This is a genomic window from Streptomyces sp. NPDC001709 (assembly GCF_053596375.1).
Map to the genome: position 1 here is coordinate 459,070 of NZ_JBSFGB010000002.1, position 56,879 is coordinate 515,948.

Here is a 56,879-nt window from a genome sequence, read left to right on the forward strand (position 1 = left end):
GACGGGTGCTGCCCGCAACCAGAAGTTCATCCACTCCACCTCCGTGGCCTCCGGCTGATCTTTCCTGTCTTCTTCGCGCCTGTGAGTGCGCGCGGCCGGGGCTGCCCCTTTGAAGGGTTCCCCTTGAATCTCTCTTCTCCTTCGGCTTCTTCCGCTTCGTCGCACCCTCTGGCCCCGTACGGCTGGGACGAGGGATGGGAAGCGGAGTTCGCCGCGTACGCCGGGCAAGGTCTGTTGCCCGGTCGTGTCGTGCGTGTCGACCGCGGTCAGTGCGACGTCGTCACCCCCGTCGGCGCTGTCCGTGCCGACACCGAGTTCGTCGTTCCCCGGGACCCGATGAAGGTCGTGTGCACGGGGGACTGGGTCGCTGTCGACCCCGACGGTGATCCGCGTTATGTCCGCGCGTATCTGCCGCGCCGTACCGCCTTCGTGCGCTCCACCTCCTCCAAGCGGTCCGACGGGCAGATCCTCGCCGCCAACGTCGACCACGCCGTCGTCGCCGTGTCGCTCGCCGTCGACCTCGACCTCGGTCGCGTGGAACGCTTCCTCGCCCTGGCCTGGGAGTCCGGCGCCCAGCCCGTCGTCGTCCTCACCAAGGCCGACCTGGTGCCGGACCCCGTCACCCTGGGCCACCTGGTGCAGGACGTGGAGACGAGCGCGCCCGGCGTGCCCGTGCTCACCGTCAGCGCCCTGCACGGCGCCGGGCTCGACGTCCTCGTCGCGCTCGTCGGCTCCGGTACGTCCGTACTGCTCGGCCAGTCCGGCGCGGGCAAGTCCACGCTGGCCAACGCCCTCGTCGGCGCGGACGTCATGGACGTACAGGCCGCGCGGGACGTGGACGGCAAGGGGCGGCACACCACGACCACGCGCAATCTGCTCGCCCTCCCGTCGGGTGGGGTGCTCATCGACACACCCGGGCTGCGGGGTGTCGGCCTGTTCGACGCCGAGAGCGGGGTCGGCCGGGTGTTCTCCGAGATCGAGGAACTGGCCGAGCGGTGCCGGTTCCACGACTGCGCCCACGAGAGCGAGCCGGACTGTGCGGTGCGCTCCGCTGTGGAGGGCGGGGAGCTTCCTCAGCGCCGGCTGGAGAGCTACCGGAAGCTGGTGCGGGAGAACCAGTGGATCGTGGCCAAGACCGATGCGAGGGTCCGTGCGGAGCTCCGGCGGGACTGGAAGCGGAAGGGGGCTGAGGGGAAGGCGGCGATGGAGGCCAAGCGGGGGCGTTTGCGGTAGTGGCCGGTGCCGGTGCCGGTGCTGGTGCCGGTGCTGGTGCGGGGGGCCGGGGGCTGCCGCCCCGGGCCCCCCGCTTCGGCCCGCACGGCCTCGTCCTCAAACGCCGGACGGGCTGTTTTCCCAGCCTGCATGGGAAAGCGCAGCTCAGCTGTGCGTCCGATTTCCGCTAGCCCCACCCCTGATCCCGGCTCACACTGGAACATGTGATGGATGAAGACGCCAGGTACGAGGCGGTGCGCAGCAGGGACGGGCGGTTCGACGGGGTCTTCTTCTTTGCCGTCGAGACCACCGGGATCTACTGCCGGCCCAGCTGTCCGGCGGTGACGCCGAAGCGGCACAACGTGCGGTTCTTCCCGACAGCCGCTGCCGCGCACGGCGCCGGGTTCCGGGCCTGCCGGCGGTGCCGGCCGGATGCCGTGCCGGGGTCGGCGGAGTGGAATGTGCGGGCGGACGTCGTCGGGCGGGCCATGCGGCTGATCGCCGACGGCGTCGTGGACCGCGAGGGCGTCGCCGGGCTCGCCGCGCGGCTCGGCTACAGCGCCCGGCAGGTCCAGCGGCAGCTCACCGCGGAGCTCGGCGCCGGGCCCGTGGCGCTGGCCCGGGCCCAGCGGGCGCACACCGCGCGGGTGCTGCTGCAGACCACCGACCTGCCGGTCACGGGGATCGCGTTCGCGTCGGGGTTCGCCAGCGTGCGGCAGTTCAACGACACCGTCCGGGAGGTGTACGACTCGACGCCCACCGAGCTGCGGGCCGCCCCACGGGGCCGGAGCGCCTCCCGGGGCCGGGGCGCCTCCCGGGGCCGGGGCGCCCGCCGGGCCGCTGCGGGCGCCGGGATCCCGCTGCGGCTCGCCTACCGCGGCCCGTACCAGGCCGCCGCCGTCTTCGACCAGCTCGCCGAGGAGGCGGTCGCCGGTGTCGAGGAGGTGTCCGGCGCGCCCGGCGGCCGAATCTACCGGCGCACGCTGCGGCTGCCGTACGGCACGGGAATCGCCGCCGTCGAGGAGCGCATCCGGGCGCCGAGGGCCGGGGGCGGAACCCGTCCGGGCGGCTGGCTCGATGCGCGGCTGCACCTCAGCGACCCCCGGGACCTCACCACCGCGGTGCAGCGGCTGCGGCGCCTGTTCGACCTCGACGCCGACCCCTACGCCGTCGACGAGCGGCTCGGCGCCGATGCGCGGCTCGGCCCGCTGGTCGCCGCCCGGCCCGGACTGCGCTCGCCCGGCGCCGTGGACCCGCTGGAGCCCGCCGTCCGCGCCCTGGCCGGCCCGGACGGCGCGGCCGAGCTGGTGCGGCGGTGCGGCAAGGTGCTCGACGCGCCCTGCGGCAGCCTCACCCATCTCTTCCCCGAGCCCGCCGCTCTCGCCGAGGCCGAGCCGGACGGCCCGCTGGGCGCGCTCGCCGCCGCCCTCGCCGACGGCACCGTACGGCTGGACCCGGGCGCCGACCGCGACGACGCGCAGCAGTCGCTGCTCGCCCTGCCCGGTATGGACCCGGCCACCGTCGCAGTGCTGCGCGTGCGCGCCCTCGGTGACCCGGACGTCGCCCCGCCCGGCGCTGAGGTGCCCGACGACTGGCGGCCCTGGCGCTCGTACGCCGTCCGGCATCTGTGCGTGGCGGGGGAGTGGAACCGGTGGAACCGATGACGACCGTGTGCTGGATCCAACCGGCCCAGCCTATTGGGTAGTTGTTGCCCACGCCGTTCCGTGCCGCCGCGGACGGCTCGCCGCCTGTCAGGGCCGGAAGATCCGGTCCAGGTGGTAGCGGAGGACGGTCGTGGCGGACTCGGCGTCGCGCTGGCCCACCAGGACGCTGGTGCCGAGTCCCGCGGACATGGCCAGCAGGCCGACCGCCTCCGTGTGGGCGTCCACGCCGGTGCGGAGCAGCCCGGCGTCCGCCGCCTGCCGCAGCAGCCCGGTGAGGGTGGTCTCGGCCGCGTCGGGATCCTTGATGAAGGGCTGGGCGGCGAGGGCCGCGTCGGTCACCGACAGCACGGCGTACGAGGTGTAGAGGTGATGGAAGAGGCGGCTCTCCTCGTCGACCGGCAGGGCCGCCGTCAGCAGCGCCTCGATCACCGCCCGCGGGCCGGGGTCGGCACCGGCGGCGCCGACCCGGGCGGTCACCCGTTCCCCGAACCTCCCGGCCAGATGGCGCAGTCCGAAGAGGAGCAGCTTCTCCTTGGACTCGAAGTAGTACTGCACCAGCCGCAGTGAGACGCCCGCCTCGGCCGCCACGTCGCGCATCCCCACCGCGTGCAGCCCGAGCCGCCCGGCGGCCCGGACGAGCGCCTCGGCGATCTCCGTGCGCCGCTCTGCGTGATCCACGCGCTTGGGCATCGTCCGGCTCTCCGCTCTTCTCGTGGTGCCCCCGGTTTGGTGCCCCGGTTTTTGATGATACAGCCGTACCACGTTTGTGGTACGTTCGTATCACAAAGACCGACTGCCCCCGGAGGTGGCCGTGCCCGAGTCCACAGCAGCCCGTTCCCAGTCCGATGTCGGCCGCTTCGTCAGCGACGCCTGGCGCGAGCGCTACTTCGCGGCCTGCGACGCGGTCTACGCGCTGGGCGCGCCCGCGTCCTGGGAGGAGGACGTGGAGACCTCCTTCGGAACCACCCACGTCTACCGCTACGACCCCGAGGACCCCGCCGCCCGCGACCGCACCCCCGTGGTCCTCGTCCACGGAGCCGGTTCCTGCTCCGCCATGTGGTACCCGAACACCCCAGCCCTCAGCGCCGAACGGCCCGTCTATGCCATCGACACCCCGGGCGACCCGGGCCGCACCGTGCAGCGCGCACCGATCCACGAGCCCGAGCGCGCCGCACAGTGGCTGGACGAGACGCTCGCCGGCCTCGGACTCGACCAGGTGCACCTCGTCGGCTCGTCGTACGGCGGCTGGCTCGCCCTGAACCAGGCGCACCGCGCACCGGAACGCCTCGCCTCGGTCACGCTGCTCGACCCCGGTGGCCTGGAGAAGGTGGGGCTGCGTTTCTTCGTGTGGATCTTCGTCAGTCTGTTCGCCACCTTCGCCCCCAAGGCGCTGCGGCCCCGCCTCGCGTCCTGGCTGGAGCAGCCCGTCCTCATCGTGCCGGAACTGCGCACCATGATCCGGACCGGGGTCCGCGCCTACCGCATCCGCCGGCCGGTGCCGCAGCCTCTGACCGAGGCCGAACTGGCCGCCATCCGCACGCCGTTGTACCTGGTGCTCGGCAGGCGCAGCCTCCTGGTGCACCCCGACCGGCAGGTCGAACGCGTGCCCCGGCTGGTCCCCGGTGCCAGGGCCGAGATCATCTCCCGGACCGGCCATGGCCCGCAGATCGACCACGCGGAACTGGCCAACGATCGGATGCTGGACTTCATGGACTCCGCCGACCTCGGCCTGCCGACCCCGCGCTAGTGCGCCGGTGCGCTGCTCCTCCTGCTGAGGTGCGGGCCCAAATCGCGTGAATCTACGAGGAGTTCGGCCTCGCCGTGGATACCGACCCCGCGCACCCGCCGATCAGGGTCGTGCCGTCGTCCTGGACGAAGGAGCCCGCCGGGTTCGCCTGCGGCCGGCCGCGCGGGTCGATCGTGGCCATGCGGCCCAGCCGCGGCGATGCCAGGACCAGCCGCTGCGATGCCGGATGGGCGCCCTGCCAGACCCCGCGTCTGCGACGGGATCCGGACAGGCCCCAGGGCGGCCGCCCCACGCCCGGTTGCGCCGAGCGGGTGGACCGCCGTAGAAGGTGCGGTGCCGCGGCCCGGCGGTGTGGCACGGTCTGCTCCGACGGGCAACGGGGAAGGGTGGGTGCGGAGATGGCCGGGGTCAGACGGGTCCTCGCGGTGCTGGTGCTGGCGATGCTGCCGGGGACGGCGGCGCCGGCCGTCGCGGAGCCGGCGGCGCCGCCCTGGACCGGCAGCTGGGAGACCGCGCCGTCGGGAACGACCACCGCACTGCCCGGCGCCGCCATCCGCAACGTCGTCCACCTCAGCGTCGGCGGCACGGCCGTGCGCATCCGGCTCAGCAACCGCTTCGGCACCGCACCCCTGCGCCTGGGCGCGGTCACCGTCGCGCTGCGCAGGGCGCCCGGCGCCGACGCCGTGCCCGGCACCCTGCGCACCGCCACCTTCCACGGCGCCCGGGACGTCACCGTCCCGCCCGGCCAGGACACGGTCACCGACCCGGTGCCGCTGCCCGTCCCGGCCGCCGCCGACCTCCTCGTCACCGTCTACACCCCCGGCGACAGCGGCCCGGCGACCTTCCACCAGACCGCCCTGCAGACCAGCTACGTCGCCCCGGCCGGCGCGGGTCGCGCCGCCGACGAGGACGGCGCCGCCTACACCACCCTCATCAGCCGCTGGTACTACGTCACCGGCGTCGACGTCCTCGGCACCACCACCGGCAGCATCGTCGCGTTCGGCGACTCCCTGACCGACGGGAACGGTTCCACGCCCGACACCAACCACCGCTGGCCCGACCGGCTCGCCGAAGGGATGCGCGCGCAGCGGGTCGGCGTCCTCAACGCCGGCATCTCCGGAAACCGTCTGCTGCACGACGGCGCCGGACCGAACGCCCTCGCCCGGCTGGACGCCGACGCGCTGGACCGGGCCGGGGTACGGGTCCTGGTCGTCCTGGAGGGCATCAACGACATCAAGGGCACACCGACGGCCGCCGACGTCACGGCGTACGCCGACGCCTACCGCACGCTCGTCGCCCGCGCCCACGCCCGGGGCGTCCGGGTCATCGGGGTCACCCTCACCCCGTACCGCGGCTTCCCCGCCTACACGGAAGCCCGCGAGGCGGTACGGCAGCGGGTGAACGCCTTCATCCGCACCGGCGGAACCTTCGACGCGGTCGCCGACGCCGACGCCGCCCTGCGCGACCCGGCCGACCCGACCCGCCTCCAGCCCGGCTACGACCCCGGCGACCACCTGCACTTCAACGACGCGGGCATGGCAGCGGTCGCCTCCACGGTCCGCCTGGCCCTGGGGGTGATGCGGTGACCGCTCAGCCCCCCAGCACCGCCCCCAGCCACGCCCCCGCGATCAGCAGGCAGGCGAACAGCTCCGTCAGCACGCTGGAGCCGCCGGAGCGCATCGTCGTGCGCAGGGCGGCCATCGCCTCGCCGTGCCGGCCCAGCCGCATCCGCTCGTGCAGATAGATGCCGGCCATGAAACCCGGGACGGCGCCCAGCACCGGCAGCAGGACGAAACCGAGGAACGCCCCGGCGCCCGCGTACACCCCCGTCATCGGCGTCGCACCGCTCTGGCGGAGCCGGCGCGGCGGCAGGGCGGCGCGGACCGCCAGCGACAGCAGCAGTACCGCGCCGGCGCCCACCAGGACGGCCCAGGCCAGCGGCTGCGGATCGGTCAGCGCCCACCACAGCACCGCGGCCCACACCAGCCACGACCCCGGCACCCCGGGCACCAGCACTCCGCACAGGCCGAGCACGATGACCACGCCGACCAGCAGGAGCTCCCACACTCCCATCTGCCCAGAGTGCCGGAGAAGCCGGGGAACGGCAGGAGAGTGCCGGGGCAGCGCGATCCTGTGGGCCGAGAGGCCGCGAAACCGCAGGTGAGGGGGCGGCCGCGGCCTATGAGCGGGTGACCCAGCCCCGCTCGTACGCGTGCCAGCCCAGCTGCAGCCGGGTCGTCACCCCGGCCAGCTCCATCAGCCGCCGTACCCGGCGCTGCACGGTACGAAGGCCCAGGTCGAGCTGCTTGGCCACGCTGGCGTCGGTCAGTCCGGCCAGCAGCAGCGACAGCACCTCCAGATCGGTGGCGTCCGGGCCGTCCGGCTGTTCCTCGGCCACCCCCGCCGGGCCCAGCCGCAGCGGCAGCGCCTCCCGCCACACCGACTCGAACAGCCCGGCCAGCAGCTCCAGCAGCCCACTGGCGTGCACCACCAGCGCGGCCGGCTCCGCCGTGCGCGAGGTCAGCGGCACCATCGCGAGCGAACGGTCGGCGATCACCAGTTTCGTCGGCACCCGGTTCACCGCCCGCACCTGCTCGTCCCGGCCGAGCGCCGCCGTCAGCTCGGTCAGCCCGTGCGGCAGGTCCAGCACCGCGCGCTCCACCACCACCCGGTAGCGCACCCCGCGCCCGGCCGCCTGCTCCTCCGCCGCGTTGTCCACGCCGGACACGACCACCGGATTGCCGGTCACCAGCGCGCACACCTCCTCGGCCGCCCCCAGCTGCAGCTGCAGAAAGCGCTGGGCGACCGCCGAGGCGCCGGTGACCACCTCCACCAGGTCGTGCACCGCCGGCTCGACCGCCGCCGCCCGGTACTCCTGCGCGAGCAGCGCCGCCGCCAGCTCCGCCTGCTCCAGCTCGTGCCGCTGCTGGGTGAGCAGCGCGCCCAGCGCGACCCCGGGCGGGGCCGCCACCCAGCGGCCCGGCCGGGCCGGGGACTGGGCGGCGAGCCCCTGGCGCTCGAGCCGGCGCAGCGCGCGCTCGGCGTCCGGCTCGGACAGCGTCAGGCGCCGCGCCAGATCGGGCACGTCGGCCGCGCCCACGGACACCAGTGCCCGGTACGCCGCCTCGTGTGTCTCGTCCAGTCCTATCGCTGCCAGCATCCGTCCACGTCCCTCCCCCGGAACAGGCCTGGGGCCAGGCCCGGAACACGCCACGACGGGCGCGGCCTGGCGGAAACCGGCCACGGCGCAAACCCGCCGCCAGACATCATCGCCGTAGCGGAGGTGAGTCTGCCAAGGTGGCAGCACCGCGGGACGCCACCGAGGCCCGGATTCACAGCTGCGTCCCAGGAAACCAAGCCACAATCCGGCCAACCGGCGAGTGCCCCCAGCGGGCCGGTCGTCAGGAGCGTGGCCCGGGCCCGGGGCGTGCGCGTCACGCGAAGGGGATCCGGGGCCGGGTCACTTCGGACGTCGCCGGGCGGTCCTCCCGTGGGGGGTGGGGCCGCCCGGCGGCCATCTGCCGTTCCTCGTACGGCTGTTCAGTCCCTCACACGACACGGCGCTCGACGTGGCCGGGTGCGCCGGATTTTCCTGATGCCCCGTTTTCATACGGCCCGCGCGGTGGACAATTACGGGCATGAGCCAGCAGGGGGGAACACCCGCCCGTTCCGAGGACGACTGGTGGGGACAGCTGTACGACGACTCCACCGAGGACACGGGACCCACCGCCGCGCCCGATTCCCTGGACGACCGCTTCGCCTCCGCGAAGCACACGGTGACGGGCCGGCCGACGGCGCCGCACGATCCGGCGCCGGGCAGGCGGAGCGCCGACGGCAGGGCACGGAGCGACGACGACGGCGGCGCGGCGCGAGGTGCCCCGGGCGCGGGCGGAACCGGTCCCCGGGAGGCCGCGGTACCCACGCAACGGGCGCCCGAGAACCCAGCCGCCCCGCCCCCCGTCCCCCCGCCCGCGCCCGCCCCCGGAGCGGCGACCGGCGCGCCGCCCCGCCGGCGATCGCCCTGGGACCCTCCGTCGGCCGCACCCCCGACCCCGTCGACATTCCCAGCGGAACCCGCCTCACCACCAGCCCCCCTCCCCTCCCAGCCGACGGCGCCCGACCTGCCGGGCCCCGCGTCACTCCCTGAGTCGCAGGCCCCGTGGCCACCGATCGGCCCTCCCCGGCCGCCGAACCCGTCGCCCATCGCCCCACCCTCCGCGCTGCCCGTTGATCGCTTGGCGCAGGACCCGTGGCAGCCTCTCGCGCCTCCCGAGTCGCAGGCATTGCCGACATCCGCATCGCCCGCTGCGCCGTCCGCCCCTCGCTCCGCGCAGGACCCGTCGGCACCCGTCGCGCCTGCCGAGCCGCAGGACCTGCCGACGCTCGCCTCGTCCTCCGCGCCGACCGCCGACCGCCCGGCGCGGGACCCCCGCTCACCGGCCACACCAGCAGAGCCACCGCACCCCCCTGCGTCCGCTGCGCCCTCCGCGCCGCCCACGGATCGCTCGGCGCAGGACCCCCGTTCACCCGGCGCGCCCACCGCGGCCGGCGAACCCCAGGACCCCTCGGCGCCCGTGCCGTCGGCGCCCGTGGCCGGTGACGAGTCGCGCTCGCTCGAGCCCGCCGCGGCCACGGTCTTCACCGCGCCCCCGCCCCCCTCCGCCGTCGACTACGTCGGCTCCGGGCCGCCCACCTACGACCCCGAGCCCACCGCGCTGCCCGCCGTCGCCCCGGACGGGATGGGGGAGTTGGTGGCGGACACCGTGCTGGACGGGGCGCGGTACGGCGCGTGCACGTTGCGGGCCGTGTCGTTGCGGGGGGACTCGGCGCGCTACCGGGGGGAGCCGCGGCGGGACTCGTTGCTGACCGCGCGGTTCGGGACGGGGGAGCAGGCGCTGGTGCTCGTCGCGATGGCGACCGGGGTGCGGGGCACGCCGGGCGCGCATCTGGCTGCGGCCGAGGCGTGCCGGTGGATCGGGCAGGCCGTGGGCCGCAGCCACCAGGGGCTCGTGGCGGACATCCGGGCGGCCCGGCGTAGCGATCTGAAGGCGGGCCTGCAGCGGCTGACCGACCGCAGCCTCGGCAGGCTCCGCGCGAGCGCCGCCGACCTGGGCGTGGACCCGGAGGCGTACACGGCGAGCCTGCGCTGTCTGCTGCTGCCGGCCGACCCGGACTGCCGTACCCGCGTGTTCTTCGGCGTCGGCGACGGCGGCCTGTTCCGGCTGCGGGACGGCGCCTGGCAGGACATCGAGCCGCAGGTCACGTCCGACGGCGGCACCGGCGCACCCGCGGAGACCCCGGACGGCGACCGGCTCACCATGGACTTCGGCATCCCGATCCCGCCGAGCCCCTTCGAGCCGGCGCCCGAGCCGCCCCGCGAGCCCTTCAGGTTCCGTGCCTCGCCGGCCCGCCCGGGTGACGCGCTGGTGATGTGCACGGCCGGTCTGGCCGATCCGCTGCGCGGCGAGGCCGCCCTCTGCGCCTACCTGGCCCGTCGCTGGTCCGGCCGTACCCCGCCCGGGCTCGCCGCGTTCCTCGCCGACGCCCAGGTGCGGGTGAAGGGTTACGCCGACGACCGTACGGCGGCGGCCGTGTGGGAGGCGTGAGAGCGATCGCTGTGACTGTATGGATGCATGGCCAAACAGAACGTAGCCGAGCAGTTCGTCGACATCCTCGTGCGCGCCGGGGTGCGCCGCCTCTACGGCGTCGTCGGCGACAGCCTCAACCCGATCGTGGACGCCGTCCGCCGCAACGCCGCCATCGACTGGATCCACGTCCGCCACGAGGAGACCGCCGCCTTCGCGGCCGGTGCCGAGGCGCAGATCACCGGGCAGCTGGCCGCCTGCGCCGGCTCCTGCGGCCCGGGCAACCTGCACCTGATCAACGGCCTGTACGACGCGCACCGCTCCATGGCCCCGGTGCTCGCCCTCGCCTCGCACATCCCGTCGAGCGAGATCGGCCTCGGCTACTTCCAGGAGACCCATCCCGACCGCCTCTTCCAGGAGTGCAGCCACTACAGCGAGCTGATCTCCAGCCCGAAGCAGATGCCCCGGCTGCTGCAGACCGCCATCCAGCACGCGGTCGGGCAGAGCGGGGTCAGCGTCGTCGCGCTGCCCGGTGACATCGCCGCCGAACCGGCCCCGGAGAAGGCCGCGCAGAGCGCCCTCGTCACCTCCCGGCCCACGGTCCGGCCTGGCGACGCCGAGATCGACGAACTCGTGGAGATGATCGACGAGGCCGGCAAGGTCACCCTGTTCTGCGGCAGCGGCACGGCCGGTGCGCACGCCGAGGTCATGGCGTTCGCGGAGAGGATCAAGTCGCCCGTGGGGCACGCGCTGCGCGGCAAGGAGTTCATCCAGTACGACAACAAGTTCGACGTCGGGATGAGCGGACTGCTCGGCTATGGCGCCGCCTACGAGGCCACCCACGAGTGCGACCTGCTGCTCCTGCTCGGCACCGACTTCCCGTACAACGCCTTCCTGCCCGACGACGTGCGGATCGCCCAGGTCGACGTGCGGCCCGAGGTGCTCGGCCGCCGCTCGCGGCTCGACCTCGCCGTGTGGGGCGACGTACGCGAGACGCTGCGCTGTCTCATCCCGCGCGTGCAGGAGAAGACGAACCGGCGCTTCCTCGACCGGATGCTGAGGAAACACGCCGACGCGCTGGAAGGTGTGGTCAAGGCCTACACCCGCAAGGTCGACAAGCACATCCCGATCCACCCCGAGTACGTGGCCGCCGTCCTCGACGAAGTCGCCGACGACGACGCGGTGTTCACGGTCGACACGGGCATGTGCAATGTGTGGGCCGCGCGGTACATCTCGCCCAACGGCCGCCGCAGGATCATCGGTTCGTTCTCGCACGGCTCGATGGCCAACGCGCTGCCCATGGCGATCGGCGCCCAGTTCACCGACCGGCGCCGGCAGGTGGTCTCCATGTCCGGAGACGGCGGATTCTCCATGCTGATGGGTGACTTCCTGACACTCGTGCAGCACGACCTCCCGGTCAAGGTCGTGCTGTTCAACAACTCCTCGCTCGGCATGGTCGAGCTGGAGATGATGGTCTCCGGCCTGCCCTCCTACGGCACCGCCAACACCAACCCGGACTTCGCGGCCGTGGCGCGGGCGTGCGGTGCCCACGGAGTGCGGGTGGAGAAGCCCAAGCAGCTGGCCGGTGCGCTCAAGGACGCCTTCAAGCACAAGGGACCGGCCCTGGTGGACATCGTCACCGATCCCAACGCCCTGTCCATCCCGCCGAAGATCAGCGCCGAGATGGTCACCGGATTCGCCCTGTCCGCCTCCAAGATCGTGCTGGACGGCGGCGTCGGCCGGATGCTCCAGATGGCCCGCTCCAATCTGCGCAATGTGCCGCGCCCCTGAACCCGGGGGCGAAGGGGCGGATTTCGGCCACTTTCACGGCGTGTGACGGGGTGCCGTCGGCCGGTGCCGGGCGCATCTTCCTTGCCGTCCCGGGGCGTCCGTGGCGCCCAGCGCCCTGCGGGGACCCGGCGGCCCGGGTGCGCAGTGGTCCGCCGGCCGGCCCGGGCGCCGTACGGCCGTGGCCGAACCGCCGGTCATCGGGCATGCGTCATGACTGCCTGTGTGCGTGCTGGGCAAGCATCCTCCGTGAACGTGTTCGACCAGGAGGGGCAGGGTCCAGCGGCGTGCGGGCGGGGGTCATGAAGAGTCAGGCACGAGGGGGCGGTCCCGCGGTCGTCGGGGGCTCCTCGGCGACGACGGGGGAAGAGGCCGGCACCATCACGGAACACGCGCACCGGCTCCGGCGCAGGCTGGGGCGGGCGGATCTCAGGGCGGTGCCCGAGGCCCGCCGGGAGTTGCGCGAACTGCTGCGGGACTGGGGCAAACCCGGCCGCTCGGAGATCGCCGAACTGCTCACCAGCGAACTGGTCACCAACGCGCTCGTCCACACCGACGACGACGCGGTCCTCACGGCGGTGGTGGAGCCGGGCGGACTGCGCGTGGAGGTACGGGACTTCGTGGCCCGCAGACCGGAGCTGAGAGGCCCGGGCTCGGACGACGACACCCACGGCCGGGGCATGGTGCTGGTGCAGTCCCTCGCGGACGCGTGGGGCGTACGGCCGCACGGGGTGGGCAAGTCGGTGTGGTTCGAACTGGGCGCCGAGGCGGCGTAAGGCTCCGCGGGGGCACGGGCTCGCATGGTGCGGGGCCGAGGTCGCCGGGCCGTGCGGCCATATCGGGGGGCGTGAATCCGTATCCGGGGCATGAAGCGGGCCGGGGACGTGACCCGTGCGGTCACGCCCCGGCGGCCCGTGATGAGCCGCGATCCTAGGGCCTGTCCGGCGGATCCTGTCGCAGACGCGGGGTCACCTGCGCTGATGAGGCGCCGTCACTTTCCTGCGACCTGATCCGCCGGACAGGCCCTAGCCGAACTGCTGCTCCAGGTCCTTCAGTTTGCGCTCCAGGGAGTCCAGCCGCGGCAGGGCCATGGTGTCGTCCTCGGCCGTGAGGTCGACGGTCACCGGCTCAGCGGACCCCCTGCGGACCGGCTGCAGGGAGGGACGGGCGCGCACGGGCAGTTGCTCCGCGGTGGATATGGCAGGCTCCGCGGTCATCTCGGCGGGGCCACGCTCCACTGCCTGTACCTCGACCTGCCGGCCGGCGCGGCCCACGAAGCCGCGGTGGCCCCGGCTGATGGCCTTCAGCTGGGCGCGCTCGATGCGCTGCTGGTCGCGCCGGCGCTGCCGCGCCTCCTCCTTCTGCCGCTTGTCGTCGCGGACCTCCTCGACCGCCTCGTCCAGGCTGCGCACGCCCTCCAGGAGCATCAGCGACCACGCCCTGTAGGTCTCACGAGGGGCGCGCAGCCAGCGCACGATACGGATCTGCGGCAGCGGGCGCGGCACCAGGCCCTGCTCGCGCAGCGCGGCCCGGCGGGTCTGCTTCAGCGCGCGGTCGAACAGGACGGCGGCCGACAGCGACATGCCGGAGAAGAACTGGGGGGCGCCCGCGTGGCCGGCTCCCCGGGGCGCGTGCACCCAGTTGAACCAGGCCGCGGCCGCGGCGAACAGCCACACGAGGATGCGGGAGCCGAGGGCGGCGTCGCCGTGGCTGGCCTCGCGCACCGCGAGGACGGAGCAGAACATCGCCGCGCCGTCCAGTCCGAACGGCACCAGGTACTGCCAGCCGTCGGTCAGCCCCAGGTTCTGTTCGCCGAAGCCCACCAGGCCGTGGAAGGACAGGGCGGCCGCGACCGCCGCACAGCAGAACAGGAGCACGTAGGAGGCGGTGCCGTAGATGGCCTCCTTGCGTCTGCGGCGCTCCTCGCTGCGCTCCCACGAGTCGTCGGCGCTCGCGTTCTCCCCGGAGGAGCGCTTGCCGCGCGCGAGCACCGCAACCGCCGCCAGCATGCCCAGGAGCAGTACGGCGCCCGGAAGCAACCAGTTCAGCGATATGTCGGTCAGTCTCATCAGGGGTCCCTTGCATTGGGATAGGGCGTAACGCCCGCCATAGTGGCCCACTCCCGATGGCCCTCAGGGGGTTTCGGGGCAAGAGGCCGCCAAGGAAGTGCAAGGGGATGCCCAGGGCGGCGTTCTGCTCGAACTGCCGCTTGAGGGGCGGGAGTTGAGTTCGAATAAGACTACCCGCACGGGCGGTTCCCCGGAAAGTTCCCGAGACGGGTGGGGAAGTTGTGAACGGTGATCCTAGTGGACCTTGGGCCGTGCTCCGGCCCGGGGATTCTTGATCGCGCACAGCGGGGGAAGGTAAGGCTATCCTTATCTCCCCCTCTGGTGAATTTGAACTGGCGCGTCGGGCGCCTAAGGTGCTTGACGGACAAGTGACAACCCGCCGTCGATGACCCAAGTGCCGACAAGCCGCCAGGAGGGACCCGTGAAGCAGCGCGCGCAGGGCTCCGCCGGAGCGGAGACCCCGGAGCGCCGGACGCCCGGCGGCGACCGGGTGCCCGCGCAGGCGCGCCCGGCGGACGCCCTCGACGGCCAGCGTGAGCGGGATGCCGCCGTGCCCGGCGTGCGCGGTGAGCACACGCACAGTGAGCGGCCGATTCCCGGGCCGCGGGCGGCGGTGCAGCGGTCCTCGGTGCGCGGGCAGATCCTCGACGCCCTGCGTACGGCCCTGGTGACCGGGGAGCTGAAGCCGGGCGAGGTCTACTCGGCGCCGGTGCTTGGTGAACGGTTCGGGGTCTCGGCCACGCCCGTGCGGGAGGCGATGCAGCAGCTCGCCCTGGAGGGTGCGGTCGAGGTCGTGCCCAATCGCGGTTTCCGGGTCGTGCAGCGGGGGGCGCGGGAGCTGGGCGAGCTGGCGGAGGTGCGTGCGCTCATCGAGGTGCCGGTGATGCTGAGCCTCGCCCGGACCGTGCCGGGTGAGCGGTGGGCGGAGCTGCGTCCGCTGGCGCAGGAGACGGTCCGCGCGGCCGCCTCCGGCTGTCCGGCGACGTACGCGGAGTCCGACCGGACCTTTCACCGGGCGGTGCTCGGCCTGTCGGGCAACGAGCAGCTGGTCCGGATCGCGTCGGATCTGCACCGGCGGTCGCAGTGGCCACCGGTACGGCAGGGCCGGGCCCGCCTGGTCGCGGACGCGGCGGAGCACATGGCCCTCCTGGACGCGTTGATCGCCGGGGACATGGATGTGGTGCGGGCATTGGTGTCCGAGCACTTCGCGTCCGCGGGCTGAACAGCCGGGTCAGCGCCGTAGGGGTGCGGGCCGTCTCCCGGGTGCGGGTACGTCGTGGTCGCTCGCGCCCACGCGGCGGAGCCGCATGTCGACACGGCCCCGCGCCCCTGGCACCCGCACCCGGGAACGCAACCGTACCCACTCTCCCCTACGCCGTGGCCACCCCCGGCGCCGGTGGGGTCAACTGCCGTGCCAGCCACGTCGGTACACCCCCGAGCAGCCGGAACAACCGCCGGGCCTCCTCCCGCAGGCGGGACGCCTCCGGCTCGGACTCCGCGTCGGCCAGTGAGGCCAGCGCGGGCGCCGTACCCACCAGGTAGCCCAACTCCTCGCGGATCCGCAGGGATTCGGCGAAGCCGTGCCGGGCCTCCGTCAACTCCCCGTCGCGCAGGGCGAGTCCGGAAAGATGGCGCCAGGTGAAGGACAGCAGAAGCGGGTCCGCGTGCGCGGCGGCACCCGCGTGGGCCCGGCGGTACGCCGCCCGTGCCGCCTGCGGGGAGTGGGTCAGGTTCTCGGCGATCAGGCCCCGGCGGAAGTCCAGCAGCGCCCGGTCCGGCACCCCTGGGGGGATCAGCGCCGCCGCCCGCCCCAGCGCGGCCCGCGCCTCGTCGGCCCGGTCCCGCACCCCGTGCAGCGTTGCGGTGTAGGCGAGTTGGCCGCGTTCGCAGGCGGCGGCCCCCCGCTCCTCGTCGCTGTGCGCGAGCGCCTCCGCCGTCCGCAGGGCGTCCTCCGCGTCCTCCCAGCCCCGCTCGGTGTACAGACACCGCTCGACCAGCAGCGCGGCCCGCTGCAGGGCCGCCTGGGGGGTGTCGGGCGGCAGCAGAGCCGCCGCGTCGGCCCAGCAGGCCCGCGAGCGCAACCGCCATACCGCGGTCTGGAGTGGATCGTCACCGGCGTTCGTTCCGTTACCAGACATGGCGGTATGCGCCACGTTGCCCTCCCCGAGCACGCCATCGAGCTGTTGAGTGGTGGCGGCATTCCAGCACCGATCGCCCGGCCGGGCCAAGGGGGTGGGTGAAAGATTTCACAAAGTAGTGGGGCGGGGGCGTGGCCGGGTTCGACCGTCGCGCTGCCGTGCGCCCCCGCTGACCTCAGCTCATGCGCAGGGCCAGGAAGAAGTCCAGCTTGTCCTCCAGGCGCGAGAGGTCGCGTCCCGTCAACTGCTCGATCCGGCCCACCCGGTAGCGCAGCGTGTTGACGTGCAGGTGGAGCCGGGTGGCGCAGCGGGTCCAGGAGCCGTCGCAGTCCAGGAACGCCTCCAGGGTCGGGATCAGCTCGGCCCGGTGGCGGCGGTCGTAGTCCGTCAGGGGGTCCAGCAGGCGGGCCGTGAAGGCGCGGCGGACGTCGTCGGGCACGAAGGGGAGCAGCAGGACGTGCGAGGCCAGTTCCTGGTGCCCCGCCGCGCAGACCCGGCCCGGGCGGGCGGCCGCCACCCGGCGGGCGTGCCGCGCCTCCTCCAGCGCGCCGCGCAGGCCCTCCGCCGAGTGCACGGCCGCGCTGACGCCGAGGGTGAGCCGCCCGTCGTCGTTCAGGCCCGCCGACAGCGTCTCCCGCACCGACTGCAGCAGGGAGTCGGCCAGCAGGCCGGTCTCCGAGCCGTCGTGCTCGGCGGAGACCGCGGGCAGCGGCACCAGGGCGATCGCCTCGTCGCCGGTGTGCGCGACGGCGATCCGGTCGGACGGCTCCGGGCCGGCCGCCAGCGGATCGACCAGCACTTCCTCCAGCAGCGACTGGGCGACCGGGCCGCCCTCGACCTCGCCGCCCTCCCAGTCCACGCGGGCCACCACGACCTGCCAGTGCGGGGCCGCGCCGAGCCCGGGCAGCAGCACCGGGGCGGCCACGCGCAGGCGGGCGGCGATCTCGGCGGGCGCGGCACCCGTCTGGACCAGCTCCAGCACCTCCTGGGCGAGCCGGCGCCGCACCGTGCGCGCCGCGTCCCGGCGGTCCCGCTCGACGGCGATCAGCTGGGTGACGCCCTGCAGCAGGTCCAGGCGCTCCTCGGGCCAGTCCCCGGCGTCCGCCTCGACGGCCAGCAGCCAGTCCGACAGCACCGACTCGCGCACATCGCGGGCGGCCTGCGGGGAGCGGCCGGAGGAGCGGATCGGGAAGAGGGAGTAGGTGGTGCCGCCGAGCAGGACGCGGTGCGGGCCGCGGCGGCCGGTGCGGGTGGCCGCCAGGTGCTCGGCGGCGAGCTTCGCGCAGGTCTCCGCGGGCAGCGCCGGGCCCGCGACCTTGGAGCCGGCGATCAGTCGGCCGGTGGGGGCCAGTACCCAGGCGCGCAGGTCCAGGTCGGTGCCGAGCAGGTCCAGGACCACGTCCGGGCCGCCGCCCGCCGGGCCCGAGGTCATCATCCGCCGGTGCCGGTCCACCACGGCCGCCAGGTCCCCGGCGCGCTCGCCGGAGACCTGGCGGACGACGTATTCGGTGATCGTGGCGAAGGCCACCGACTCGTGCACCGCGAACAGCGGCAGCCGGTGCTTGGCGCAGGCGAGGGCCAGGTCGTCCGGCACATCGCCCAGCTCCGCCTCACCGGCCGCGAGCGCCGCCACCCCGGCCTGCACCAGGATCCGTACGAACGGCTCGGAGTCGGCGGCGTCCCGGCGCCAGGCCAGCCCCGTCAGCACCAGCTCACCCCCGGAGAGGTAGCGGCTCGGGTCGCGCAGGTCGGTGGTCATGACCCCACGCACCGAACGGTCCAGCTCGTCCTCGCCGCCGAGCAGCCGCAGGCCCAGCGCATCGGTGTCCAGAAGTGCGCGCAGCCGCATTTCGTCGCCGCCGTTCTTTGTCTCGAAACCTACGATGGATCTTGGCGGGTGACGAGCGAGTCACCCGGAATCGGACGTACTGGGGCGCTCTCCAGCGTCTCCGCGCTGTTTCCTGGGTTTCTCCAGGAAAACGGAGAGGTTACCGATGACCTCCGTTCATACGAATCTACAAGATGCCCGCCATGGCCAGCCAACTCCTTCATGGTTTCGGTGACTGACCACGCCGGACTCGGGGCGGTGTACTGAGTCCACCCCGCGTTAACAGGACATGAACGAGCCGCGCCCGCCGCAGTACGGATTGGCTCAATCTGAACGATCAAGACGAACGAAGAGAGCCGGTCATGGACTTCCTTCGCCCCGCCCGCTGGGAGGAGGCGCTCGCCGCGAAGGCCGAGCACCCCACCGCTGTGCCGATCGCGGGTGGCACCGATGTGATGGTCGAGATCAACTTCGATCACCGCCGGCCCGAGTACCTGCTGGACCTCAACCGCGTCGCCGACCTCTACGAGTGGGAGGTGGGCGAGGAGAGCGTACGGCTGGGCGCTTCCGTCCCGTACACGCAGATCATGCAGAACCTCCGTGCCGAGCTGCCGGGCCTCGCGCTCGCCTCGCACACCGTCGCCTCCCCGCAGATCCGCAACCGCGGCGGTGTCGGCGGCAACCTCGGCACCGCCTCGCCCGCCGGTGACGCCCACCCCGCCCTCCTCGCGGCCGGTGCCGAGGTCGAGGTGGAGTCCGCGGCCCGCGGCACCCGGCTGATCCCTATCGACGACTTCTACACCGGCGTCAAGCGCAACGCGCTCCAGCCCGACGAGCTGATCCGCGCGGTTCATGTGAAGAAGGCCGACGGCCCGCAGCAGTACTCGAAGGTCGGCACCCGCAACGCCATGGTCATCGCCGTGTGCGCCTTCGGTCTCGCGCTGCACCCCGAGAACCGGACCGTGCGTACCGGCATCGGCTCGGCCGCCCCGACCCCGGTCCGGGCCAAGGCCGCCGAGGAGTTCCTGAACGCGGCGCTCGAAGAGGGCGGCTTCTGGGACAACGGAAAGATCATCACCCCGTCGGTCGCCAAGCAGTTCGCCGACCTGTGCGCGGCCGCCTGCAACCCGATCGACGACGTCCGGGGCACCGCGAGCTACCGCCGCCACGCGGTCGGCGTGATGGCCCGCCGGACGCTCACCTGGACCTGGGAGTCGTACCGCGGCGCCCGCCGCACATCCGAGGGAGCTGCGTGATGCGCGTCAACTTCACCGTCAACGGACGTCCGCAGGAGGCCGACGACGTCTGGGAGGGCGAGTCCCTGCTGTACGTCCTGCGCGAGCGCCTCGGCCTGCCCGGCTCCAAGAACGCCTGCGAGCAGGGCGAGTGCGGCTCCTGCACCGTGCGCCTGGACGGCGTCCCGGTCTGTTCCTGCCTGGTCGCGGCCGGCCAGGTCGAGGGCCGCGAGGTCGTGACCGTCGAGGGCCTGGCGGACTACGCCAAGCAGCGCGCGGAGCACGGCGGCTGCGCCACCGGCGCCTGCGGTACGACGCAGCAGGACGCCCAGCCGGCCTCCGACTCCCGGACCGGCGAGGGCGGCGAACTCTCCCCGATCCAGCAGGCGTTCATCGACGCCGGCGCCGTCCAGTGCGGCTTCTGCACCCCGGGTCTGCTGGTCGCCGCCGACGAGATGCTGGAGAGCAACCCCAACCCGACCGACGCGGACATCCGCGAGGCGCTGTCGGGCAACCTGTGCCGCTGCACGGGCTACGAGAAGATCATGGACGCGGTGCGCCTCGCCGCGGCCCGCCAGTCCGAGGGGGTCTGACCATGCCCGCCAACGGCGCTCCCACGAAGATCACGCAGGGCTCCCGGACCAAGGGCGGCATCGGCGAGTCCACGCTGCGCCCCGACGGCACCCTCAAGGTCACCGGCGAGTTCGCGTACTCGTCCGACATGTGGCACGAGGACATGCTGTGGGGCCAGATCCTGCGCTCCACCGTCGCGCACGCCGAGATCGTCTCGATCGACACGAGCGAGGCCCTGAAGACGCCGGGCGTGTACGCCGTCCTGACGTACGACGACCTGCCCACCGAGGTGAAGAACTACGGCCTGGAGATCCAGGACACCCCGGTCCTCGCGCACGGCAAGGTACGCCACCACGGTGAGCCGGTCGCGCTCGTCGCCGCCGACCACCCGGAGACGGCCCGCCGCGCCGCCGCCAAGATCAAGGTGGACTACAGGGAACTGCCCGTCATCACCGACGAGGCCTCCGCGACCGCGCCGGACGCGATCCTCGTCCACGAGGGCCGCGACGACCACCACGCCGGACACGTCCCGCACCCGAACATCGTCCACCGCCAGCCGATCATCCGCGGCAACGTGGCGGAGGCCCGCAAGCGGGCCGACGTGATCGTCGAGGGCGAGTACACCTTCGGCATGCAGGACCAGGCCTTCCTCGGCCCCGAGTCCGGCCTCGCCGTGCCCGAGGAGGACGGCGGCGTCCACCTCTACATCGCCACCCAGTGGCTCCACTCCGACCTGCGCCAGATCGCGCCCGTCCTCGGCCTGCCCGAGGAGAAGGTGCGCATGACGCTCTCCGGCGTCGGCGGCGCGTTCGGCGGCCGCGAGGACCTGTCGATGCAGATCCACGCCTGCCTGCTGGCGCTGCGCACCGGCAAGCCGGTGAAGATCGTCTACAACCGGTTCGAGTCCTTCTTCGGGCACGTCCACCGGCACCCGGCCAAGCTCTACTACGAGCACGGGGCCACCAAGGACGGCAAGCTCACGCACATGAAGTGCAAGATCGTCCTGGACGGCGGCGCCTACGCCTCCGCCTCCCCGGCGGTCGTCGGCAACGCCTCGTCCCTGTCGGTCGGCCCGTACGTGATCGACGACGTCGACATCGAGGCCATCGCCCTCTACACCAACAACCCGCCCTGTGGCGCCATGCGCGGCTTCGGCGCGGTCCAGGCGTGCTTCGCCTACGAGGCGCAGATGGACAAGCTGGCCAAGAAGCTGGGCATGGACCCGGTGGAGTTCCGGCAGCTGAACGCGATGGAGCAGGGGACCATCATGCCGACCGGGCAGCCGGTCGACTCCCCGGCCCCGGTCGCCGAACTGCTGCGCCGCGTCAAGGCGATGCCGCTGCCGCCGGAGCGCCAGTGGGAGTCCAGCGAGGGCGCCGACGTACGGCAGCTGCCCGGCGGTCTGTCCAACACCACGCACGGCGAAGGCGTCGTACGCGGTGTGGGCTACGCGGTCGGCATCAAGAACGTCGGCTTCTCCGAGGGCTTCGACGACTACTCCACCGCCAAGGTGCGCATGGAGGTCATCGGCGGCGAGCCGGTCGCGACCGTGCACACCGCGATGGCGGAGGTCGGCCAGGGCGGTGTCACCGTCCACGCGCAGATCGCCCGCACCGAACTCGGCGTCACCCAGGTGGCCATCCACCCGGCCGACACCCAGGTGGGCTCGGCGGGTTCGACCTCGGCCTCCCGGCAGACGTACGTCACCGGCGGCGCCGTGAAGAACGCCTGCGAGCTGGTGCGCGAGCGGGTGCTGGAGATCGGCCGGCGCAAGTTCGGCTCCTACCACCCCGCCTGGGCGACCGCCGAGCTGCTCCTGGAGGGCGGCAAGGTCGTCACCGACGGCGGCGAGGTGCTCGCCGACCTGGTGGACGTCCTGGAAGACGAGGTGGTCGAGCTGGAGGAGGAGTGGCGGCACCGGCCGACCGAGGCCTTCGACCTGGTCACCGGCCAGGGCAACGGCCACGTCCAGTACTCCTTCGCCGCGCACCGCGCGGTCGTCGAGGTCGACACCGAGCTCGGCCTGGTCAAGGTCATCGAACTGGCCTGCGCCCAGGACGTCGGCAAGGCGCTCAACCCGCTCTCCGTCATCGGCCAGATCCAGGGTGGCACCATCCAGGGCCTGGGCGTGGCGGTGATGGAGGAGATCATCGTCGACCCCAAGACCGCCAAGGTCAGGAACCCCTCCTTCACGGACTACCTGATCCCCACGATTCTCGACACGCCGACCATCCCGGTCGACGTGCTCGAACTCGCCGACGACCACGCCCCGTACGGGCTGCGCGGTATCGGCGAGGCCCCGACCCTGTCGTCCACGCCGGCCGTCCTCGCGGCGATCCGGAACGCGACAGGGCTGGAGCTGAACCGGACGCCGGTGCGGCCGGAACACCTCACGGGCACTGCGTAACACACAACCCCACAGCTCTCCGGGCGGCGCAGGGAACGTCACACACTCCGCCGCGCCGCCCGGAGGAACCCCCTTTGAGTGCCGCACCGCTCGCGGTCCTTGAAGTACCAGGAAATTCGTTCGTCTCGGGCCGTCCCCCGGGTCGTCCATTCCCAAATCCCGTGACCGTCAGGGCGGTTGCACGGGTGCCCCTGTGAACCTTGGGAGATGGCACCATGACCCAGCAGTCAGTGGAGCCGACGACTTCCGCCGATGACGCGGGCGCGGGTTCGCGTCCGTCGGCGGGCAGGTCGTGGCTCGACCGGTACTTCCACATATCCGAAAGAGGATCCACCATCGCGACCGAGGTTCGCGGTGGCGTCACCACCTTCATGGCGATGGCGTACATCCTTCTGCTCAACCCGGTGATCCTCAGTGGCGCGGACAAGTCCGGCGACTCGCTGAGCCAGAAAGCGCTCATCACGGCCACCGCGCTCGGTGCGGCGGCCACCACTCTCCTCATGGGCTGGGTCGGCAAGGTGCCGCTCGCCATGGCCGCCGGACTCTCCGTCTCCGGAGTGCTGGCCGGTCTCGTCATGGGAACCAAGACCCTGACGTGGGCTCAGGGTCTCGGCATGTGCGTCGCGTACGGCGCCGTGATCATGTTGCTGGTGGTCACCGGCCTCCGCGAGATGATCATGAACGCGATCCCGCTGCCGCTCAAGCACGGCATCACGATGGGCATCGGTCTGTTCATCGCGTTCATCGGTCTGGTCAAGGCCGGGTTCGTACACGCCGGTACGGCGACCCCGGTCACCCTCGGTGACAAGGGGGAGCTCGCCGGCTGGCCCGTCCTGCTCTTCGCCGTCACGCTGCTGCTCATCTTCGCGCTCCAGTCCCGGAAGGTTCCGGGCGCCATCCTCATCGGTATCGTCACCGGCACCGTTCTGGCGGTGGTCGTCAACGCGACCGGCCTCGTCGGCGACAAGGGCTGGGCCAACGGCGAAGGCCCCGCCCTGCACGGCAGCGCCGTGTCGATGCCGGACTTCTCGCTCATCGGCAAGGTGTCCTTCGGCGGACTGGGCGACGTCGGCTACGTGACGGTCAGCTTCATCGTCTTCACGCTGGTGCTCGCCGGGTTCTTCGACGCGATGGCCACCATCATCGGCATCGGCACCGAGGCCAATCTCGCCGACTCCCGGGGGCGGATGCCGGGCCTGTCCAAGGCGCTGTTCATCGACGGTGCCGGCGGCGTCGTCGGCGGTGCCGTGGGCGGCTCCGGTCAGACCGTGTTCGTCGAGTCCGCGACCGGCGTCGGCGAGGGTGCCCGTACCGGACTGGCCTCGGTCGTCACCGGTGGGTTCTTCGCCCTGTGTCTCTTCTTCACACCGATCACGGCGATCGTGCCGCGCGAGGTGGCCTCGGCCGCCCTCGTCACCATCGGCGCGATGATGATGATGAACGCCCGGCACGTGGACTGGGCCGACCGCTCGGTCGCGATCCCGGTCTTCCTGACCGTCGTGATCATGCCGTTCACGTACTCGATCACCCCCGGTGTCGCCGCCGGTGTGATCTCCTACGTCGTCATCAAGATCGCCCAGGGCAAGTGGCGGGAGATCGGCGGCTTCATGTGGGGCCTGACGGTGCTCTTCCTCGTCTACTTCTCCCTGCATCCGATCCGGGCACTCCTGGGCGTCCACTGACGCCCGGGGCCCTGAACGCATCGCCATGACCCGATCAGGAGGCCGAACATGCTGGACATCGCCGACGAGCTGAACCGGTGGGTCGAGCAGGGCCGTGACTTCGCCGTCGCCACTGTGGTGGCCGTCGGGGGCAGCGCCCCGCGCCGGCCCGGCGCCGCCCTCGCGGTGGACGCCGACGGCACGGCCATCGGTTCGGTCTCCGGCGGATGCGTGGAAGGGGCCGTGTACGAGCTGTGCCGGCAGGCGCTGGAGGACGGCGAGACCGTCCTGGAGCGCTTCGGGTACAGCGACGAGGATGCCTTCGCCGTCGGCCTGACCTGTGGCGGCATCATCGACATCCTCATCACACCGGTCCGGGCGGACGGTCCCGCCCGGCCGGTGGTCGCCGCCGCGCTGGCCGCCGCCGCCCGTGGGGAGGCGGCGGCGGTCGCGCGGATCGTGGAGGGACCGGCAGCGCTGCGGGGCCGGGCCCTCCTCGTCCGCCCCGACGGTTCCTACGAGGGCGGCCTCGGGGGCCACCCCGAGCTGGACCGCACCGCGGCCGAGGAGGCCCGCGCGATGCTGGACGCCGGCCGGACCGGCACCCTCCGGATGGGCGAGAGCGGTTCCCGCTGCGGCGCCCCCCTCACCCTCCTCGTCGAGTCCTCCGTCCCCGCCCCCCGCATGATCGTCTTCGGCGCCATCGACTTCGCGTCCGCGCTGGTCCGCATGGGCAAGTTCCTCAACTACCACGTGACCGTGTGCGACGCGCGCCCCGTCTTCGCCACCAAGACCCGTTTCCCGGACGCCGACGAGATCGTCGTCGAGTGGCCCCACACGTACCTGGAGCGCACCACGGTCGACGGCCGTACCGTCCTGTGCGTCCTCACCCACGACGCCAGGTTCGACGTCCCCCTGCTCCGGCTGGCGCTGCGCCTCCCGGTCGCCTACGTCGGCGCGATGGGCTCGCGCCGCACCCACCTGGACCGCAACAGGCGCCTGCGCGAGGTCGGCGTCACCGAGCTGGAACTCGCCCGGCTGCGCTCCCCGATCGGCCTCGACCTCGGCGCCCGTACGCCCGAGGAGACGGCCCTGTCCATCGCCTCGGAGATCGTGGCGGACCGGCGGGGAGGCTCGGGTGTGTCACTGACCGGTGCGCACACGCCGATCCACCGTGACGCGAACCCGGCGCCGATTCGCCGCCTCGGCTCTGCGGCCTGACTGCCCCGCGGCCGTCCCGGAGAGCTCCCGGGGAGACCGCGCCGGGAAAACGGTTTGCCGGGCGCCGAGGCGCCCGTATTGCATGAGGGCATGGTGTCCACCGACCGGCTGGCGGCCTTCGCCGCCCTCTCCCTCCTGCTCATCGTGATCCCCGGCCCGAGCGTGCTCTTCGTCGTCGGCCGGGCGCTGGCGCACGGGCGGCGCGCCGCGCTGACCACGGTGGTCGGCAACACCCTCGGCGCGTACCTGCTCGTGGCGGCCGTGGCGCTCGGCATCGGCTCGATCGTGGAGCGCTCGGTGCTTGTCTTCACCGCGCTGAAGCTCGCCGGCGCCGCCTATCTCGTGTACCTGGGGATCAGGGCATGGCGGCAGCGGGGCTCCCTGCGGGCGGCGTTCACGGCGTCCGGGCCGGCCCACGGCGGCCTGCGCACCCTCTGGGAGGGCTTCGCGGTCGGCGTGGCCAACCCCAAGACGATGGTGTTCTTCGCCGCCGTCCTGCCCCAGTTCGTGGACCGCGAGCAGGGCCACGTGCCGGTGCAGATGCTGGTGCTCGGCCTGGTCTTCAACGCCATCGCCCTCGCCTCGGACAGCGTCTGGGGACTGGTCGCCTCCGCCGCGCGGGGCTGGTTCGCCCGCTCGCCGCGACGGCTCGCCGCCGTCGGCGGGATCGGCGGGCTGACCATGATCGGGCTCGGTGTGACGGTGGCCGTGACGGGGCGCAAGGACTGACCCCGAGGACCGACCGCAAGGACCGAGTCGTGCCCCTTCGGGGCGCTCACTCCCAGCGGAGCAGCCGGTTCACGGCGCGGCCGAACACCGTACGTGCCGTGCGTTCCAGTACGCCGTCGAAGGCGCGGGGCAGGAACCGGAACCGCACCTCCTCCCGCCACACGACCCGGCTACGGCCGCCCGGGCCCGGCCGTACCTCGATCTCCGCCCAGCCCCGCACCGCCCGGCCGCGCTTCTCCAGGCGGCACAGCCCGGCTTCGCCGTCGGCGGGCGGGCGCCAGAGGGTGACCTCCATCAGGTCGTCGAAGGCGAACGGGCCGATGCCGGAACGGGCCACGAAGCGCGTGCCCACGTGGGTCGGCGGGGGAGTGAGCACCCTGATCCGGGTCAGCGGGACCACGTCGGCGTGGCGGGGCCACTGCGTGAGCCGGCGCCAGGTCTCGTCCAGGGCGAGCGGGACCGTACGTGCGAAGGAAAAGGTGGGCACGGCATGATCGTAGGCAATGAACGCCGGTCACCTGCGCGTTCACCCCCGCCTTCGGCCCGCCCGCCTACCCGGATGTCCACGAGGAGTCGTATCCGGAAACAGCCGGTACGCCGGGCGCCGAACGGCGGCCCCGCTTCTACCCTGCCTGTCAGGGGCCGGGCAACGTGCCCGCCCGCGGGGGGAGTTGATCGTCATGCCGCTGAAGAGCTACGGCGTTCTGATCGCCCGTGCCGTCGGCACCCGGCGCGAGGGCGCGAAGGGCACACCGCACTACCAGATCCATCTCACGGACGACCAGGGCACCGACTATCGTGCGGCGGTCAACGTGCTGTCCCAGGAGCGCCCTTCCGAGCTGCTGTATCTGGTCGCCGACGACTTCCGGCACCCGCTGACCGCCCGTCTGGAGGGCCTGCCCGGCGGCTGGAACACCCTGCCGCCCGGCCCCGGCGGCCCGAACCTGGACTTCGTCCGCGGCAACCTCTTCGACCCCTCCGGGATGCGCCCGCTGCCGCCGGATGTCCCCGGCCCCGACAACGACCTCGCCGACCTGCTCGACCACCACGTACGGCGCGCGGTGGCGGACCCGCGGGCGCGGCTGTACGTCTTCGGCGCCCGCTTCGGCCCCGAACCCGCCGTCAAGGACAAGGTGTTCGGATTTCTGCCCGGCAACGGCGTCCACGACGTCCACATGAACCAGGGCAACAGCCGCCGCTTCAGTGGGGACGACGGCGTGTGGCAGGACGGCGGGCTCCTCGTGCACTTCCCCGGGCGGTCCCGCTGGGTCGGCATCTTCCTGGCCTTCCAGAGCCAGTCCTGGCACACCGACGACACCACCGGGCACGCCCTGGACGACACCGACGGCAGCCGGCCCGCACCCGGCGCACAGCCCGTGCGGATCGTCGCGGCGCTGGTCAACCCCGGGGGCCCCGCACCCGAGGCGGAGACCGTGACCCTCCTCAACGCCTCGCCGGAGCCCGTGGACCTGACCGGCTGGCGTGTCCTCGGCCGCCTCGGCCAGGGTTCGCCGGTCCCGGCGGCGGCCCCGCTCGCGGCCGGCGCCTGCCGCACCGTGCCCCTGACCGCCGACGCCCAACTCGGCAACGGCGGCGGCGAGATCACGCTCGTCGACGCGGCCGGCCTGAAGGTCCACGGGGTCTCCTACACCGCCGAACAGGCCGCCCGGGAGGGCTGGTCGGTGGTGTTCTGACCCTCGGTGGTGTTCTGCTCTGCGATGGTGTTCCGCGGGACACGGCGGGGCCGCGTCAGGGCCGGTACACCTTGCCCGGTTCCGCCTTGCCCGGCGCCAGCAGCTGGGGGACCGTCACGAAGACGTACCCGCGCGCCTTCAGCGCGTCGATGATGCTGGGTACGGCGGGCACGGTGCCCGGGTAGATGTCGTGCAGCAGGATGATCCCGTCGCGGGACGACTGGTCGAGGACGCGCTGGGTGATGAGTGCCGAGTCGTTGGTCGTGTAGTCCTTGGCGGTCACGCTCCAGAGCACCTCCGCCAGGCCCAGCTCCTTGGCGATCTTGTGCACACCGGTGTCCGTACGGCCCTGCGGCGGACGCATCAGGGTGGGCTTGTGCCCGGTGAGGCGCTCGATCGCGTCGTTCGGCCGCGCCAGCTCCTCGTGTATCTGCGCGTCCGGTATCTGCGTGAGGATCTTGTGGTCCCAGGTGTGGCTCGCGACCTCGTGGCCCTCGGCGGCCATCCGCTTGACCAGCTGCGGGTACTTCTCGATGTGGTTCTTGCCGAGCAGGAAGAAGGTGGCCGGGACCTTCTTCTGCTTCAGGATGTCGAGCAGCCGCGCCGAGTTCTCGCTGGGCCCCGCGTCGAAGGTGAGCGCGATGCACTTGGCCTCGCGGCAGTCGACGGTCCCGAACTTCGCCGGCGCCCCGTGCGCCGCCCCGGCCCGCACGGTGCTCGGTGCGGTGGTGTCGACCTGGGCGCAGCCGGACAGCGTGAGCGTCAGGCCGAGGGCGGCCGAGGCGAGCGCGGCCGGACGCAACCTCCGGGCGGTTTCGCGCATCTTCCTGGTCGCGCGCTTCGGCGTCGGGATCTTGGCGGTCGAATGAGGCATGCGGTGACTATACACTCGGTGTATAGATCATTTGTTCGACTGTCTGTCTCCGGGGAATGCCCGACCGGTAGCACCATGGAAGGAGGGGGCTCCACGGAGGAGGACGGGCCATGTTCTTCCGGGACCGCGCCGAGGCCGGACGGGAACTCGCCGGACTGCTGATCGATCTGCGCGAACGCGGCGCCCTCGTCGATCCCCTCGTCCTCGCCCTGCCGCGCGGCGGCATCGCCGTCGCCGAGCCGATCGCCCGCGCCCTCGACGCCCCGCTCGACGTGCTCGTCGTGCGCAAGATCGGCGCCCCGCACCACCAGGAGTTCGCCGTCGGCGCCCTCGCCGCGGACGACCCGCCCCTCTTCGACACCGACACCCTGCACTGGCTCGGTCTGACCGAGGAATCCATGGCCCCGGCGGTCGAACGCGAGCGGCGGGAGCTGCGCCGGCGCGAGGAGCGCTACCGCGGCGACCGCCCGGCCCCGGACCCCGCGGGCCGCACGGTGATCGTCGTCGACGACGGGCTCGCCACCGGTGCCACCGCCCGCGCCGCCCTGCGCCACATCCGGCGCCGTCGTCCCGCCCACCTCGTCCTCGCCGTGCCCGTCGGCGCCCCGGACTCCGTGGACCTGCTCGCCACCGAGGCCGACACGATCCTGTGCCCGCACCGGCCGCACGGCTTCACCGCCGTGGGCCAGTGGTACGCGAACTTCGAACAGCTCAGCGACCAGGACGTGCTCGCCGCGCTGCACGGGAGCTGAGGCGGGGCGCCAGGTCGCTCAGAGCCAGTCCCGTTTCTTGAAGACGAGGTACAGCGTCACACAGACCACGCCCATCAGCCCGATCGCGAACGGGTAGCCGAAGAACCAGTGCAGCTCCGGCATGTGGTCGAAGTTCATGCCGTAGATCGTGCCGACGAGGGTCGGGGCGAAGAGGATGGCCGCCCACGACGAGATCTTCTTGACCTCCTCGTTCTGCTCGAAGCCCGCCTCCGCCAGCGCCCGCATCTCCGCGTTCTGCTGCTGGGTGACCAAGGTGGCGTTGACCGTGAGGATCTCGGTGAGGGCCTGGCGGAAGCCGTCGACGCGCTCGCTGGTGTGGGTGACGTGGTCGGCGACGTCCCGCAGATAGCGCTGGAGTTCCTCGTCGGTCTCGTACTTGGCGAAGCCGGCCATCAGCGCGTGCAGCATGCCCACGAGCGGGCGGGTGGCGCGCTGGAACTCCACCATTTCGCGGGAGAGTTCGTAGATACGGCGGGAGACCTCCGGGTCGCCGCGGAACACCTCGGTCTCGATCTCGTCGATGTCGTTCTGGACGCCGCAGACCACCGGGGCGTAGCCGTCGACGACCGCGTCGAGGATCGCGTACAAGACCGCCTCCGGGCCGAGTTTGAGCAGCTCGGGGGAGTCCTCCATGCGGTGGCGGACCGCCGACAGATCCGGCGCCGCGCCGTGCCGGACCGTGATGACGAAGTCCGGGCCGACGAACACGTGCAGCTCGCCGAAGTCGACCTCCTCCGGCGCGTCCAGATAGCGGGCGGCGCGCAGCACGACGAACAGCGTCTCGCCGTACCGCTCCAGCTTGGGCCGCTGGTGCGCCTCCATCGCGTCCTCGACCGCGAGCGGGTGCAGGCCGAACTCGGCGGCCAGGGAGTGCAGATCGGCCCCGGTGGGCCGGGCCAGGCCGATCCAGGCCATGCCCGAGGGCTGCTCGCGCAGCTCGCGGTAGGTCTCCGCGAGCGTGGCGGGGGAGGAGACGCGGACACCGTCGCGGTACAGCGCCGCCTGGACGATACTGGCCGGCTCGCCGCCGTCCGCCGGGGCGGGGGCGAGCGCGGCCGGCTCGGCGAGGGGGGTCTGGGGCGGGGTGGGGACGCGGCGCCAGACGGACCGGCGCCCGCCGTTCCTGCCGTTCGTTCGCTCGGACATCGGCCGCCTCTCCGAGGGACCCACGGGACGGGAGAAAAAGGATATCCGCGGGCCGCCTCGACCGGATCGCCCCGCGGTGCAGGGTCGGGTGAGAGTCGCGGACAGAAGGTGTCCGCAACCCCGGTTAGCGTGTGGCCATGACGAAGAGCGGTACGACGAAGGCCCCCCTCCTGGACGTCCGTGCGCTCAACCGCGCCACCCTGGAGCGGCAGCTGCTGCTGCGCCGCTCGGCGCTGTCCCCACGGGACGCCGTGGCGCACCTGCTCGGTCTCCAGGCGCAGAACGTACGGCCGCCGTACTACGCCCTCGCCGCCCGCCTCGACGGCTTCGCACCGGAGCGGCTGTCCGCCCTCATGGCCGGCCGCGAGGTCGCCCGGATCGTCACCCTGCGCTCCACCCTCCACACCCACACCGCCGACGACTGCCTCACCCTGCGGCCCCTCGTCCAGCCGGCCCGCCAGCGGGAGCTCGGGACCTTCCGCAAGGGACTGGCCGGCGTGGACCTGGACCGGCTCGCCGCCCTGGCCCGCGAGCTGGTCGAGGCCGAGCCGCAGACCATGGCCCAGCTGCGGCAGGCACTCGGCGCCCGGTGGCCGGACGCCGATCCCCAGGCCCTCGCCATCGCCGCCCGCTGCACGCTGCCGCTGGTCCAGGTCACCCCGCGCGGACTGTGGGGTCGCGGCGGCCAGGTCGCCCTCACCACCGCCGAACACTGGCTCGGCCGCCCGGCAGGGCAGGCCCCCGCACCGGAGTCCGTGGTCCTGCGCTACCTCGCCGCCTTCGGCCCCGCCTCCGTCAAGGACATGCAGACCTGGGCCGGACTCACCCGGCTCCGGGACGCCTTCGAGAGGCTGCGCCCACGGCTGCTGACCTTCCGGGACCCGAACGGCACCGAGCTGTTCGACCTCCCCGACGCCCCGCGCCCCGACCCGGCCACCCCGGCCCCGCCCCGCTTCCTGCCCGAGTTCGACAACCTGCTGCTCTCCCACGCCGACCGCGGCCGCGTCGTACCGCCCGAACACCGGGGCCGGCACTGGCGGGGCAACCAGGCCTACCGCACCCTCCTGGTCGACGGCTTCCTGGCCGGTGTGTGGAAACTGGACGCCGACGTCCTCGTCGTCGAACCCTTCGCCGAGCTGACCCGGGCCCAGCGGGACGAGGTCACGGCGGAGGGGGAGCGGATGCTCGGCGTCCTGCACCCCGGGACGTCGTACGACATCCGCTTCGGCACCGTCGTGCCGCGCTGAACCGCCCCCCGGCGGTTCAGCGCGTACGCATGGAGAGGGGGGCGTTGCGGGCCGCTCGTGGTGGCTCGCAACGCCCCCCTGGCATCTACCCGAGGGGTGCTCGGGAGGTCTTCCGGGTTACGAGTTGACCTGCGCGGTCACGAGGTCCGAGAAGGTGGTCAGCCGGGTGTACACACCCGGGTAACCGGCCTCCGCGCAACCCTCGCCCCAGGAAGTGATCCCTGCCAGGACGCCCCCGATGATCAGGGGACCGCCGCTGTCGCCCTGGCAGGTGTCTACGCCGCCGGTGGTGTAACCGGCGCAAACCATGTCGGACTGGACGAAGTCCGAACCGTAGGAGCTCTTGCAGCTGGAGTCGGACACGATCGGGACGGTCGCGGTCCGCAGCTGGTTGGAGGAGCTGCCGTTCTCCGAGGTGGTCCCCCAGCCGAGGATCCGGGCCGTGGTGCCGGCCCCGTACACGCTCGTCTGGGAGGAGGAGACGTACGACACCGGGGTGTACGGCATCGACGTCGCCAGGGTCAGCACGGCCACGTCGTGGCCGCTGGTGGCGTCCGTGTAGTCCGGGTTGACCCAGATCTTGCTGACCCTGCTCACCGTGCCGTCGGTGCCGTTGAGATAGGTCCGGCCGCCGACCACACGGACATTGCCGGTGGACTCGCCGGCCATGCAGTGCGCGGCCGTCACGACCTTGGTGGCGGACACCAGGGTGCCGCCGCAGAACTGGTTCCCGGACGCGTCGGTGATCTGCATGACGAACGGGTACGCCGCCGTCGTGGTGGTCGTACCGCCGACGATGGGCTGCGGGGCGGCGCTCGCCGTGGGGGAGGCGAGCAGCGCGGTCGCCGCGGCGGTGGCGGTGGCCACCAGGGTCACGGCGGTCTGTCTTGCACGTCTGAGCCCGAACATGAGTCTCCTCAGTGGGGGTTGCACCGGTGGGGGGTCGCGCGGGTGTGGGGGATGGGTCACGGGGGTCGCGGGACCGACCCCCGTATGCCCGGGCGAGCGGCACGCCCTTTACGCTAGGACCCGGAACCCTCGGCTCCCAATGAGGGAACCCCCTAGGGGGTTGGGTAAGGGAAAACCCTCGGTCCCGTTCAGTTAACTCGTGCCGTGCTCAGCGCGCGCGCCGACCTGCGGCCAATCGGACGATGTCCACCCGTGATCGGATCCCCAGCTTCCGGTAGACCCGGGTCAGGGTAGCCTCCACCGTCTTGACGCTGATGAACAGCCGGGCGGCGATCTCCCGGTTGGTGGCGCCCTCCATGACCAGCGCGGCGACCTGACGCTCCATCGCGGCCAGCGCCTGGAGCGCGTCCAGCGCCTCCGGCACGGCGAGCGCCGGTTCCGGCTCGGGGGTGGTGCGGGATTCGTCCACCTGGCGCAACCAGGGCAGCGCCCGGCAGCGCCGGAACAGCCGGGTGGCCTCGTCGTACGCGGTGGACCCGGGGCGTCTGCCGCGCAGCCGGGCCAGCGCGAGCGCGGCCCGCGCCTCCTCCAGGCCATAGCCGAGCTTGCCGAGCCGGTCCTGAGCGGACGTCAGCTGGGCCAGGGCCGCGTCCGGGTCCCCCTGGGCGGCCCGCACCAGGGCCTCGGCGCGGTCCAGGACGGCGAGGACGCTCTCCCGGCCCAGCCGCAGGGCGTGCTCGCGGCTCGCGTCGATGACGTCCTTCGCCTCGGCCGGTTCACCGATGCGGACCAGCGCCTCGGCGAGGTCGCCCTGCCAGCGGCCGCGGGCCGGGTCGGTGATGCCGAGCCCCAGCTCCAGGCGGCGCACCCGGCGCAGCGAGCGGACGGTGCCCGCCGGGTCCCCGGCCACCAACTGGGCGTATCCGAGCGCGCCCAGGGCCCGGGAGAGGTACATCTGGTCGCCGTCCTCCTCGGCGTGCTCCACCGCCTCCCGGGCGAGCGCCAGGGCCCGGTCCACATCGCCGCCGGAGGCCTCCGCGAGCGAGGTGAGCATCGCCGAGGCGGTCTCGCCGATCCCGGAGTCCCGGGCCAGGCGCAGGCTCTCGCGGGCCAGCTCCAGGGCGCGCCCGCAGTGCCCGGCGCGCAGTTCGGTCTCGGCGAGCCCGCGCAGGAAGTGCACCTCGCTCTCCACCGAGCCGCGCCGGCGCACCTCGCGCAGCAGCGCGGTGACCGTGGCCCGGGCCTCGGCCAGCTGGTCGCCCATGACCAGCCAGCGGAACCGGGCGCTGCCCGCCCCGTTGTGGTGCCAGGCCACCCTCGGGTCCTGGGGCTCCTTCAGGGCGCGTTGGATGGTCCGGGGCGCCTCCGGGTGGCCCATCAGGGTCTCGGTCTGTGCCTGGAAGGCGAGGGAGAGCAGCTCGGTGCGCCGGTCCTTGCCGCGCGCGGCCAGCTCGGCGGCGTGCGCGGCGGCCTCGCGCGCCTCGGTGAAGCCGCCCTCCACGATCAGCGCCCGCCAGGCCAGCTGATAGTGCACCAGCGCCAGCAGCCGGGGGTCGTCGCCGGCGTCGGCCAGGGCCTGCGGGAAGACGGCCTCGACCTCGGCCATGGTGTGGCCGGCGCTGTCGATGACGATGATCCAGGCGCGCACCCGGTCGGCGGGGACGGTCGCCCGGGACAGCACCTCGCGGGCGATGTCCCGGGCCAGGTCCAGCTCGCCCGCGGTGATCGCGTCCTCGGCGGCCTGCAGCCGGCGCTCCTCCTGGCTCGGCACGCCGTCGCCGGGGGTGTGCCGGGCGGCCAGCAGCCCCAGGTGGGCGGCGACCGAGGGGGCGCCGCGGTCCCGGGCGAGGGCGGCGGCCTCGGCGAGCCGGGCGGCGACCTCCGGATCGGTGCCGGTGCTGGCCAGGGCCAGGTGCCGGGCCCGTTCGATCGGGTCGGAGGCGGCCGTGGACAGGGCCGCGTGCGCGGCGCGCCGCTCGTGCACGGGCGCCTCCGCGTACAGCGCGGCCGATATCAGGGGGTGCGCGAACCGTACGGCCGGGGCGTCGGGCTCGGTGGCCAGCAGCCCGAGTTCGGCCGCCTGGGCGCATTCGGCCTCGGCGTTCTCCCGGCCCGCCGCGTGCAGCAGCGCCGGGGTGGGGCGGGCGCCGGCGCTGGCCACCAGCAGGGTGCGGCGGGCCTCGACCGACAGCATGTCCAGGCGGCTGAGCACCAGGGCGCGCAGGCTGGTCGGCACCGGCAGCGGTTCGCCCGGCCGGGGCGGGGTGGGGCTCTCGGCGAGGGCGCGGCCGAGCTCCAGGGCGAACAGCGGGTTGCCGCCGCTGGTGCGGTGGATCTCACGCACGGTGGAGCGGGGCAGGCTGCCGTGGCCGCGGTGGTCGAGCAGCTGGGCGACCTGGGCGCGGGAGAGCGGGCCGAGCCGGACCGCGAGGGTGCCCGGCGGGCAGGCGCGCAAGTGCCGGTCGTACTCCTGGCTCTCCTGACCCTCGGTGCGCACCGCGCACAGCAGCTGTACCGGGGTGCCCTCCAGGCGGCGGGCGGCGAAGCCGAGCAGTTCGGCGCTGGCCGGGTCCAGCCACTGCAGATCGTCGGCGACGACGAGCACACCGCCCTGCGCGGCCAGCGCGCGCAGCGCGGAGAGCACCGCGAGGCGCAGGGCGAGGCCGTCGCGCTGGAGGCTGGACTCGCCGCGACCGGTGAGCGCCGACTCCAGGGCCGTGCGCTGGGCGACGGGCAGCCGGGGGGAGACGTCGTCGAGGACCAGGCCTAGGAGGTCGGCGAGGGCCAGGAAGGGGAGGTGGGATTCGGACTCGGTGGCGGAGCAGCGCAGGACGGTGCGCGCGGTGGCGCCGTATTCCTCGGCCAATGCCCGCAGGACGGTGGATTTCCCTATTCCGGCGGGACCGTGGAGCAGCACACTGCCGCCCGAGGCGAGTTGGTCACGGGCGCCGGCGAACAGTTCCTCGCGGCCGATGACCAGGTCGGGGCGGCACCTGGCAGGCTCCTGGAAGTCCCGTCGCACGGTCACCGCTCCCCTCGTGTGTCGTGTTCGGGCCAAATTCTAGGCAACGATCCCTGAAATTCGGACGGAAGCCGTGGTGAGGGAAATAACAAACGGTCAAGCATGAGGAAATTCAAGGCATCGCCGCTTGAATGGGAAAGTTTCCTCACTGCCCGGCGGCACAGCGCCGGACCGCCCGTCCTCACGGCAGCAGCCCCGCCCTGCGGGCCGCGGTCACCGCCTCCCCTCGGGTGTGCGCGCCCAGCTTCCGCATCGCCGAGCGCAGATAGCCCTTCACCGTCTCCGGGCTGAGGCCCAGCCGTTCGGCCACGGCCGCGTTGGTCGCGCCCGCCGCCACCCAGGACAGCACGTCCAGTTCGCGCGGCGCCAGTGTCACGCCCCCGGCCCGGGACGGCGCCGTCAGCAACCCGCAGGCCGCGAGCAGTTCGGCCCGCAGACCCGGATCGCCGATCCGGGGCGCCAGGGCCCGCAGCGCCGCATGCGCCTCCCGCACCTGCTCCCAGGCGGCACCCTGGTCGGTGGCGGCGGGCTCCGGCCGGACCGCCGCCAGCAGCCCCCGCGCCTCGTCCCGCACCACCAGCGTCTGCTCGACGTCCCGCGCGACGGCCATGGCCGCGCCCAGTGTGCGGTCGCCGAGCGGCTGGGGCGAGCGCAGCGCGCCGTAGAGCACCCCACGCACCCGGCGCCGTACGACGACCGGGACCGCGAGCACCGAGCGGATGCCCTCCGCGGCCACCGGGACGTCGTACTCGTGGCTGATCTGCCGGGAGCTGGAGTAGTCCGTCACCGCGCACGGCCGGGCCAGCGCCACCGCCTTGCCGCCGAGCCCGTTGCCGGAGGTCACCGCGAGCGAGCGCAGCGCGGCCGTGGTCGTGCCGCTCAGCTCGCTGATCCGGATCTGCGGCCGGCCGGACTCGACGAGGCCGCCGAAGGCGACGGGAAGCCCCGTCGCCCGCCGCAGCCGGGCCAGCGCGCCGCCGATCTCCACCGTCCCCGCCGCGTCTGCCGTCACCTGTCCGCCCCTTCCGCCCCCCACACCCCCGTTCGGGGGTAGTGAGACCCGCATCACGGATTAGACGATGCCAGAGAGCCGCCCGGCAATGGTCCGGTAATGAGGAGGAACCAGATGACGACGGCGACGGAGTTGTTCCGTGGGGCGCGGGACTTCCTGCTGGAGCACCGAGCGGACTATGCCGCCGCCTACGAGGGCTTCGCCTGGCCGCGGCCCGCGCACTTCAACTGGGCACTGGACTGGTTCGACGTGATCGCCGCCGGCAACGACCGGACCGCGCTGCACATCGTCGAGGAGGACGGCAGCGAGACCCGGCTGTCCTTCGCCGAACTGGCCGAGCGGTCGAACCGGGTCGCGAACCAGCTGCGCGCGCGGGGCGTCGCCGCCGAGGACCGCATCCTCGTCATGCTCGGCAACCAGGCCGAGCTGTGGGAGACCGCGCTGGCCGCGATGAAGCTGCGCGCGCTCGTCATCCCGGCCACCCCGCTGCTGGGCCCCGCCGATCTGCGCGACCGGGTGGACCGGGGCCGGGTGCGGCACGTGATCGTGCGGGCCGAGGACACCGCGAAGTTCGCCGACGTGCCCGGCGACTACACGCGCATCTCGGTCGGCGGCCCGCCGCAGCAGGGCTGGCAGCCGTACGAGGACGCGTACACGGCCCCTGCCGAGTTCGTCCCGGACGGCCCCACCCTGGCCGACGACCCGCTGATGCTCTACTTCACCTCCGGTACGACCGCCCGCCCCAAGCTGGTCGAGCACACCCACACCTCGTACCCGATCGGGCACCTGGCGACCATGTACTGGATCGGCCTGAAACCCGGTGATGTGCACCTGAACATCTCCTCGCCGGGCTGGGCCAAGCACGCCTGGTCCAATCTGTTCGCGCCGTGGAACGCCGAGGCGACCGTCTTCCTCTTCAACTACACCCGCTTCGACGCGGCCAGGCTGATGGCCGAGATGGACCGGGCCGGCGTGACCACCTTCTGCGCCCCGCCGACCGTGTGGCGCATGCTCATCCAGGCCGACCTGGGCCTCCTGCGCACCCCGCCGCGCGAGGTGGTGGCCGCCGGCGAGCCGCTCAACCCCGAGGTCATCGAGCAGGTCCGGCGGGCCTGGGGCGTCACCATCCGGGACGGCTTCGGGCAGACCGAGACCGCCGTGCAGGTCTCCAACAGCCCCGGCCAGGTGCTCAAGACCGGCTCCATGGGCCGGCCGAGCCCCGGCTACCGCGTCGAACTCCTCGACCCGGTCTCCGGCGCGCCCGGCGCCGCCGAGGGCGAGATCGCCCTGGACCTGTCCGAGCGTCCGGTCGGGCTGATGACCGGCTACCACGGCGACCCGGACCGTACGGCGGAGGCGATGGCGGGCGGTTACTACCGCACGGGGGACATCGCCACGCGGGACGAAGACGGATATCTCGTCTATGTCGGTCGTGCCGACGATGTCTTCAAGGCCAGTGACTACAAGATCAGCCCGTTCGAGCTGGAGAGCGCGCTGCTGGAGCACGAGGCGGTGGCCGAGGCGGCCGTCGTGCCCGCACCGGACGAGCTGCGGCTCGCGGTGCCGAAGGCGTACGTCGTCCTCGCCGAGGGCTTCGAGCCCGGTCCGGACGCCGCGAAGGCCATCTTCGAGCACTCCCGCCAGGTGCTGGCTCCCTACAAACGCATCCGCCGGCTGGAGTTCGGCGCGCTGCCCAAGACCGTCTCCGGCAAGATCCGGCGGATCGAGCTGCGCGAGGCGACGGCCCGGGGCTCTCGCGACGAGTACCGCGAGGAGGACTTCCGGTGAGCGCATCGCTGTCGTACACGCACGGAACCGGTTCCACCGCCCTGCTCGGCGACACCATCGGCGCCGCCCTCGACCGTACCGTGGCCGTCTGGCCGGACCGCGAGGCGCTGGTCGACGTGCCCTCCGGGAGGCGCTGGACGTACGCCGAATTCGCCGCCGACGTCGAGGAATTGGCGCAGGCGCTGGTCGCGAGCGGAGTCGGCAAGGGCGACCGGGTGGGCATCTGGGCGGTCAACTGCCCGGAGTGGGTCCTGGTCCAGTACGCCACCGCCCGCATCGGCGCGATCATGGTGAACATCAACCCGGCCTACCGCACCCACGAGGTCGAGTACGTGCTGGGCCAGGCCGGGATCTCCCTGCTGTTCGCCTCGCTGAGCCACAAGACCAGCGACTACCGCGCGATGGTCGAGCAAGTGCGCGGCGGGTGCCCGGCGTTGCGCGAGGTCGTGTACTTCGGCGACCCGAGCTGGGAGGCACTGCTCGGGCGGGGCACCGGTGATACCCCGTACGAGGAACTGTCCTGCGACGAGCCGATCAACATCCAGTACACCTCGGGCACCACCGGTTTCCCGAAGGGCGCCACCCTGTCCCACCACAACATCCTCAACAACGGTTACTTCGTCGGGGAGTTGCTCGGCTACGGCGAGCAGGACAGGATCTGCATCCCGGTGCCCTTCTACCACTGCTTCGGCATGGTGATGGGAAACCTCGCGGCCACCTCGCACGGCGCCTGCATGGTCATCCCGGCCCCGTCCTTCGAGCCGAGGGCCACCTTGGAGGCGGTGCAGCGGGAACGCTGTACGTCCCTGTACGGCGTGCCGACGATGTTCATCGCCGAGCTGAACCTCCCCGACTTCGCCACCTACGACCTCTCGACCCTGCGCACCGGCATCATGGCGGGCTCGCCCTGCCCGGTGGAGGTGATGAAGCGGGTCGTCGCCGAGATGCACATGGCGGAGGTCTCCATCTGCTACGGCATGACCGAGACATCCCCGGTGTCGCTGCAGACCCGCCGGGACGACGACCTGGAGCACCGCACCGGCACCGTCGGCCGCGTCCTGCCGCACCTGGAGGTCAAGGTCGTCGACCCGGCCACAGGAGTCACCCGACCGCGCGGCACGGCGGGGGAGTTGTGCACCCGCGGCTACAGCGTGATGCTCGGCTACTGGAACGAGCCCGAGAAGACCGCCGAGGCCGTCGACGCCGGACGCTGGATGCACACCGGGGACCTGGCGGTGATGCGCGAGGACGGGTACGTCGAGATCGTCGGCCGGATCAAGGACATGATCATCCGGGGCGGCGAGAACATCTACCCGCGCGAGATCGAGGAGTTCCTCTACGCCCACCCGAAGATCCGGGACGTCCAGGTCGTCGGGGTGCCGCACGAGACGTACGGCGAGGAGGTCCTCGCCTGCGTGATCCCGCACGACGCGGCCGACCGGCTCACCCTGGAGGAGCTGCGCGCCTTCTGCCGGGGCCGGCTCGCCCACTACAAGATCCCCAGCAGGCTCCGGCTCCTCGACTCCTTCCCGATGACGGTGTCCGGAAAGGTGCGCAAGGTCGAGCTGCGGGAGACGTACGGGGCGTGAGCCGGTGCCGGCACGGGGTGTGATCCCGCCTCCGCCGCTCGGCGGAGGCGGGATCGCCCGGCGGCCGGACGCGGCCGGGCGGCTGCGCGGGACAGCATCGGGCCTGTCGAGGAAAGCCCGGTTGCGAAGGAGTCCCGCCCATGGCCACGGCCACGCACGTCACCACCCGCCCCGCTCCCCGGACGACGGCGGACACCCCCCGGACCGCGCCGGACGTCCCCCGCTGGGCCCGGCGCGCCGCCGCCGCTGCCGTGTGGGTGAACCTGCCGTCCGGGCTGTGGCGCGTGGCGGTCGTGCTCGGGGTGCCGGTGGGGCTCGGTGACAGCGAGTACGACGCGATGCTGCTGCCGGGCTGGGGGCTGCTGCTCCTGCCCCTGCTCTCGTTCGCCCAGGAGGGCCTGGCCTCGCTGACGCTGGGACTGGTGCGACCGTGGGGCGAGACCTGGCCGCGATGGATCCCCGTCCTGGGCGGCCGGCGCATCCCCGTCCTCGCGGCCGTCGTGCCCGCCGCGCTCGGCGCGCTGGCCTGCTCGGTCTACGGGGTGCTGTTCGTCTGGACGACCCTGCACGCGCAGATGGACATCACCCCGTGGGGGGCATGGCTGCTGAACGCCTGCTACCTGCCGATCCTGGCCTGGGGGCCGCTGCTCGGCGCCGTCACCGTCCACTACTACAGGCGCCGCCGCACCCACGGCTGACCGTCCGGCGCGCCCACGGTGTTCAGGATGTCGGCCGGGTCGTTCATCGGCTGCGGGACGCCCGCGAGGTCCAGCACGAACAGCGGGATGCCCAGGGTGTTCGCACGGGCGCGGGCCGCGTCGGCGTAGCCGGCGAGGGAGAAGTACACACAGTCCGCGGACTCCGTCAACGCCGTCAGCCACAGGCACTCGACATCGCGCGGCGCCGCCGGACGCACCGTCGGGTCCACCTGGGCGAGGAGCCCGTGGGCGGCGAGCCCGATGCCGTTCGGGGGCCGCTGGTCGGCGCGGCGGATGTCCCGGTAGCCGAGCCAGCGCAGATAGAGCGCCGCAACGGTGACGGCGTCGCGGGCGGTGCGGATGGCGCGGGGCTGGAAGGCGGGGCGGTGGACGGGGGGCTCGGGTGCGCCCGCCGTCGACGGTATACCGCTGTCCGCGGACGGTGTATCGGAGTCTGTGGACGGTGTAGCGCCGTCCGCAGGCGACATACCGCGGTCTGTGAACGGCATGCCGCTGTCCGCCGGCGTCGACGGCGTACCTCCGTCTGTGGATCGCATACCGCTGCCCGTCGACGGCATGCCGCCATCTGCAGATCGCATACCGTCATCCGTCGGCGGTATCGGCGTCACCGGGATCCGCAGGACCGTGCCGCACGAGCAGCCCAGCTCCGGCTGCGGCCACAGATTGCGGCGCCCGCAGTCGGCGCACGGCACGGAGATCCACTCGTCGTCCCAGGCCCGGTGGGCCGCGACGGCCGGTTCGGCGGCGGGATCCAGCCGCGGGGTGGTGGGCGCGCCGCAGGCGCACGGATACGCCGGTGCGGTGTAGACGTGCTCGCGCCGGCAGGCCGGGCAGCGCACCGGCACGCTCTCGGGCATGGCCACTCCAGGCGTCGCTTCGGGACGGCGGTGCCATCGTCCTCCCGCGGACCTGTGCTTGTCCGTCGCTTCGCACAGTCGACGAGGCCCGGTTGCCCTCTCTTGACGGTCCTGGCACGCCCACTTACATTGATTCCAGATAGTAGAAATTACTTTCCGCAATACGGAAGTACTCGCGGCGGGGCGCGACGGGAGTACGCATCCGACAGCCGAAGCAGGAGTACTCGATGGCCCGTATGACCGCTGCCCGCGCGGCAGTTGAGATCCTCAAGCGCGAGGGCGTCACCGACGCCTTCGGTGTGCCGGGCGCGGCGATCAACCCGTTCTACAAGGCCCTCAAGGAGGGCGGCGGGATCAACCACACCCTCGCCCGCCATGTCGAGGGCGCCTCGCACATGGCTGAGGGATACACCCGCACCAAGCCGGGCAACATCGGCGTCTGCATCGGCACCTCCGGCCCGGCCGGCACCGACATGATCACCGGCCTGTACTCGGCCATCGGTGACTCCATCCCGATCCTGTGCATCACGGGCCAGGCGCCCACCAGCGTGATCCACAAGGAGGACTTCCAGGCCGTCGACATCGCCTCGATCGCCAAGCCGGTCACGAAAATGGCGGTCACCGTCCTGGAGGCCGCGCAGGTCCCCGGAGTCTTCCAGCAGGCCTTCCACCTGATGCGCTCCGGCCGTCCCGGCCCGGTCCTGATCGACCTGCCGATCGACGTCCAGCTCACCGAGATCGAGTTCGACCCGGAGACGTACGAGCCGCTGCCGGTCTACAAGCCGGCCGCCACCCGTGCCCAGATCGAGAAGGCGATCTCGTTCCTGCTGGCGTCCGAGCGACCGGTCATCGTCGCCGGCGGCGGCATCATCGGCGCCGACGCCTCCGACCTGCTGGTGGAGTTCGCCGAGCTGACCGGGACCCCGGTCATCCCGACCCTGATGGGCTGGGGCACGCTGCCGGACGACCACGAGCTGAACGCCGGCATGGTCGGCGTGCAGACCTCGCACCGGTACGGCAACGCCAACTTCCTGGAGTCGGACTTCGTCCTCGGCATCGGCAACCGCTGGGCCAACCGCCACACCGGCTACAAGCTCGACGTCTACCGCGGCGACCGCAAGTTCGTCCACGTCGACATCGAGCCCACGCAGATCGGCAAGATCTTCCCGCCGGACTACGGTGTCGTCTCCGACGCCAAGGCCGCGCTGGAGCTGTTCGTCGAGGTGGCGAAGGAGCTGAAGGCGGAGGGCAAGCTCCCCGACCGCGCCGACTGGGTCGCCTCGACGCAGGAGCGCAAGGCGGGTCTTCTGCGCCGTACGCACTTCGACAACGTGCCCATGAAGCCCCAGCGCGTGTACGAGGAGATGAACAAGGCCTTCGGCCCGGACACCCGGTACGTCACCACCATCGGCCTCTCCCAGATCGCCGGCGCGCAGATGCTGCACGTCTACAAGCCGCGCCACTGGATCAACTGCGGCCAGGCCGGCCCGCTCGGCTGGACCATCCCGGCCGCGATCGGCGTCGCCAAGGCCGACCCGGAGGCCCCGGTCGTCGCCCTGTCCGGCGACTACGACTTCCAGTTCATGATCGAAGAGCTGGCGGTCGCCGCCCAGCACAAGGTCCCCTACGTCCACGTCCTGGTGAACAACGCCTACCTGGGCCTGATCCGCCAGGCGCAGATCGGCCTGGACATCAACTTCCAGGTCAACCTGGAGTTCGAGAACATCAACACTCCGGAGATCGGCGTCTACGGCGTGGATCACGTCAAGGTCGCCGAGGGCCTGGGCTGCAAGGCGATCCGGGTCACCGAGCCGGACCAGCTGGGCGCGGCCTTCGAGGAGGCCAAGAAGCTGGCCGCCGAGTACCAGGTGCCGGTCGTCGTCGAGGCGATCCTGGAGCGGATCACCAACATCTCGATGAGCCGCACGATGGACATCAGCGACATCTCCGAGTTCGAGGAGCTGGCCACCGAGCCGGGCCACGCACCGACGTCGATCAAGCCGCTGAAGGTCTGACAAGCCACCGCAGGCTGACCGCCACGCACACCAAGGGCGGCCCGTCCCCTCGGACGGGCCGCCCTTTCGCGTCCCCCGTGCGTCCCCCGTGCGTCCCCCGTTGTCGGGCCCGCCGCCCCCGTGCCGGCGGGCCCCTGGTGCACGTAATCTGCCCTGACACGGGGGCGGTTGAAGCCTCCATCCCGGTCTTCAGAGCTTCATTTGAGGATGGCGTAGCCCGTCTCGACCACCGCCGTACGCCCAGCCGCTAGAACTCGTGCTCCGACAGCCCGGGCCAGTCGTCGGGTCCGCCGCCCTGCCACTCGATGAGATCGCTCTCCTCGACCTCGATCCGGTCCAGATCGGCCAGCCGCAGGATCTCCACGACGTCATCCAGGTGCGAGGCGATCCCCAGCGTCACGTCGCCCTCGGTGACCCGCCGGGACCCGTCCAGGGCGGGGGAGTGGACCACGATGTGCGGGTACTGCGTATTGCTCATGTGTTCAGCGTGCGGCGGATGCGGCGGACCCGCACGCCGGCCCCGTACAGCACGAAGCGCTCCCCCTGGGCGGGGGAGCGCTTCGTGTTCGTATGGTGGCCGTCCGGCGGCGCGAGGCTGGCTGGGCGCGACAGGTCGTTCGCGCTGCCGGACGGAGCGGTTGGCCCCCGTGCCGGGGGCTGGGTGGGACCGCGGCGGTGTGCGACGGAGCCCGGGACCCTTCCCTCTGGTCGAGAAGGGGACTCGGTCCTTCACCACCGCACTGGCTCGCACGCCGCCGCGGTCCTCGCCCTGCCCGCGCCCACCGCCGCACGACCACCCCTCATCCGGGCCGTACGGCGTGCCGCGCGGGCCGCGTGCGGATCCTGACCTCCCGTCAGATTCCGTACGCTGCTTGCGGGTTCCCGGTCTCAGTCCTCGCGCAGGGCGCGGACCGCCTCCTCCACGCGCTTGCCGTACTCCGGGTCGGCGGCGTGGAAGTGGGCCAGGTTCTTCTCGATCACGTCGTCGCGGGAGACCTGCGAGAGGCCGCCGGCGATGTTCGCGACGAGGCGGGACTTCTCGTCCTCCGACATCAGGCGGTACAGCTCGCCCGCCTGGAAGAAGTCGTCGTCCTTGGTGTGCAGGGGGGCGGAGTGGTTGCCCGTGTGGCCGGACACCGCCAGGGGGGCCGCCAGGGGGCGGCCGGTCTCCGCCGGGCCGTCGTAGGAGTTCGGCTCGTAGTTCTTGGCGTGGCGGCCCTGGGCGTTGCTCGCCATGAGACCGTCGCGGCCGTAGTTCTGGGCACCGCCCGGAACCGCCCTGGGGGCGTTCACGGCGAGCTGGGTGTGGTTGACGCCCAGGCGGTAGCGGTGCGCGTCCGCGTAGGCGAACAGCCGGCCCTGGAGCATCTTGTCCGGGGACGGGCCGATGCCGGGAACGAAGTTGTTCGGCGAGAACGCGGCCTGCTCGACCTCGGCGAAGACGTTGTCCGGGTTGCGGTCGAGGACCAGACGGCCCACGCGCTGCAGCGGGTAGTCCTTGTGCGGCCACACCTTGGTCAGGTCGAACGGGTTGAAGCGGTAGTCCGCCGCCTCGGCCGCCGGCATGATCTGGACGTAGAGGGTCCAGGACGGGTGCACCCCGCGCTCGATCGCCTGCAGCAGGTCCGTCTGGTGGGAGTTGGGGTCCTTGCCCGCGAGCTCCGCGGCCTGCTCGCTGCTCAGCGAGCGGATGCCCTGGTTCGTCTTGAAGTGGTACTTGACGAAGAAGGCCTCGCCCTGCGCGTTCGTCCACTGGTAGGTGTGCGAGCCGTAGCCGTTCATGTGCCGGTACGACGCCGGGATACCGCGGTCGCCCATCAGCCAGGTCACCTGGTGCGTGGCCTCGGGGGCGTGCGCCCAGAAGTCCCAGACGTTGTCCGGCTCCTGCTTGCCGGTGAACGGGTCCCGCTTCTGCGAGTGGATGAAGTCGGGGAACTTGATCGGGTCCTTGATGAAGAACACCGGGGTGTTGTTGCCGACGAGGTCGTAGTTGCCCTCCTCGGTGTAGAACTTCAGCGCGAAACCGCGCGGGTCACGGACGGCGTCCGCGCCGCCGAGCGAGTCGGCGACCGTGGAGAAGCGCAGGAACACCTCGGTGCGCTTGCCGATCTCGCTGAGGAAGTCGGCGTGGGTGTAGCCGGTGACGTCGTCCGTCACCTCGAAGTGGCCGTATGCGCCGGAACCACGGGCGTGCACCACGCGCTCCGGGATCCGCTCGCGGTTGAAGCGCGCGAGCTTCTCCAGGAGGTGCTGGTCCTGGAGCAGGAGCGGGCCGCCGACGCCGGCGGAGGCTGAGTTCTGGTTGTCGGCGACCGGGGCGCCGGACTCTGTCGTGAGCACGCGCTTCGACATCGTGGACCTTCCGTGCGGTGGCAGCGGAAACCTGTTTCCGCTTTGTGGAGCCTAGAAGTCTTCTGGAGCCTAGAAGTGGGACAATCGCACGTCAACAGTTTGTTGAAGACGATCTGAAGGTGGTTCCGGGCGGCGCCGGCGCCTGGGCGCGACAGGACAGGTGTCAGCGGCGGCGCCGCCCGGAAGTCTGTGGGGCTCGGCTCAGACCTGGGCGCCGGAGAGGCGCTCCACGGCCCGCAGCAGGGCCGAGTGGTCCAGGCCACCGTCGCCCTGGGCGCGCAGCGAGGCGACCAGCTGGGCGACCACGGCACCGACCGGCAGGGCGGCGCCGACGTTGCGGGCGGCGTCGGTGACGATGCCCATGTCCTTGTGGTGCAGGTCGATGCGGAAGCCCGGCTTGAAGTCGCGGTTCAGGAAGTTGTCCTTCTTCCGCGTGAGCACGGTCGAGCCCGCGAGACCGCCGTTGAGGACGTCGAGGGCGGCCTGCAGGTCCACGCCCGACTTCTCCAGGAAGACCACGGCCTCGGCGCACGCCTGGATGTTCACGGCGACGATCAGCTGGTTGGCCGCCTTCACGGTCTGGCCGGAGCCGTGCGGACCGCACAGCACGATGGTCTTGCCTAGCGCCTCGAGGATCGGCTTGGCTTGGTCGAAGTCGGCCTGCTCACCGCCGACCATGATCGACAGTACGGCCTCGATGGCGCCGGCCTCACCGCCGGACACCGGGGCGTCCAGCACCCGGATGCCCTTGTCCTTGGCGGCGGCGGCCAGGTCGACGGAGGTCTGCGGGGTGATCGAGGACATGTCGATCAGCAGGGCGCCCTGCTTGGCGTTCTCCAGGATGCCGTCGGGGCCGTAGGAGATGGCCTCGACGTGCGGGGAGGCGGGCACCATCGTGATGACCACGTCGGCGTCGCGCACGGCCTCGGCGATCGAGGAGGCGGCCGTACCGCCGGCGGCGGCCAGACGGTCCAGCTTGTCCTGCTCCAGCGTGAAGCCGGTGACCTGGTAGCCCGCCTTGATCAGGTTCTCGGACATGGGGGAGCCCATGATGCCGAGGCCGATCCAGGCAATCGCCGGGCGGGTCGGGTGGGAAGAAGCTGCGAGGTTGCTGCTCATGATTGGGGGTGCCTCTCTCAACTGCTCTGCAAAGTCGGGGGGTTCGGCGCGAGGATCAGCGCGCGGAGCGCGCTTCGCGCGGGAGCCACTCGAAGGACTCGGCGCTCGGGCGGTCGCCGGCCTTGTACTCCAGGCCGACCCAGCCGTCGTAACCGGCCTTCCTCAGCTGGTCGAGCAGCTCCTCGAGCGGGAGCGAGCCCGTGCCGGGGGCGCCGCGGCCGGGGTTGTCGGCGATCTGGACGTGGCCCGTCTTCGCCGCGTACTGCTCGATCACCGAGGGCAGGTCCTCGCCGTTCATGGACAGGTGGTACAGGTCCATCAGGAACTTCGCGTTCCCGAGTCCCGTCGCCTCGTTGACCTTGTCCACGATCTCGATGGCCTTCGGCGCGCTCACGATCGGGCACTTCGGCGACTCGGGCTGGTTCAGCGCCTCGATCAGCAGGATCGCGCCGACCCGGTCGGCCGCCCGCGCCGCGAGGGCCAGGTTCTCCAGGGCGAGCGCGTCCTGCTCGGCCGGGTCCACGCCCTCGGCGCGGTTGCCGTAGAGCGCGTTGAGCGCCGTGCAGCCGAGGGAGGCGGCGAAGTCGGCGGCCACGTCGATGTTGGCGCGGAACTTCTCCGACTCCTCACCGGGGATCGACAGGGCGCCGCGGTCCGGGCCCGGCAGCTGTCCGGCGTAGAAGTTCAGGCCCGTGAGCTGGACGCCCGCGTCCTCGATCGCCTTCTTCAGGGCGTCGAGCTCGGACTGCTCGGGGGTGGGGGAGTCGACCCAGGGCCACCACAGCTCGACCGCCGTGAAGCCCGCCGCGGCGGCGGCCGCGGGGCGCTCCAGGAGCGGGAGTTCCGTGAAGAGGATCGACAGGTTGACGTTGAAGCGCTGGTCTGCAAATCCCACGGGGGCGGCGCTCCCTTCCCTGTAATTCCGTAATTCCATATTGCGGAAGTTTGTTTCTGCTTAATGGAAGATTGCCTGTGAGGGGGCGGGGCTGTCAAGAGAGCCCACGAAAAAGTGCCCCCGCGCGTACTGCGCGGGGGCACTCGGGGGCCTGGTCAGAGGGCGTCGACGCCGCTCACCTTCCAGCCGTCGGAGGTGCGGGTGAGCGTCATCCGCACCCGGTTCAGGTCCAGCCGGGGCCCCGAGACCTGGGTGCTCTCGGTGACCTGGTTGACGAAGAGCAGGACGACGGCCTTGTCCGGCGTGGCCGACACCACGGAGGCCGCCGGGTCGCCGCCGTCGGTCGGTGTCGCCACCGTCGCCCGCACCACGCCGTGGTACTTCGTCGCGGTCGGCGCGACCACCGTCTTCGTGGTCCTGCCGTACTGGTCGCGGAAGTGCCCGGTCAGGAGGGCGCGGGCCCGGGAGAAGTCGCGGTCCAGATGCCGGTAGTCGTACGACAGCACGACCGGCGCCGCCTTCCGCGCGGCCGCGAGGGCCTCGCCACGGGCCTGCTCCGCCTGCCGCCCCTGCCGGTACTGCCATCCGAGTACGGCGGCCACGACCAGCCCCGCCACGAGAACGACCCCGAGCACCGCCGTGAGCACGCGCTGCCCGGCCCGGTGCGGGAGCGCGCTCTGCTCGCTCGCCGCGCCTTCTTCGGGGTTCTCCTCCTCGACCGGCTCGGGCTCCGGCGGGTCGTCCCGGCCGGCCTGCGGTGGCTCGATGAGCCGGGTGCGGCCGGCGGGTGGCTCCTCCGCCGGGCCGACGGCCGTACGGGCGCCGTGCCCGGGGTGTGCCGGCCGCTCCGCGCGCTTGGCCGCCGCGCGGGCGGCCGCGGTCAGGGTGCGGCGGGCCGGGGATCCGGTGCCGCGGATACGGGAGGTCGGGTTCGCCACGGTGTCTCTCCTCAACTCTGGGTCAGCCCACGAACGCGACGTCGGAGGTCAGCCAGCGGCCGCCCACGCGCACGAGGTCGAGCTGGAGCCGGTAGGTGCGCGCCTGACCCCCGGGCACGGCGGTGTTGGTCACCTTGCTGTCGGCCACGACCAGCACCCGGGCCGAGCGCTCGCCGGAGCGCACGATGCCCGCTTCCAGGACCTGCCCCTGGGACACCGACTTGTTCTGGGCGACGAGCTTCGTCAGCTGCGCCGTCTGCGCGGCGAACTGCTTCTTGAAGTCGCCGGTGGCGCCCTCGAGCACGGTGCGGCTGTCCCGGTCGTAATGCCGGTAGTCGAGCGAGGTGAAGTTCAGTGCCGACTGACGGGCGGCCGACAGGATGTCCTGGCGGCGCTGGTCCACCTCCCGCCGGCCGGACAGACCCAGGCCCAGCCACCCGCAGAGCACGGCCGTCGCCACGGTCGCGGCGACGAGCACCACCGGCAGCCGCTTCACACGCCCTCCTCTCATGCCATCGGTCCCACGAGCAGCCATTGCCACGACTCCCTTCCGAACACGGTCTGTTCGCCGCCCGTGGAGCCGATCTCGACGGGCGTTCCGTCCGGGCCGGTCACGGTGCCGGTCTCCGGGTCGTACGGGGCCACGAACGCGGCCCGGTCGGCGCTGTAGGGACTCCTCGTCGCGCCGGGGGCGTTCTGCGCGCCGCGCACCGACGTCTTGCTGCCGCGCGGTGCCGTGCAGTGTGCCCCGGTGTTCGCCGGGCGGGTGCCGGTGTCGGCGGGGTCGCGCCGCTGGGTGCCGTAGCCCTGGGTGCACGCGGGCGGGTCGCCGGCGTTCACGGTCAGCCCGAAGTGCGTGGTGCCGTCGCCGGGGATCACCGTGTAGCTGCCCGCGACATTGAGCGGGAGCGTGACCAGGGCCTGCTCGACGCCGGGCAGCCGGGCCACGGTGACCTGGCCGCCGCTGATGAGGTTGGCCAGCAGGACCGGCACCTGCGGCCGGGTCGACTTCAGCAGGGAGTCGAGCTGCTGCGTGGCGGGCACCGTGTTGCCGATCAGCCGGCGCAGATCCCCGTCGCTCGACTTCAACTGCTCGGTGAGCGTGGCCAGATCACGGGAGAACGACTTGATCGCAGAGCCCTGGTCGGCCTGGGTCCTGAGCACCTTCCGCGAGTCCTCGATCAGCGAGACCGTCTGCGGGAGCGACTGCGACGCCGACTCCACCAGCGCGTTGCCGGAGTCCACCAGACGGCTCAGGTTCGGCCCGGTGCCGGAGAACGCCTTGCCCAGCTCGTCGACGGTGACCCGCAGATCGTCCTTGCCGACCGAGTTGACCAGCCGGTCCAGGCTGAGGACCAGGTCGGTGACCGGCAGCGGGGTCCGGGTGCGGCCGCGCGGGATCGAGCTGCCGTCCATCAGGTACGGCCCCCCCGACCGCCGCGGCTGGAGGTCGACGTACTGCTCGCCCACCGCCGAACGGTCGGCGACCACGGCGAGCGTGTCCGCCGGGATCCTCGGGGCGCCGTCCGCGATCTTCAAGGCCACCGAGACCCCGGACCCGGCGAGCCGCAGATCGCCCACGCGGCCCACCGGCACACCGCGGTAGGTGACTTCGGCTCCGGGGAAGACGCCCCCGGACTCGGCGAAGTCGGCGCGCACGGTGTAACCGCGGCCGAGGGCGTCGTCCACCAGGCCCGTGTACCGGGCGCCGACGTACGACACCCCGAGGGCGGTGACGGTCGCGAAGGCGAGCAGCTGGGCCCTGACCGTACGTGTGATCACGACAGCATCCCCTTCAGCATCAGCTCGGCGAGACCGAGGTCGACCCCGGGCGGGAGGCGACGCGAGCCGTCCCCGGTGCCGTAGGCGGCGGTGCACACCGGCGGACACAGCAGGGTGCTGCCGTCGGAAGGCCGCGAGGGCTGCGAGGGCGTCGAGGGCAGCGAGGGCACGGACGGCGTGGACGGCAGGGACGGGGTGGACGGGAGAGACGGGAGCGACGGGGTCGGGGTGGGGACGCCGGGCAGGTGCGGCGTCCCCGGCTTCTTGGAGCCCTCGCCCGGCTTGCCGGTGAGGTTGCCGTAGAGGCCCGTCAGGTCCAGGTCGGCCGTGATCTTCAGGTTGACGTAGTCGCCCTTGATCGCGTCGGTGGCGTTGCGCGGGAACGGGTAGGTGGTCAGCAGCTCCAGGGAGTTGGGCAGGTCGTCACCCGCCTTGTTCAGCTGCTGCAGGATGGGCCGCAGCTGCTTCAGGTTGGCCACGGTGTCGTCGCGGGAGGCGTTCACCACCTTGGTGCCGGTCCTGCCGAGCCCGGACAGGGCGGTGAGCATCCTCGTCAGGTCCTTGCGCTGGTCGGCGAGGGCCTTCAGGGCGGGTGGCATGGTGTCGACGGCCAGGGCGATCGTCCTCTTCTCCTTCTTCAACCGCTTGGCCAGCCGGTCGACGCCCTTGAGGGCGCGGACGATCTGAGCCCGCTGGTCGTCGAGGCCGCCGAGGAACGTGTCGAGCTGCTTCAGCAGGGACCTGACCCGGTCCGTACGGCCGTTCAGCGCCTTGTTCAGCTCGACGGTGATCGTTTTCAGCTGGGCCACCCCACCGCCGTTGAGCAGGGCGGACAGGGCCGACAGCACCTCCTCGACCTCCGGGTTGCGGCCGCTGCGGGAGAGCGGGACGCGGTCGCCGTCGCGGAGCCGTCCCACGGGCCGCGCGCCGGTCGGGGCGGACAGGGCGACGTACTTCTCGCCGAGCATGCTCGTCTGCCTCAGGTCGGCGACCGCGTTGCCGGGCAGCTTCACCGAGTCGGCGATCCGCAGCCGCACGCGCGCGTGCCAGCCGTCCAGCTCCACCTTCTCGACCGAGCCCACGGTGACGTTGTCGACCTTCACCGCCGACTGCGGCACCAGGTCCAGTACGTCCCTGAACTCGACGGTGACGTGGTAGGCGTGGCCGTCCGAGGCTGCGCCGCCGGGGAGCGGGACGTCGTACCAGCCGTTGAACTCGCAGCCGGTCAGCAGCAGCGAGCCGACCGCCGTCCAGGCCGCCGCGTGTCCCAAGCGCTGTGTGCTCATGCCTGTGCCCCCAGGATTCCACCGAGGGTCTTGTCGACCGTGCCCGTCGCCGCCGGGGTCGACGGCACCTTGGGCAGGGAGCCGAAGAGCTTCTTCAGACCCGCACAGTTGTCGTGGTCGTCCCCGGTCGTCTTCAGCAGCGAGCAGAGCAGGGACGCCGGGTCCTGCGGTGTCTGCGCGTTGTTGCGGGTGTCGAGGGTGCCGGCGACGGGGTTGTAGGCGTTCTGCAGGTTCGACAGGCCCGTGGGGGCGACGGTCAACAGCTCCTCCAGTGCGGCCCGTTGGGTGACGAGGACCTTGGTGACCTTGGCCAGGCCCGTGACGTCCGAGGTCAGTGCCTTCTTGTTGCCCTTCACGAAGCCGGACACGTCACCGAGCGCGGCGGCCAGGTACTTCAGCGCGGCCGCGAGATCCTTGCGCTCACCGGCGAGCTGCCCGGCCACGTCGGCGAGGTCGGTGTCGAACGACCGCACGCCGGTGTCGTCCGCCGCCAGCGCGGCCGTGAACACCTGCAGGTTGCGCACGGTCCCGAACAGGTCGCCGCGCCCGTCGGACAGCGTGGTGACCGCCTGGGAGAGGTCCTCGACCGTCTGGTTGAGGTTCTTCCCCTGCCCCCGCAGGTTGTCCGCGCTCACCCCGAGCAGCCGGGACAGTGAGCCTTTCTTGTTGGCGCCGTTCGGGCCGAGTGCCTCGGCGGTGGTGTGCAGGCTGTCGAAGATCCGGTCCAGCTCCACCGGGACGGCCGTACGGGACTCGGGGATGACGTCGCCGTCCCGCAGCACCGGGCCCTTCCGGTACACCGGCAGCAGCTGCACGTAACGGTCGCTGACCACCGAGGAGTTGACGATGGCGGCCTGGGCGTCCGCGGGGACCTTGCGGCCCCGGTCGAACTCCAGCTCCACCCGCACCCGGCCGCCCTCCGGCGTGATCTTCCCGACCTCGCCGATGCGGACTCCGAGGACGCGGACGTCGGAGCCGGGGTAGATGCCGACGGTGCGCGGGAAGTACGCCGTGACCCGGACGGGGTCGGAGCCCGGCCACAGGACGACGGCGAGGCCGGTGACGACCACGAGCGCGGTGAACAGGGCCAGGAGTCTGCGGCGGGTCATCGGGTGCCTCCCGTCCGTGGCGTGACCGGGGCGGCGACCAGGTTCTGCACATAGGAGTCGAACCAGCGGCCGTTGCCCAGGGTGTTGGTGAAGAGCCGCACGTAGGGGGCGAGCAGCCGGACGCTGCGGTCGAGGCTCGCCTGGTTGCGTTCGAGCATCCGCACGAAGGTGTTGAGGTTCTTCAGGGCGGGCCCGATCTCCTTGCTGTTGTCGTCGACCAGGCCGGACAGCTCGATGCCCAGCAGCGCGGAGCTCGCGAGCAGCTTGTGGATCGCCGCGCGCCGGTCGCCGATCTCCTTGAACAGCGCGTCGCCGTCCTTCACCAGCGCGGAGAAGTCCTTGGTGTGGTCGGCCAGCACCTTGGTGACGCCGTTCGCGTGGTCGAGGAGTCCGCGCAGCGCCTTGTCACGGGAGGCGACGGTCCTGGAGATCCGCGACAGTCCCGTGATCGACGCCCGCACCTCGGCGGGCGAGTCCTGGAAGGTGACGGAGATCGTGTCCATCGCCTTCGCGAGCCGGTCCGTGTCGACCTCCTCGGTGGTGGTCGTGAGGTCGCTGAAGGCCTGCACGACGTCGTACGCCGACACCGTTCGCGCGATCGGGATCTCACTGCCGGGCCGCAACTGCCCGGGCCCCTTCGGATACAGGGCCAGGTACTTCGCGCCGAGGATCGTCTTGACCCGGATCGACGCGCCCGTGTCGGTGCCGAACGCCGGGTGGCCCTTCACCTTGAAGCTGACCTTGACGTGGTCGCCGTCCAGGCCGACGTCCTCGACCTTGCCGACCTTGACCCCGGCGATCCGCACCTCGTCGCCCGGCTTGAGCCCGCCGGCCTCCGAGAAGGCCGCGCTGTACGTGTCGCCGCCACCGATCAGCGGCAGGCTGTCGGCGTTGAACGCGGCGACCGTGAGCAGCGCGAGGACGGTGAGGCCGACGGCGCCGACGACGACGGGGTTGCGCTCACGGAAGGGCTTCAGGCGCGGGCGCCGCAGCCGGATCGCGGGCAGCCTCGGTGGCAGGACGCGCACTCTCACGAGGGGCTCGGGGCGGGCCGGGCGCCGGGGCAGCAGCCGGGAAAGCGGCGGCAGCTTGGGCGGTTTCGGCAGCTTCGGCGGCAGGACCCGCACCTTCACCAGCGGCTCGGGGCGACGCCGCCGTACGACACGCAGCCTCATCCGCCACACCTCGCCCGTGCCACGTGCAGCTCCGGGGTGATCACCTGCTTCGTCTTCGGCAGCACGATCCGGCCGTCGAAGTCGCAGAGGTAGAAGTTGAACCAGGAGCCGTAGGACGCGGTCCCGGTCAGTCCGTTCAGCTTGTTCGGCAGCCGCTTCAGGACGCCCTCCACGGTGTTCTCGTTCTTGTTCAGCGTTCCGGTGAGCTCGCCGAGCCCGGCGATGTCGTCCTTCAGTGGTGGACGTGCGTCCTTCAGCAGCCCCGACGTGACGTCCGTGAGGTCGCCGATGCTCACCAGGGACTCCCCGATGGGCTTGCGGTCGGCGGACAGCCCCGAGATCACCCGGCGCAGCTGTGTGAGCAGCCCGGAGAAGCGGGAGCCGCGCTTGTCGAGCGTCTCCAGGACGGTGTTGAGGTTGTCGATCACCGAGCCGATCAGCCGGTCGCGGTCGGCGAGGGTCGTGGTGAGCGAGGCCGTGTGCGCGAGCAGGCTGTTCACCGTGCCGCCCTCCCCCTGGAGGGTCTGGACGATCTCGGTGGCGAGCTGGTTGACATCGTTCGGGCTGAGCGCGGCGAACAGCGGCTTGAAGCCGTTCAGCAGCGCGTTGAGGTCCAGCGCCGGCTGGGTCCGGGACAGCGGGATGGTGCCGCCGGGCCGCAGCCGGGCGGAGGCGTCGCCGGTGCCCTCGGTCAGTGCGATGTACCGCTGCCCGACCAGGTTGCGGTAGCGGACGACCGCGTGGGTGGAGGTCAGCAGCGGCCGCCGCGCGGTGACGGAGAACGTGACCTCGGCCAGGGTCCGGTCCTTGACCCGGATGTCCTCGACCTCTCCGACCCGCACCCCGGCCACCCGGATGTCGTCGCCGGCCTCCAGCCCCGTCACGTCGGAGAACACCGCGTGGTAGGTGTCCTTCGGGGTGAAGGAGATGTTGACGATGGTGGCGGCGAGCAGGGCCGTCGCCGCGATCGTGACCAGTGCGAAGAGGCTGAACTTGATCAGCGGGGCGGCGGTCTGCCGGGCTCCTGCCCTGCTCATACGACACTCACCGCCGTTCCGCGCGCGAGCGGCCCGAACAGCAGGGTCGTGACGGGCGGCACCTCGTCCGCGGGGACGCCCATGACGGGGGCGACGAGCGAGCCGACGGCCCGCTGCTCGGCCCGGGTGGCGGACACGTTGACTCCTCCGGGAAGTGCGCTGCCGGAACCTCCGGCCGATGTACCGTCGTCGAGATGGGGTTTCGGCCCCGGCACCTGCGGATGCGGCAGACCGCGGCAGTTCGGTCCCGACCGCTCGCCGTACACCGGCTCCTCGCCGGGCTGGTACGCCCCCTGCGGCCGGACGACCTCGAGGGTGATCCGCATCTCGCCGCCCCGGAACGCGTCCTCCGACGCCTTCTCCTGCCGGACCAGGCCCGAGAACAGGCACGGGTACTCGGGGGAGTAGCGGGCGAAGAGTTCCAGCGTGGGGCGGGAGACCCGGCCCAGGGTGATCAGCCGGTCGCCGTTCTCGGCGAGGAAGTCGTTTGCCGTGCCCGCCACGGAGGCGGTCGAGCGCAGCGCGGCGGCCAGCCGGTCCCGCTTCTCGACGATCGTCCGGCTGGTGGTGACCGTGTTGCGCAGGATCCGCATCAGGTCGGGCGCGGCGTCGCCGTAGACCTCGGCGACGTCGGCGAAGCGCGAGATGTCCTCCTTGATCGACGGCAGATGGGGGTTGAGCCGGCGCAGATAGCCGTCGACCCGGGCGAGGTTGCCGCCGATCCGGTCGCCGCGGCCCTCCAGCGCGGTCGCGAACGCCGAGAGCGTGGCGTTGAGTTCACCCGGCCGGACGGTGCGCAGCAGCGGCAGCAGGTCGTTCATCAGCTGCTGCACCTCGATGCCGGTCCTCGTGCGGTCCTGGGTGATGACGTCCCCGGCGCGGATGGGCCGGGCCGAGGAGTGGGCCGGGGCGACGAGGTCGACGTACTTCTCGCCGAACAGCGTCTTGGGCAGCAGCCGGGCGTGCACGTCGGCGGGGATGTACGCGACGTACTGCGGCTTGAGCGCGATGTCGAGGGTCGCCTTCGTGCCGTCGGCGTGCACCTCGCGCACCTCGCCGACCAGCAGTCCGCGCAGTTTGACGTCGGCGCGCGGATCCAGCTGGTTGCCGAGGGTGCCGGCCTCCAGGGTGATCGGTACGACGGAGGTGAACGCCTGCCGGTAGACGGCCACGGCGAGCGACAGCAGCAGCGCGAGCACGGCGAGGAACGTGATGCCGTACAGCCTGAGTCTCAGCGTTCTCACCGGCTCACCCCGCGATCCGTACGGTCGTGTTGGCGCCCCAGATCGCGAGGCTCAGGAAGAAGTCCAGGACGTTGATGGCGACGATGGACGTCCGCACCGCCCGGCCCACCGCGACGCCGACGCCCGCCGGACCGCCGCTCGCGTAGTAGCCGTAGTAGCAGTGCACCAGGATGATCAGCACGGCGAAGACGATCACCTTGCCGAAGGACCACAGGACGTCCACCGGCGGCAGGTACTGCTGGAAGTAGTGGTCGTAGGTGCCCGTCGACTGCCCGTAGTAGCCGGTGGTGATGGTGCGGGCGGCGAGGTACGAGGACAGCAGCCCGATCACGTACAGCGGGATCACCGCGACGAAGCCGGCGATCATCCGTGTCGTCACCAGGAACGGCAGCGACGGGACGCCCATCACCTCCAGCGCGTCGGTCTCCTCGCTGATGCGC

Annotated in this window: 48 protein-coding genes (1 of these 48 running past the window's edge); 21 read left to right on the plus strand and 27 right to left on the minus strand. The window is 72.2% G+C overall.

The genetic code is table 11. From position 1 onward, the window contains the following. Positions 1–123 precede the first annotated feature (123 nt). Both rsgA and ACWC0C_RS04925 read left to right on the plus strand, forming a co-directional pair. Positions 124–1,233 carry a ribosome small subunit-dependent GTPase A gene (gene rsgA, locus ACWC0C_RS04920; protein ID WP_450861635.1) on the plus strand — a complete coding sequence of 370 codons (1,110 nt, stop codon included), beginning with the start codon at positions 124–126 and terminating at the stop codon, positions 1,231–1,233. A gap of 206 nt (positions 1,234–1,439) precedes the next feature. Continuing rightward, the gene (locus tag ACWC0C_RS04925; RefSeq protein WP_450861730.1) at positions 1,440–2,876 is read left to right on the plus strand and encodes a DNA-3-methyladenine glycosylase 2 family protein; all 1,437 of its coding nucleotides are present in this window, start codon (positions 1,440–1,442) and stop codon (positions 2,874–2,876) included. Between the two features lie 87 nt (positions 2,877–2,963). Here the strand turns inward: ACWC0C_RS04925 and ACWC0C_RS04930 are convergent, their stop codons facing one another. Next, entirely contained in the window at positions 2,964–3,566 is a 603-nt protein-coding gene (locus ACWC0C_RS04930) for a TetR/AcrR family transcriptional regulator (protein ID WP_449194654.1), read from the minus strand. Between the two features lie 121 nt (positions 3,567–3,687). Between ACWC0C_RS04930 and ACWC0C_RS04935 the strand changes: the two genes are divergently transcribed. After that, positions 3,688–4,623, plus strand: coding sequence for an alpha/beta fold hydrolase (locus ACWC0C_RS04935; RefSeq protein ID WP_450861637.1), 936 nt, complete (start codon positions 3,688–3,690; stop codon positions 4,621–4,623). Between the two features lie 52 nt (positions 4,624–4,675). Here ACWC0C_RS04935 and ACWC0C_RS04940 read toward each other — a convergent pair whose 3' ends face one another. Further along, the gene (locus tag ACWC0C_RS04940; protein WP_450861639.1) at positions 4,676–4,804 is read right to left on the minus strand and encodes a hypothetical protein; all 129 of its coding nucleotides are present in this window, start codon (positions 4,802–4,804) and stop codon (positions 4,676–4,678) included. Between the two features lie 217 nt (positions 4,805–5,021). Between ACWC0C_RS04940 and ACWC0C_RS04945 the strand changes: the two genes are divergently transcribed. Next, positions 5,022–6,209 (plus strand): SGNH/GDSL hydrolase family protein, encoded by a 1,188-nt coding sequence (locus tag ACWC0C_RS04945; RefSeq protein ID WP_450861640.1) that lies wholly within the window; start codon positions 5,022–5,024, stop codon positions 6,207–6,209. Positions 6,210–6,213: 4 nt separating this feature from the next. Here ACWC0C_RS04945 and ACWC0C_RS04950 read toward each other — a convergent pair whose 3' ends face one another. Together ACWC0C_RS04950 and ACWC0C_RS04955 are read right to left on the minus strand one after the other, a co-directional pair. Next, a complete protein-coding gene (locus ACWC0C_RS04950) occupies positions 6,214–6,696 on the minus strand; it encodes a DUF456 domain-containing protein (RefSeq protein ID WP_449194650.1) in 483 nt (160 codons plus the stop codon). 106 nt (positions 6,697–6,802) lie between these two features. After that, positions 6,803–7,783 carry a helix-turn-helix domain-containing protein gene (locus tag ACWC0C_RS04955; RefSeq protein WP_450861642.1) on the minus strand — a complete coding sequence of 327 codons (981 nt, stop codon included), beginning with the start codon at positions 7,781–7,783 and terminating at the stop codon, positions 6,803–6,805. 1,414 nt (positions 7,784–9,197) lie between these two features. Here ACWC0C_RS04955 and ACWC0C_RS04960 point away from each other — a divergent pair. From ACWC0C_RS04960 to ACWC0C_RS04970, 3 genes are all read left to right on the plus strand, one after another. Then, a complete protein-coding gene (locus ACWC0C_RS04960) occupies positions 9,198–10,229 on the plus strand; it encodes a protein phosphatase 2C domain-containing protein (protein ID WP_450861644.1) in 1,032 nt (343 codons plus the stop codon). Between the two features lie 27 nt (positions 10,230–10,256). Next, positions 10,257–11,999: a pyruvate dehydrogenase gene (locus ACWC0C_RS04965; RefSeq protein ID WP_450861646.1), complete on the plus strand. Its 1,743-nt coding sequence runs from the start codon at positions 10,257–10,259 to the stop codon at positions 11,997–11,999. A 299-nt stretch (positions 12,000–12,298) separates the two neighbouring features. Then, a complete protein-coding gene (locus tag ACWC0C_RS04970; protein ID WP_449194646.1) occupies positions 12,299–12,772 on the plus strand; it encodes an ATP-binding protein in 474 nt (157 codons plus the stop codon). Positions 12,773–13,021: 249 nt separating this feature from the next. Here the strand turns inward: ACWC0C_RS04970 and ACWC0C_RS04975 are convergent, their stop codons facing one another. Then, positions 13,022–14,065, minus strand: coding sequence for a DUF2637 domain-containing protein (locus ACWC0C_RS04975; protein WP_449194645.1), 1,044 nt, complete (start codon positions 14,063–14,065; stop codon positions 13,022–13,024). A 421-nt stretch (positions 14,066–14,486) separates the two neighbouring features. Between ACWC0C_RS04975 and ACWC0C_RS04980 the strand changes: the two genes are divergently transcribed. Continuing rightward, entirely contained in the window at positions 14,487–15,287 is an 801-nt protein-coding gene (locus ACWC0C_RS04980; protein WP_450861648.1) for a GntR family transcriptional regulator, read from the plus strand. A gap of 148 nt (positions 15,288–15,435) precedes the next feature. Here ACWC0C_RS04980 and ACWC0C_RS04985 read toward each other — a convergent pair whose 3' ends face one another. Together ACWC0C_RS04985 and ACWC0C_RS04990 are read right to left on the minus strand one after the other, a co-directional pair. Continuing rightward, a complete protein-coding gene (locus ACWC0C_RS04985) occupies positions 15,436–16,203 on the minus strand; it encodes a hypothetical protein (RefSeq protein WP_449194643.1) in 768 nt (255 codons plus the stop codon). 175 nt (positions 16,204–16,378) lie between these two features. Then, entirely contained in the window at positions 16,379–18,052 is a 1,674-nt protein-coding gene (locus tag ACWC0C_RS04990) for a PucR family transcriptional regulator (protein ID WP_450861650.1), read from the minus strand. Positions 18,053–18,393: 341 nt separating this feature from the next. Here ACWC0C_RS04990 and ACWC0C_RS04995 point away from each other — a divergent pair, with 341 nt between their 5' ends. From ACWC0C_RS04995 to ACWC0C_RS05020, 6 genes are all read left to right on the plus strand, one after another. Next, a complete protein-coding gene (locus ACWC0C_RS04995; protein ID WP_449194641.1) occupies positions 18,394–19,287 on the plus strand; it encodes an FAD binding domain-containing protein in 894 nt (297 codons plus the stop codon). Then, the gene (locus tag ACWC0C_RS05000; protein WP_450861652.1) at positions 19,287–19,859 is read left to right on the plus strand and encodes a (2Fe-2S)-binding protein; all 573 of its coding nucleotides are present in this window, start codon (positions 19,287–19,289) and stop codon (positions 19,857–19,859) included. Before ACWC0C_RS04995 ends, ACWC0C_RS05000 begins: the two co-directional genes overlap by 1 nt. Before the next feature lie 2 nt (positions 19,860–19,861). Then, on the plus strand, positions 19,862–22,246 hold the full coding sequence (locus ACWC0C_RS05005) for a xanthine dehydrogenase family protein molybdopterin-binding subunit (RefSeq protein ID WP_450861654.1): 2,385 nt from the start codon (positions 19,862–19,864) through the stop codon (positions 22,244–22,246). A gap of 215 nt (positions 22,247–22,461) precedes the next feature. Further along, entirely contained in the window at positions 22,462–23,928 is a 1,467-nt protein-coding gene (locus ACWC0C_RS05010; RefSeq protein WP_450861655.1) for an NCS2 family permease, read from the plus strand. A 48-nt stretch (positions 23,929–23,976) separates the two neighbouring features. Further along, positions 23,977–25,128 (plus strand): XdhC family protein, encoded by a 1,152-nt coding sequence (locus tag ACWC0C_RS05015; protein WP_450861657.1) that lies wholly within the window; start codon positions 23,977–23,979, stop codon positions 25,126–25,128. 90 nt (positions 25,129–25,218) lie between these two features. Continuing rightward, positions 25,219–25,857, plus strand: a complete 639-nt coding sequence (locus tag ACWC0C_RS05020; protein ID WP_449194636.1) for a LysE family translocator — start codon at positions 25,219–25,221, stop codon at positions 25,855–25,857. A 46-nt stretch (positions 25,858–25,903) separates the two neighbouring features. Here the strand turns inward: ACWC0C_RS05020 and ACWC0C_RS05025 are convergent, their stop codons facing one another. Then, positions 25,904–26,344, minus strand: a complete 441-nt coding sequence (locus tag ACWC0C_RS05025; protein ID WP_449194635.1) for an SRPBCC family protein — start codon at positions 26,342–26,344, stop codon at positions 25,904–25,906. 193 nt (positions 26,345–26,537) lie between these two features. Between ACWC0C_RS05025 and ACWC0C_RS05030 the strand changes: the two genes are divergently transcribed. Then, entirely contained in the window at positions 26,538–27,551 is a 1,014-nt protein-coding gene (locus ACWC0C_RS05030) for a DUF2278 family protein (protein ID WP_450861660.1), read from the plus strand. Between the two features lie 55 nt (positions 27,552–27,606). Here ACWC0C_RS05030 and ACWC0C_RS05035 read toward each other — a convergent pair whose 3' ends face one another. Next, positions 27,607–28,374 carry a polysaccharide deacetylase family protein gene (locus ACWC0C_RS05035; RefSeq protein ID WP_450861732.1) on the minus strand — a complete coding sequence of 256 codons (768 nt, stop codon included), beginning with the start codon at positions 28,372–28,374 and terminating at the stop codon, positions 27,607–27,609. A gap of 161 nt (positions 28,375–28,535) precedes the next feature. Here ACWC0C_RS05035 and ACWC0C_RS05040 point away from each other — a divergent pair, with 161 nt between their 5' ends. Beyond that, on the plus strand, positions 28,536–29,177 hold the full coding sequence (locus tag ACWC0C_RS05040) for a phosphoribosyltransferase (protein WP_450861662.1): 642 nt from the start codon (positions 28,536–28,538) through the stop codon (positions 29,175–29,177). An 18-nt stretch (positions 29,178–29,195) separates the two neighbouring features. Here ACWC0C_RS05040 and ACWC0C_RS05045 read toward each other — a convergent pair whose 3' ends face one another. Then, positions 29,196–30,344 carry a magnesium and cobalt transport protein CorA gene (locus tag ACWC0C_RS05045; RefSeq protein ID WP_450861664.1) on the minus strand — a complete coding sequence of 383 codons (1,149 nt, stop codon included), beginning with the start codon at positions 30,342–30,344 and terminating at the stop codon, positions 29,196–29,198. 137 nt (positions 30,345–30,481) lie between these two features. On the opposite strand from ACWC0C_RS05045, the gene ACWC0C_RS05050 reads away from it, so the two are divergent. Further along, positions 30,482–31,591, plus strand: a complete 1,110-nt coding sequence (locus ACWC0C_RS05050) for a winged helix DNA-binding domain-containing protein (RefSeq protein WP_450861666.1) — start codon at positions 30,482–30,484, stop codon at positions 31,589–31,591. A 117-nt stretch (positions 31,592–31,708) separates the two neighbouring features. Here ACWC0C_RS05050 and ACWC0C_RS05055 read toward each other — a convergent pair whose 3' ends face one another. From ACWC0C_RS05055 to ACWC0C_RS05065, 3 genes are all read right to left on the minus strand, one after another. After that, positions 31,709–32,500, minus strand: a complete 792-nt coding sequence (locus tag ACWC0C_RS05055) for a S1 family peptidase (protein ID WP_450861668.1) — start codon at positions 32,498–32,500, stop codon at positions 31,709–31,711. 208 nt (positions 32,501–32,708) lie between these two features. Beyond that, positions 32,709–35,528: an AAA family ATPase gene (locus ACWC0C_RS05060; RefSeq protein WP_449194629.1), complete on the minus strand. Its 2,820-nt coding sequence runs from the start codon at positions 35,526–35,528 to the stop codon at positions 32,709–32,711. 175 nt (positions 35,529–35,703) lie between these two features. After that, entirely contained in the window at positions 35,704–36,534 is an 831-nt protein-coding gene (locus ACWC0C_RS05065) for a response regulator transcription factor (RefSeq protein ID WP_450861670.1), read from the minus strand. Between the two features lie 114 nt (positions 36,535–36,648). On the opposite strand from ACWC0C_RS05065, the gene ACWC0C_RS05070 reads away from it, so the two are divergent. From ACWC0C_RS05070 to ACWC0C_RS05080, 3 genes are all read left to right on the plus strand, one after another. Further along, positions 36,649–38,322 carry an AMP-binding protein gene (locus ACWC0C_RS05070; RefSeq protein ID WP_450861672.1) on the plus strand — a complete coding sequence of 558 codons (1,674 nt, stop codon included), beginning with the start codon at positions 36,649–36,651 and terminating at the stop codon, positions 38,320–38,322. Further along, positions 38,319–39,911 carry an AMP-binding protein gene (locus ACWC0C_RS05075; RefSeq protein WP_450861674.1) on the plus strand — a complete coding sequence of 531 codons (1,593 nt, stop codon included), beginning with the start codon at positions 38,319–38,321 and terminating at the stop codon, positions 39,909–39,911. Before ACWC0C_RS05070 ends, ACWC0C_RS05075 begins: the two co-directional genes overlap by 4 nt. 140 nt (positions 39,912–40,051) lie before the next feature. Next, complete coding sequence (locus ACWC0C_RS05080; RefSeq protein WP_450861676.1) at positions 40,052–40,609, plus strand: hypothetical protein; 558 nt, start codon at positions 40,052–40,054, stop codon at positions 40,607–40,609. On the opposite strand, the gene ACWC0C_RS05085 is transcribed toward ACWC0C_RS05080, so the two are convergent. Then, positions 40,582–41,487 (minus strand): hypothetical protein, encoded by a 906-nt coding sequence (locus ACWC0C_RS05085; RefSeq protein ID WP_450861678.1) that lies wholly within the window; start codon positions 41,485–41,487, stop codon positions 40,582–40,584. The genes ACWC0C_RS05080 and ACWC0C_RS05085 overlap by 28 nt on opposite strands. A 227-nt stretch (positions 41,488–41,714) precedes the next feature. Here ACWC0C_RS05085 and gcl point away from each other — a divergent pair, with 227 nt between their 5' ends. Next, entirely contained in the window at positions 41,715–43,502 is a 1,788-nt protein-coding gene (gene gcl, locus ACWC0C_RS05090) for a glyoxylate carboligase (RefSeq protein WP_449194623.1), read from the plus strand. A gap of 247 nt (positions 43,503–43,749) precedes the next feature. Here gcl and ACWC0C_RS05095 read toward each other — a convergent pair whose 3' ends face one another. From ACWC0C_RS05095 to ACWC0C_RS05155, 13 genes are all read right to left on the minus strand, one after another. Continuing rightward, positions 43,750–43,980, minus strand: a complete 231-nt coding sequence (locus tag ACWC0C_RS05095; RefSeq protein ID WP_449194622.1) for a hypothetical protein — start codon at positions 43,978–43,980, stop codon at positions 43,750–43,752. 410 nt (positions 43,981–44,390) lie between these two features. Further along, the gene (locus ACWC0C_RS05100) at positions 44,391–45,854 is read right to left on the minus strand and encodes a catalase (RefSeq protein ID WP_449194621.1); all 1,464 of its coding nucleotides are present in this window, start codon (positions 45,852–45,854) and stop codon (positions 44,391–44,393) included. Positions 45,855–46,055: 201 nt separating this feature from the next. After that, positions 46,056–46,973 carry a 2-hydroxy-3-oxopropionate reductase gene (locus tag ACWC0C_RS05105; RefSeq protein WP_449194620.1) on the minus strand — a complete coding sequence of 306 codons (918 nt, stop codon included), beginning with the start codon at positions 46,971–46,973 and terminating at the stop codon, positions 46,056–46,058. A 55-nt stretch (positions 46,974–47,028) separates the two neighbouring features. Then, positions 47,029–47,868: a TIM barrel protein gene (locus tag ACWC0C_RS05110; RefSeq protein WP_449194619.1), complete on the minus strand. Its 840-nt coding sequence runs from the start codon at positions 47,866–47,868 to the stop codon at positions 47,029–47,031. Positions 47,869–48,023: 155 nt separating this feature from the next. Next, entirely contained in the window at positions 48,024–48,806 is a 783-nt protein-coding gene (locus ACWC0C_RS05115; protein ID WP_450861682.1) for a hypothetical protein, read from the minus strand. Between the two features lie 22 nt (positions 48,807–48,828). Further along, a complete protein-coding gene (locus ACWC0C_RS05120; RefSeq protein WP_450861684.1) occupies positions 48,829–49,341 on the minus strand; it encodes a hypothetical protein in 513 nt (170 codons plus the stop codon). Next, positions 49,314–50,588 (minus strand): MCE family protein, encoded by a 1,275-nt coding sequence (locus ACWC0C_RS05125; RefSeq protein WP_450861685.1) that lies wholly within the window; start codon positions 50,586–50,588, stop codon positions 49,314–49,316. The genes ACWC0C_RS05120 and ACWC0C_RS05125 overlap by 28 nt, the downstream gene beginning before the upstream one ends. Further along, positions 50,585–51,874, minus strand: a complete 1,290-nt coding sequence (locus ACWC0C_RS05130; protein ID WP_450861687.1) for an MCE family protein — start codon at positions 51,872–51,874, stop codon at positions 50,585–50,587. The genes ACWC0C_RS05125 and ACWC0C_RS05130 overlap by 4 nt, the downstream gene beginning before the upstream one ends. Beyond that, positions 51,871–52,983 (minus strand): MCE family protein, encoded by a 1,113-nt coding sequence (locus tag ACWC0C_RS05135; RefSeq protein ID WP_450861689.1) that lies wholly within the window; start codon positions 52,981–52,983, stop codon positions 51,871–51,873. The genes ACWC0C_RS05130 and ACWC0C_RS05135 overlap by 4 nt, the downstream gene beginning before the upstream one ends. Further along, complete coding sequence (locus tag ACWC0C_RS05140) at positions 52,980–54,158, minus strand: MCE family protein (RefSeq protein WP_450861691.1); 1,179 nt, start codon at positions 54,156–54,158, stop codon at positions 52,980–52,982. The genes ACWC0C_RS05135 and ACWC0C_RS05140 overlap by 4 nt, the downstream gene beginning before the upstream one ends. Beyond that, positions 54,155–55,195, minus strand: coding sequence for an MCE family protein (locus ACWC0C_RS05145; RefSeq protein WP_449194612.1), 1,041 nt, complete (start codon positions 55,193–55,195; stop codon positions 54,155–54,157). The genes ACWC0C_RS05140 and ACWC0C_RS05145 overlap by 4 nt, the downstream gene beginning before the upstream one ends. Next, complete coding sequence (locus tag ACWC0C_RS05150; protein WP_450861693.1) at positions 55,192–56,439, minus strand: MCE family protein; 1,248 nt, start codon at positions 56,437–56,439, stop codon at positions 55,192–55,194. The genes ACWC0C_RS05145 and ACWC0C_RS05150 overlap by 4 nt, the downstream gene beginning before the upstream one ends. Positions 56,440–56,443: 4 nt before the next feature. Beyond that, on the minus strand, positions 56,444–56,879 hold the 3' portion of the coding sequence (locus ACWC0C_RS05155; RefSeq protein WP_449194610.1) for an MlaE family ABC transporter permease. It continues 389 nt past the right edge of the window; 436 of the gene's 825 nt are visible here — the last part of the coding sequence; the start codon falls outside the window, past its right edge; it ends in the stop codon at positions 56,444–56,446.

What these genes read in the sequence shown, in the direction of transcription:
- ACWC0C_RS05010 (WP_450861655.1), top strand. Translation starts at nt 22,462, where the DNA reads ATGACCCAGCAGTCAGTGGAGCCGACGACTTCCGCCGATGACGCGGGC.
- ACWC0C_RS05145 (WP_449194612.1), bottom strand. Translation starts at nt 55,195, where the DNA reads ATGAGCAGGGCAGGAGCCCGGCAGACCGCCGCCCCGCTGATCAAGTTC.
- ACWC0C_RS04995 (WP_449194641.1), top strand. Translation starts at nt 18,394, where the DNA reads ATGGACTTCCTTCGCCCCGCCCGCTGGGAGGAGGCGCTCGCCGCGAAG.
- ACWC0C_RS04955 (WP_450861642.1), bottom strand. Translation starts at nt 7,783, where the DNA reads ATGCTGGCAGCGATAGGACTGGACGAGACACACGAGGCGGCGTACCGG.
- ACWC0C_RS04985 (WP_449194643.1), bottom strand. Translation starts at nt 16,203, where the DNA reads ATGTCTGGTAACGGAACGAACGCCGGTGACGATCCACTCCAGACCGCG.
- ACWC0C_RS05055 (WP_450861668.1), bottom strand. Translation starts at nt 32,500, where the DNA reads ATGTTCGGGCTCAGACGTGCAAGACAGACCGCCGTGACCCTGGTGGCC.
- ACWC0C_RS05080 (WP_450861676.1), top strand. Translation starts at nt 40,052, where the DNA reads ATGGCCACGGCCACGCACGTCACCACCCGCCCCGCTCCCCGGACGACG.
- ACWC0C_RS05050 (WP_450861666.1), top strand. Translation starts at nt 30,482, where the DNA reads ATGACGAAGAGCGGTACGACGAAGGCCCCCCTCCTGGACGTCCGTGCG.
- ACWC0C_RS04925 (WP_450861730.1), top strand. Translation starts at nt 1,440, where the DNA reads ATGGATGAAGACGCCAGGTACGAGGCGGTGCGCAGCAGGGACGGGCGG.
- ACWC0C_RS04930 (WP_449194654.1), bottom strand. Translation starts at nt 3,566, where the DNA reads ATGCCCAAGCGCGTGGATCACGCAGAGCGGCGCACGGAGATCGCCGAG.
- ACWC0C_RS05070 (WP_450861672.1), top strand. Translation starts at nt 36,649, where the DNA reads ATGACGACGGCGACGGAGTTGTTCCGTGGGGCGCGGGACTTCCTGCTG.
- ACWC0C_RS05100 (WP_449194621.1), bottom strand. Translation starts at nt 45,854, where the DNA reads ATGTCGAAGCGCGTGCTCACGACAGAGTCCGGCGCCCCGGTCGCCGAC.
- ACWC0C_RS04970 (WP_449194646.1), top strand. Translation starts at nt 12,299, where the DNA reads ATGAAGAGTCAGGCACGAGGGGGCGGTCCCGCGGTCGTCGGGGGCTCC.
- ACWC0C_RS05105 (WP_449194620.1), bottom strand. Translation starts at nt 46,973, where the DNA reads ATGAGCAGCAACCTCGCAGCTTCTTCCCACCCGACCCGCCCGGCGATT.
- ACWC0C_RS05015 (WP_450861657.1), top strand. Translation starts at nt 23,977, where the DNA reads ATGCTGGACATCGCCGACGAGCTGAACCGGTGGGTCGAGCAGGGCCGT.
- ACWC0C_RS04975 (WP_449194645.1), bottom strand. Translation starts at nt 14,065, where the DNA reads ATGAGACTGACCGACATATCGCTGAACTGGTTGCTTCCGGGCGCCGTA.
- ACWC0C_RS04950 (WP_449194650.1), bottom strand. Translation starts at nt 6,696, where the DNA reads ATGGGAGTGTGGGAGCTCCTGCTGGTCGGCGTGGTCATCGTGCTCGGC.
- ACWC0C_RS05020 (WP_449194636.1), top strand. Translation starts at nt 25,219, where the DNA reads ATGGTGTCCACCGACCGGCTGGCGGCCTTCGCCGCCCTCTCCCTCCTG.
- ACWC0C_RS05030 (WP_450861660.1), top strand. Translation starts at nt 26,538, where the DNA reads ATGCCGCTGAAGAGCTACGGCGTTCTGATCGCCCGTGCCGTCGGCACC.
- ACWC0C_RS04990 (WP_450861650.1), bottom strand. Translation starts at nt 18,052, where the DNA reads ATGCGGCTGCGCGCACTTCTGGACACCGATGCGCTGGGCCTGCGGCTG.
- ACWC0C_RS05085 (WP_450861678.1), bottom strand. Translation starts at nt 41,487, where the DNA reads ATGCCCGAGAGCGTGCCGGTGCGCTGCCCGGCCTGCCGGCGCGAGCAC.
- ACWC0C_RS05005 (WP_450861654.1), top strand. Translation starts at nt 19,862, where the DNA reads ATGCCCGCCAACGGCGCTCCCACGAAGATCACGCAGGGCTCCCGGACC.
- ACWC0C_RS04945 (WP_450861640.1), top strand. Translation starts at nt 5,022, where the DNA reads ATGGCCGGGGTCAGACGGGTCCTCGCGGTGCTGGTGCTGGCGATGCTG.
- ACWC0C_RS05120 (WP_450861684.1), bottom strand. Translation starts at nt 49,341, where the DNA reads ATGGCTGCTCGTGGGACCGATGGCATGAGAGGAGGGCGTGTGAAGCGG.
- ACWC0C_RS05130 (WP_450861687.1), bottom strand. Translation starts at nt 51,874, where the DNA reads ATGAGCACACAGCGCTTGGGACACGCGGCGGCCTGGACGGCGGTCGGC.
- ACWC0C_RS04940 (WP_450861639.1), bottom strand. Translation starts at nt 4,804, where the DNA reads ATGGCCACGATCGACCCGCGCGGCCGGCCGCAGGCGAACCCGGCGGGC.
- ACWC0C_RS05135 (WP_450861689.1), bottom strand. Translation starts at nt 52,983, where the DNA reads ATGACCCGCCGCAGACTCCTGGCCCTGTTCACCGCGCTCGTGGTCGTC.
- gcl (WP_449194623.1), top strand. Translation starts at nt 41,715, where the DNA reads ATGGCCCGTATGACCGCTGCCCGCGCGGCAGTTGAGATCCTCAAGCGC.
- ACWC0C_RS05045 (WP_450861664.1), bottom strand. Translation starts at nt 30,344, where the DNA reads ATGTCCGAGCGAACGAACGGCAGGAACGGCGGGCGCCGGTCCGTCTGG.
- ACWC0C_RS05000 (WP_450861652.1), top strand. Translation starts at nt 19,287, where the DNA reads ATGCGCGTCAACTTCACCGTCAACGGACGTCCGCAGGAGGCCGACGAC.
- ACWC0C_RS05035 (WP_450861732.1), bottom strand. Translation starts at nt 28,374, where the DNA reads ATGCGCGAAACCGCCCGGAGGTTGCGTCCGGCCGCGCTCGCCTCGGCC.
- ACWC0C_RS05095 (WP_449194622.1), bottom strand. Translation starts at nt 43,980, where the DNA reads ATGAGCAATACGCAGTACCCGCACATCGTGGTCCACTCCCCCGCCCTG.
- ACWC0C_RS05140 (WP_450861691.1), bottom strand. Translation starts at nt 54,158, where the DNA reads ATGAGGCTGCGTGTCGTACGGCGGCGTCGCCCCGAGCCGCTGGTGAAG.
- ACWC0C_RS05040 (WP_450861662.1), top strand. Translation starts at nt 28,536, where the DNA reads ATGTTCTTCCGGGACCGCGCCGAGGCCGGACGGGAACTCGCCGGACTG.
- ACWC0C_RS04965 (WP_450861646.1), top strand. Translation starts at nt 10,257, where the DNA reads ATGGCCAAACAGAACGTAGCCGAGCAGTTCGTCGACATCCTCGTGCGC.